The sequence below is a fragment of the Dyella ginsengisoli LA-4 genome, from assembly GCF_000334915.1.
Taxonomy (GTDB): Bacteria; Pseudomonadota; Gammaproteobacteria; order Xanthomonadales; family Rhodanobacteraceae; genus Dyella_A; species Dyella_A ginsengisoli_A.
In genome coordinates this window covers 1-57,671 of record NZ_AMSF01000055.1, presented here as the reverse complement: position 1 = coordinate 57,671, position 57,671 = coordinate 1, and the positions used below count along the sequence as shown (strand labels likewise).

General features: G+C 62.9%; 37 protein-coding genes and 1 tRNA gene (1 of these 38 running past the window's edge). 36 read left to right on the top strand and 2 right to left on the bottom strand.

Features of this window, described 5'->3' with window-relative positions; all coding sequences use genetic code 11:
* The 8 genes from C693_RS0112685 to C693_RS0112655 form a co-directional block, all read left to right on the top strand.
* Nucleotides 1-280: the end of a TonB-dependent receptor gene (locus tag C693_RS0112685; RefSeq protein WP_017462655.1), read on the top strand. Its footprint begins 2,975 nt before the window's first position; 280 of the gene's 3,255 nt are visible here — the last part of the coding sequence; the start codon falls outside the window, past its left edge; the stop codon is at nucleotides 278-280.
* Nucleotides 281-430: 150 nt separating this feature from the next.
* A complete protein-coding gene (gene ppnN, locus C693_RS0112680; RefSeq protein ID WP_017462654.1) occupies nucleotides 431-1,831 on the top strand; it encodes a nucleotide 5'-monophosphate nucleosidase PpnN in 1,401 nt (466 codons plus the stop codon).
* 63 nt (nucleotides 1,832-1,894) lie between these two features.
* Nucleotides 1,895-1,971 (top strand) — tRNA-Asn (locus C693_RS0112675).
* A 245-nt stretch (nucleotides 1,972-2,216) separates the two neighbouring features.
* Nucleotides 2,217-17,084: a putative Ig domain-containing protein gene (locus C693_RS0112670; RefSeq protein ID WP_017462653.1), complete on the top strand. Its 14,868-nt coding sequence runs from the start codon at nucleotides 2,217-2,219 to the stop codon at nucleotides 17,082-17,084.
* A complete protein-coding gene (locus C693_RS23770) occupies nucleotides 17,081-17,341 on the top strand; it encodes a hypothetical protein (protein ID WP_157798628.1) in 261 nt (86 codons plus the stop codon). The genes C693_RS0112670 and C693_RS23770 overlap by 4 nt, the downstream gene beginning before the upstream one ends.
* 338 nt (nucleotides 17,342-17,679) lie before the next feature.
* Entirely contained in the window at nucleotides 17,680-17,862 is a 183-nt protein-coding gene (locus C693_RS24240) for a tyrosine-type recombinase/integrase (RefSeq protein ID WP_017462652.1), read from the top strand.
* Between the two features lie 126 nt (nucleotides 17,863-17,988).
* On the top strand, nucleotides 17,989-18,396 hold the full coding sequence (locus C693_RS21760; protein ID WP_017462651.1) for a hypothetical protein: 408 nt from the start codon (nucleotides 17,989-17,991) through the stop codon (nucleotides 18,394-18,396).
* A gap of 119 nt (nucleotides 18,397-18,515) precedes the next feature.
* A complete protein-coding gene (locus tag C693_RS0112655) occupies nucleotides 18,516-19,367 on the top strand; it encodes an RES family NAD+ phosphorylase (protein WP_017462650.1) in 852 nt (283 codons plus the stop codon).
* A 149-nt stretch (nucleotides 19,368-19,516) separates the two neighbouring features.
* Here C693_RS0112655 and C693_RS0112650 read toward each other — a convergent pair whose 3' ends face one another.
* Nucleotides 19,517-20,224 carry a transposase gene (locus C693_RS0112650; protein ID WP_017462649.1) on the bottom strand — a complete coding sequence of 236 codons (708 nt, stop codon included), beginning with the start codon at nucleotides 20,222-20,224 and terminating at the stop codon, nucleotides 19,517-19,519.
* A gap of 1,110 nt (nucleotides 20,225-21,334) precedes the next feature.
* On the opposite strand from C693_RS0112650, the gene C693_RS0112645 reads away from it, so the two are divergent.
* The 26 genes from C693_RS0112645 (at nucleotide 21,335) to C693_RS23055 (ending at nucleotide 41,196) form a co-directional block, all read left to right on the top strand.
* Nucleotides 21,335-22,468, top strand: a complete 1,134-nt coding sequence (locus C693_RS0112645) for a tetratricopeptide repeat protein (protein WP_017462648.1) — start codon at nucleotides 21,335-21,337, stop codon at nucleotides 22,466-22,468.
* A gap of 16 nt (nucleotides 22,469-22,484) precedes the next feature.
* The gene (locus C693_RS0112640; RefSeq protein WP_017462647.1) at nucleotides 22,485-22,748 is read left to right on the top strand and encodes a flagellar biosynthetic protein FliQ; all 264 of its coding nucleotides are present in this window, start codon (nucleotides 22,485-22,487) and stop codon (nucleotides 22,746-22,748) included.
* 5 nt (nucleotides 22,749-22,753) lie between these two features.
* Nucleotides 22,754-23,515, top strand: coding sequence for a flagellar biosynthetic protein FliR (locus C693_RS0112635; RefSeq protein WP_017462646.1), 762 nt, complete (start codon nucleotides 22,754-22,756; stop codon nucleotides 23,513-23,515).
* A 3-nt stretch (nucleotides 23,516-23,518) separates the two neighbouring features.
* A complete protein-coding gene (locus C693_RS0112630) occupies nucleotides 23,519-24,592 on the top strand; it encodes an EscU/YscU/HrcU family type III secretion system export apparatus switch protein (RefSeq protein WP_017462645.1) in 1,074 nt (357 codons plus the stop codon).
* Nucleotides 24,589-26,655, top strand: coding sequence for a flagellar biosynthesis protein FlhA (gene flhA, locus C693_RS0112625; RefSeq protein ID WP_017462644.1), 2,067 nt, complete (start codon nucleotides 24,589-24,591; stop codon nucleotides 26,653-26,655). The genes C693_RS0112630 and flhA overlap by 4 nt, the downstream gene beginning before the upstream one ends.
* 9 nt (nucleotides 26,656-26,664) lie before the next feature.
* Nucleotides 26,665-27,345, top strand: coding sequence for a flagellar hook-basal body protein (locus C693_RS0112620; RefSeq protein ID WP_026107393.1), 681 nt, complete (start codon nucleotides 26,665-26,667; stop codon nucleotides 27,343-27,345).
* Between the two features lie 11 nt (nucleotides 27,346-27,356).
* On the top strand, nucleotides 27,357-28,124 hold the full coding sequence (gene flgG, locus C693_RS0112615; protein WP_017462642.1) for a flagellar basal-body rod protein FlgG: 768 nt from the start codon (nucleotides 27,357-27,359) through the stop codon (nucleotides 28,122-28,124).
* Between the two features lies 1 nt (nucleotide 28,125).
* A complete protein-coding gene (gene flgA, locus C693_RS0112610) occupies nucleotides 28,126-28,842 on the top strand; it encodes a flagellar basal body P-ring formation chaperone FlgA (protein ID WP_017462641.1) in 717 nt (238 codons plus the stop codon).
* 88 nt (nucleotides 28,843-28,930) lie between these two features.
* Nucleotides 28,931-29,437 carry a flagellar basal body L-ring protein FlgH gene (locus C693_RS0112605; protein WP_017462640.1) on the top strand — a complete coding sequence of 169 codons (507 nt, stop codon included), beginning with the start codon at nucleotides 28,931-28,933 and terminating at the stop codon, nucleotides 29,435-29,437.
* Entirely contained in the window at nucleotides 29,437-30,549 is a 1,113-nt protein-coding gene (locus tag C693_RS0112600) for a flagellar basal body P-ring protein FlgI (protein ID WP_017462639.1), read from the top strand. The genes C693_RS0112605 and C693_RS0112600 overlap by 1 nt, the downstream gene beginning before the upstream one ends.
* 11 nt (nucleotides 30,550-30,560) lie before the next feature.
* A complete protein-coding gene (locus tag C693_RS0112595) occupies nucleotides 30,561-30,920 on the top strand; it encodes a hypothetical protein (protein WP_017462638.1) in 360 nt (119 codons plus the stop codon).
* Between the two features lie 4 nt (nucleotides 30,921-30,924).
* Nucleotides 30,925-31,287 carry a flagellar basal body rod protein FlgC gene (locus tag C693_RS0112590; RefSeq protein ID WP_026107391.1) on the top strand — a complete coding sequence of 121 codons (363 nt, stop codon included), beginning with the start codon at nucleotides 30,925-30,927 and terminating at the stop codon, nucleotides 31,285-31,287.
* Nucleotides 31,284-31,577, top strand: a complete 294-nt coding sequence (gene fliE / locus C693_RS0112585; RefSeq protein WP_017462636.1) for a flagellar hook-basal body complex protein FliE — start codon at nucleotides 31,284-31,286, stop codon at nucleotides 31,575-31,577. The genes C693_RS0112590 and fliE overlap by 4 nt, the downstream gene beginning before the upstream one ends.
* A 13-nt stretch (nucleotides 31,578-31,590) precedes the next feature.
* Nucleotides 31,591-32,988, top strand: a complete 1,398-nt coding sequence (fliF, locus tag C693_RS0112580; protein WP_157798626.1) for a flagellar basal-body MS-ring/collar protein FliF — start codon at nucleotides 31,591-31,593, stop codon at nucleotides 32,986-32,988.
* Nucleotides 32,985-33,437: a hypothetical protein gene (locus C693_RS23760; protein WP_157798625.1), complete on the top strand. Its 453-nt coding sequence runs from the start codon at nucleotides 32,985-32,987 to the stop codon at nucleotides 33,435-33,437. The genes fliF and C693_RS23760 overlap by 4 nt, the downstream gene beginning before the upstream one ends.
* Before the next feature lie 5 nt (nucleotides 33,438-33,442).
* Nucleotides 33,443-34,075, top strand: coding sequence for a FliH/SctL family protein (locus tag C693_RS0112570; RefSeq protein WP_157798624.1), 633 nt, complete (start codon nucleotides 33,443-33,445; stop codon nucleotides 34,073-34,075).
* Complete coding sequence (locus tag C693_RS0112565) at nucleotides 34,075-35,391, top strand: FliI/YscN family ATPase (protein WP_017462632.1); 1,317 nt, start codon at nucleotides 34,075-34,077, stop codon at nucleotides 35,389-35,391. The genes C693_RS0112570 and C693_RS0112565 overlap by 1 nt, the downstream gene beginning before the upstream one ends.
* Nucleotides 35,388-35,837 (top strand): hypothetical protein, encoded by a 450-nt coding sequence (locus tag C693_RS0112560; RefSeq protein ID WP_017462631.1) that lies wholly within the window; start codon nucleotides 35,388-35,390, stop codon nucleotides 35,835-35,837. The genes C693_RS0112565 and C693_RS0112560 overlap by 4 nt, the downstream gene beginning before the upstream one ends.
* Nucleotides 35,837-36,676, top strand: coding sequence for a hypothetical protein (locus C693_RS0112555; protein ID WP_017462630.1), 840 nt, complete (start codon nucleotides 35,837-35,839; stop codon nucleotides 36,674-36,676). The genes C693_RS0112560 and C693_RS0112555 overlap by 1 nt, the downstream gene beginning before the upstream one ends.
* 1 nt (nucleotide 36,677) lies before the next feature.
* Nucleotides 36,678-37,100 carry a flagellar hook capping FlgD N-terminal domain-containing protein gene (locus tag C693_RS0112550; protein WP_017462629.1) on the top strand — a complete coding sequence of 141 codons (423 nt, stop codon included), beginning with the start codon at nucleotides 36,678-36,680 and terminating at the stop codon, nucleotides 37,098-37,100.
* Nucleotides 37,101-37,112: 12 nt separating this feature from the next.
* Complete coding sequence (gene flgF / locus C693_RS0112545) at nucleotides 37,113-38,273, top strand: flagellar basal-body rod protein FlgF (RefSeq protein ID WP_017462628.1); 1,161 nt, start codon at nucleotides 37,113-37,115, stop codon at nucleotides 38,271-38,273.
* Nucleotides 38,274-38,277: 4 nt separating this feature from the next.
* Nucleotides 38,278-39,057 carry a FliM/FliN family flagellar motor switch protein gene (locus tag C693_RS0112540; protein WP_017462627.1) on the top strand — a complete coding sequence of 260 codons (780 nt, stop codon included), beginning with the start codon at nucleotides 38,278-38,280 and terminating at the stop codon, nucleotides 39,055-39,057.
* A complete protein-coding gene (locus C693_RS0112535) occupies nucleotides 39,054-39,362 on the top strand; it encodes a FliM/FliN family flagellar motor switch protein (protein WP_017462626.1) in 309 nt (102 codons plus the stop codon). The genes C693_RS0112540 and C693_RS0112535 overlap by 4 nt, the downstream gene beginning before the upstream one ends.
* Nucleotides 39,362-39,748 (top strand): flagellar biosynthetic protein FliO, encoded by a 387-nt coding sequence (locus tag C693_RS23755; protein ID WP_157798623.1) that lies wholly within the window; start codon nucleotides 39,362-39,364, stop codon nucleotides 39,746-39,748. Before C693_RS0112535 ends, C693_RS23755 begins: the two co-directional genes overlap by 1 nt.
* Complete coding sequence (fliP, locus tag C693_RS0112530) at nucleotides 39,735-40,487, top strand: flagellar type III secretion system pore protein FliP (protein ID WP_017462625.1); 753 nt, start codon at nucleotides 39,735-39,737, stop codon at nucleotides 40,485-40,487. Before C693_RS23755 ends, fliP begins: the two co-directional genes overlap by 14 nt.
* Nucleotides 40,447-41,196, top strand: coding sequence for a sigma-70 family RNA polymerase sigma factor (locus C693_RS23055; RefSeq protein ID WP_157798622.1), 750 nt, complete (start codon nucleotides 40,447-40,449; stop codon nucleotides 41,194-41,196). Before fliP ends, C693_RS23055 begins: the two co-directional genes overlap by 41 nt.
* A 259-nt stretch (nucleotides 41,197-41,455) precedes the next feature.
* Here C693_RS23055 and C693_RS0112520 read toward each other — a convergent pair whose 3' ends face one another.
* Complete coding sequence (locus C693_RS0112520; RefSeq protein ID WP_017462623.1) at nucleotides 41,456-41,752, bottom strand: hypothetical protein; 297 nt, start codon at nucleotides 41,750-41,752, stop codon at nucleotides 41,456-41,458.
* Between the two features lie 111 nt (nucleotides 41,753-41,863).
* Here C693_RS0112520 and C693_RS21755 point away from each other — a divergent pair, with 111 nt between their 5' ends.
* A complete protein-coding gene (locus C693_RS21755; RefSeq protein ID WP_017462622.1) occupies nucleotides 41,864-56,278 on the top strand; it encodes a putative Ig domain-containing protein in 14,415 nt (4,804 codons plus the stop codon).
* A gap of 53 nt (nucleotides 56,279-56,331) precedes the next feature.
* Nucleotides 56,332-56,664 carry a hypothetical protein gene (locus C693_RS23750; protein ID WP_157798621.1) on the top strand — a complete coding sequence of 111 codons (333 nt, stop codon included), beginning with the start codon at nucleotides 56,332-56,334 and terminating at the stop codon, nucleotides 56,662-56,664.
* The last annotated feature ends 1,007 nt before the right edge of the window (nucleotides 56,665-57,671 follow it).

Here is a 57,671-nt window from a genome sequence, read left to right as displayed (position 1 = left end):
CCTGTTCAAGGGCAACAAGGGCATCGTCCGTCTGGACGTGTACAACTTCCTGAACATGCTGGACAAGAACTGGGGCCAGACCCAGACCATCCAGTACTTCACCCGCACGCTGGCCGGCTACGACGGCGTGAATGCCCAGGGCCAGTACGTCTACTACCTGCCGACCGACAAGAACGGCAACTACCAGCCGCAGCAGCGGAGCGTCTACGACGGCGGCTCCAACCCGACTCGCGTGGTGTCGCGCTGGTCGGCGATGCTGACCCTGAAGTACACGTTCTAACCGGCCCTTCGGGGTTGTTCCAAGAGCCGGCGCCCGCAAGGGCGCCGGTTTTTTATTGCCTTGACCGCGTCATGCGCCCGCGGGATGCTTGGCGGTCCGCCACGGTGCTGCATGAGGCAGCGGAACCGTCAGCGGCAGGAGATTTTCCGGATGAACGATATTCACGCCGGCACCACCGGCAGGCCTGCCACCGTCAGCGCGCGCATCTCGCCTGCCGGCGGGCTGGACATCCTTTCCCGCAACGAGGTCGCCCGTCTGAGGGACGCCAGTGGCTCGGGCATGCATGCGCTGCTGCGCCGCTGCGCGCTCGCCGTGCTGACCTCGGGCAGCATGAGCGACGATCCCCGTTCGATGTTCGAGCTGTACCCGGATTTCGACATCCAGGTGCTGCAGCAGGATCGCGGCATCAAGATCGAGCTCACCCACGCACCGGCCCAGGCCTTCGTGGACGGCCAGATCATCCGCGGCATCAACGAGCTGCTGGTGGCCGTGGTGCGCGACATCGTCTATGTGTCGACCCAGCTCGAGCAGGGCGGTTTCGATCTCGATGACACCGTGGGCATCACCCACGCGGTGTTCGAGATCCTGCGCAACGCGCGCACGCTCAAGCCGCAGATCGACCCGAACCTGGTGGTCTGCTGGGGCGGTCATTCGATCTCGCGCGACGAGTACGAATACACCAAGCAGGTGGGCTACCAGCTCGGCCTGCGCGGCATGGACATCTGCACCGGCTGCGGCCCGGGCGCGATGAAGGGGCCGATGAAGGGCGCCACCATCGCCCACGCCAAGCAGCGTCGGCGCAACAACCGCTACATCGGCATCACCGAGCCGGGCATCATCGCAGCCGAGTCGCCGAACCCGATCGTCAACCAGCTGGTGATCATGCCGGATATCGAGAAGCGCCTGGAGGCGTTCGTCCGCACCGGTCACGGCATCATCGTGTTCCCGGGCGGCGTCGGCACGGCGGAGGAGATCCTCTATCTGCTGGGGATTCTGTTGCACCCTGAAAACGCCGGCGTGCCGTTCCCGCTGATCTTCACCGGTCCGCGCAAGTCGGCGGCCTACTTCGAGCAGATCGACCGGTTCCTGCGCCTCACCCTCGGCGACGAAGTGGCCCAGCACTACCAGATCGTGGTGGACGACCCGGCCGCCGTGGCGCGGGCGATGGTCAAGGGTGTGGACAAGGTGCGCAATTACCGTCTGGACAACAAGGATGCGTTCTTCTTCAACTGGGCGCTGCATATCCCGTTCGCGTTCCAGGTGCCGTTCCGCCCCACTCACGATGCGATGCGTTCGCTGGCGATCCATCGCGACCGTCCGCGGCACGAGCTGGCGGCAGACCTTCGTCGGGCCTTCTCGGGCATCGTGGCCGGCAACGTGAAGGAGGAGGGCGTGCGCGCAATCGAGCAGCACGGTCCGTTCGACATCGACGGCGAGCCGGACATCATGCGTTCGCTTGACCAGTTGCTGCAGGCCTTCGTGTCCCAGCACCGGATGAAGCTGCCGGGGGGTACCGCTTACGAGCCCTGTTATCGGGTGCGATCGGCCTGAGGTTCGGGTGGTGCCGCGATCTCTTGACAGGGTCTCCATACCTCGACAAACTATCGAGCTCACGCCCGAATAGCTCAGCTGGTTAGAGCACTTGACTGTTAATCAGGGGGTCGTTGGTTCGAGTCCAACTTCGGGCGCCAAACTTTTCAAGGCCTTGCAGCGATGCAGGGCCTTTTCTTTTGGGCCACGTGTAAATTCTTGTGTAAAAAGACGCTCCACGTCGACGCTGGAGGCTGATGCTGCGGCTTCGGCGCAGTTCTTGCGCATGCTCCATGACTTGCGGGGCGGTAGCGCCCCCTAAACTTTCGTTTCCCCCGCTGGATAAGTGCTTGGAGGAGCCCGGTCGCCGACCGGGCCGCAAGCGATCCGGACAAGGGGAAGCGCCATGGTGGCAGTGATTTCGGGCAACGGTCTTGGCCTGCTGGGGACGTCGGCCGCGGCGTTGGGGCTGGGGAGCCAGGGCGGGCTGGGTCAGAGCGGGGCGAGCCAGTACGTCAATGTCGCCACCGGCAACCTGGTGCTGCAGCAGCGCGACGAGCAACTGGTCGCCCAAGGCCTGCTGGCTGGCCTGACCCGGACCTACAACAGCCTCGGCAGCACCGGCGACGTCGGGGCTGGCGCCTGGCTGCTGGGCCTGGACCGTCGGCTGGGCGCCCTGTCCGGCACCCTCAACACCGCCGGCAGCACGATCACCCGGGACGGGGGTGACGGTGAAGAGGAGGTCTTCACCTACGACACGACGCGCGGTCTGTACGTGGGCACGACCCAGAGCGGCGCCGAGGACACCCTGGCCTGTTCGGCCGGCGATGGCACGTGGACCTACACCGGTGGTGGCGACCGGATGCAGGAGACCTACAGCGGCGCCGGCGTGCTGACCGACCTGACCGACAGTAAGAGCGGCGCGCACTACCACTTGAGCTACGACGCCACCACGCAGGCCCTGGTGAGCGTGACGGCCGATGACGGCGAAGCCCTGTTGCTGGGCTACACGAACGGCCAGATCAGCAGTCTGTCCAGCCTGGAGGTGCCGCCGGGTGGCGGCACCGCAGTGACGGTCAGTCGCGTCAGCTACGTCTACGACAGCCTGGGCCGCCTGTCGACGGTGACCACAGACCTGACCCCGGACAACACCGCCGACGCCAGCACGTTCAGCACCACCTACACCTACGACGGCGACAGCCTGCGGGTGGCCTCGCTGACGCAGAGCGATGGCGTGACGGTGGGTTATACCTTTGCGCAGGACAGCCAAGGCAACTACCGGGTCGCCTCGGTGACCACCGGCAGCGGCGCTGACGCACAGACGCTGAGCTTCAGCTACGACCTGACCAACCTGGCCACCACGGTGACCGACGCCAGCGGCCGGGCCTGGACCTACGGCTACGATGCCGCCGGCAACCTCACCTCGGTGACCTCGCCGGCGGTGAACGGCCAGCGCCAGGTCACCAGCTACACCTACACCTCGGATGGTCACCTGGCCTCGACCACCGACGCGCTGGGCAACACCACGATCTACCGCTACGACGACCGCGGCAATCGGATCCTGGAGCGCGACGCGGCCGGCAATACGGTCACCTCCACCTACAGTGCCGACGACCAGCTGCTGACCCGCACGGTGTACCGCACGCCGGACCCCGACGGTACCGATGCCGCGGATGCCGGCGCGCCGGCCGATCCGTCGACGACGCGTTACGTGTACGACAGCCAGGACCGGCTGCGCTTCGTGATCGACGCCGACGGCAACGTCAGCGAGACCCAGTACAACGCGCAAGGGCAGGTCAGCCTGACCCGCGGCTTTGCCGCAGCGGCCTACGACGTCAGCGGCCTGGCAGTGGATGCGGCGCCGGACCTGGCGACGATGACGACCTGGGCGGCGGCGCAGGACCTCACCCAGACTACCCGCACCGATTACGCCTACGATGCGATCACCGGACGCCTGACCCAACACATCGCGTGGGACCAGGTCGACACCTCCGGCAACGGCGTGGCCGATGCCGGCGAGTCGATCACCCGCTACAGCTACGACGGCCAGGGCCTGCTGCGCCAGCAGATCACGGTGCGCGGCAGCGATCGCACGACGCTGGAGAGTGTGTCCTACGCCTATGACGGCCTGGGCCGGCTGCAGAGCCGGACGGACGACGTCAACCAGGCGGTGACCAGCTACAGCTACCAGGACGGGCAGGGCACGGTGGCGGTGAGCTACGCCAACGGCCGGGTGCATACCGAGGTGCGCAACAGCGCCGGCGAGCTGGTGACGGTGACCGAGTCGGCCACCGGCGAGACCACGCGGACGACCCAGTACGTCTATGACGCCGACGGTCAGCTGCGTGCCGTGCAGGACGTCGGCGGCGGCATCAGCTACACCTTCTACGATGCGGCCGGGCGGGTCGCCGGCACGGTGGACGACACCGGCGCCGTCACCCGCCTGATGCGCGATGCCGACGGCGCAGTGGTGGAGACGGTGCAGTACGCCACGCGGGTGGATACCACCGGCTGGCTGAGCAACGGCGCGGTGGGGCCGAGCGATCTGGCCAGCATCCTGCCGACGGCCAGTGCCGATGATCGGACCACGCTGAGCCTGCACGATGCGGCCGGGCAGCACGTAGCCGACGTCGATGCGCTGGGTAATGTCACGGTGTATGGCTACGACGGCGCGGGCAACCGGGTATCGAGCACCGCCTATGCGACGCCCTTGTCGGCAGCTCAGCTCAGCGCACTGCAGGGCACCCCCGCGCTGGCGACCTTGCTCGCCGACCTCAGCACCATCGCCAGCCCCCAGGATCGGACGAGCTACGTCCTGTACGACCTGGCCAACCGGCCGGTGGCGACGCTGGATGCCCAGGGATACGTCACCACGACCGCCTACGACGCGGCTGGTCGGGTCGTGAAGACAGTAGCCTATGCGACGGCGCTGACGTCGGCCCAGCTCAGTGCACTGGGTCATCCCCCCTCGCTGACGGCGCTGCTGGCGGATGTGGTCACCAGCACGGACGATCAGGTCACCCGGTCCTACTACGACAACCGGGGTGATCTCGTCGCCCAGGTGGATGCGGACGGTTACCTGACCACCACCACCTACGACGAGGCGAGCGATAGCACGACTACTGCGCGCTACAGCCAGGCGCTGTCGGTGAGCCAGCTGGGTGCGCTGACCGGGCAGGAGTCGGTCGCCACGCTGGTGGGGGAGGTGAACGGCAGTGCGGTCCAGACGGCGGTGACGCAGTACGACGCCGAAGGGCGGGTGCACCAGGTCACGGCGGCGGACGGCACGGTCACCGTCTACGGTTACGACAGCGTCGGCCACCTGCAGAGCACCACCACCACGCCACCCAACGGCGGCCAGGTGCGCACCAGTGGTGCGACCTACGACGCCTTCGGCGACGTGGCCACCGCGACCGACGGGGCAGGGGCCGCCACGACATACCAGTACAACGCCCGCGGCCAGGAGACGCTCCGGACCGACGCGCTGGGCAACACCGTGTGGTCGTACTACGACGCCGCCGGACGCCTGGCCTACCGCGTGGTGGGCCAGCCCAACGGCAGCACGCTCAATGCCTGGGGCGAAGTCACCGCGTACACCTACAACGCCTTCGGCCAGGTGGCCACGAGCCGGCAGCTGGCCGGCCGGGTCACGCTGACGACCGGCAGCAGCAGCGGCAGCACCGTCAACCCCGACACCGCTGCGCTGGCGGATCTAGCGGCCGCCTCCGCCGCCCTGGCCAACCCGGCCCAGGATGCGATCCAGACCTACCAGTACACCCTGGATGGCCAGGTGGCCAGCGTGCTGGACGGCAACGGCTATCAGGTCGCCTATAGCTACGATGCGTTTGGCGAGGTGGTGCAGCAACAGCGCCAGCTGAGTCAGCCAGGCCAGGCGCTGAGCGCCGGCAACAGCACGACCACCACGTATAGCTACGACCTGCGCGGCGAGCGTACGGGCGAGACCGACGATGTCGGCGGGCTCAACCGCACGACCGCGGTGACCTACGACGCCTTCGGGCGGGTCACCAGCCGCACCGACGCGCGCAACAGCACCACCAGCTATACCTACGATGCGCTCGGTCGCCAGGTGACCCAGAGCCAGACGGTGCAGGGGGCGGTCCGCACCACCCAGACCAGCTACGACGCCTATGGTCGTGTGGTCACGCAGACCGATGCGATGGGGCAGGTGACCTCGTACCAGTACCCGGATCTGCATACCACCAAGATCACCACCCCGGACAACGTGGTGGTCACCAGGGTCACCGATGCCTACGGCGATACGCTGTCGGTCACCGACGGCGCCGGCGACGTCACCCACTACACCTACGATGGCGATGGCCGCCTCTTGCACGTCACCGACGCGCTGGGCCAGACCCCGCCCGACAACGTCTACGACGCCGACGGTCATCTGCTCAAGACCACCGACACCACGGGGCACGTGGTGACGTACAGCTACGACGCCAGCGGCCGGGTGCTGACCCGCACGGTGGATCCCAGCGGGCTGAACCGGGTCACCACCTACACCTACGACGGCCGCGGTCAGACGCTGAGCGTGACCGACCCGCGTGGGGTGGTGACCACGTACGCCTACGACGCCGGCGGCAATGTGCTGACGATGGTGGAGGACGCCGGGGACACCACCCACCTGAACCTCACCACCACCTACACCTGGGATGGCGCCGGCCAGCAGCTCTCGGTGACCGAAGGTGCCGGCACGACTGCGGCGCGGACCACGCAGTACATCTACGACCACCTGGGCCGGCGCATCCGCACGGTGGTGGACCCGGGCAGTGGTCACCTGAACCTGACCACGGCCTATGCCTACGACGGCAACGGCAACCTGGTCACGGTGACCGATCCCAACGGGAACGTCACGCGCAACGTCTACGACGAAGCGAACGAGCGGGTCTACACGATCGATCCGTCCGGCGCCGTGGTGCAGGCCTTTTACGATGCCGACGGGCGGGTGACGGCGACGCGCACCTACGCCACGCCGATCAGCCTGAGCAACCTCAGCACGGCGCCGGCCCTGGCCGACGTCGCGAGCCGGGTGGTGGCCGATGCCACCATCGACCAGCGTCGCTACACGGTGTACGACGCGGCCGGTCGCGTGCACTACACGGTTGATCCGCTGGGCTACATCACCGAGCAGCGCTACGACGCCGCAGGACGGCCCTCGGAGACGCTCACCTACGCCCACGCGGTGAGCAACCAGGCGTTCAACAACGCGAACCTGTTCCCGGCGATGGTGGCCGGTACAGCCGACAGCAGCATGGCGGCACTGATCAGTGCGGCCGGCAACACCGACGCCAATGCCGAGGTGACGCTGAAGCTGTACGACGCGGACGGCGAGGTCCGCTTCGTGGTGCAGCAGAACACCGTCAACGGGCAGCTGGTGGCACAGGTCAGCGAGCGTCGTTACGACGCGGCCGGCCGGGTACTGAGCGACATCGCCTACGGCACCATGATCCCGCTGAGCAGTGGTAGCGCGCTCAGCGCCCAGCTGTCCACCGATAGCGTGGCGCAGACCCTGGCCAGCAGCACCAATTACCAGCAGACCCGCTACGTATACGATGCGGCCGGTCGCCTGCGCTACACCATCGACGCCGGCCGCTTCGTTACCGAGCAGCAGTACGATGCCGACGGCCAGCTCACCAAGACCCTGACGTACCTCAACGCGATTACCGTGCCGGGCACGCTGACCGAGGCCAGTGTGGCCAGCGCGGTCAGTGCGACCAACGCCGCCGCCAGCACCCGCTTCACCCAGAACGTCTACGACCTGGCCGGTCGCCTGACCCACGTGGTCGATGCCCTGGGCACGAAGGCGTCCTATACCTACGACGCCACCGGCCTGAAGCTCACCGAGACCAACCGCGACGGCGCGGTGTGGACCTACCAGTACGACGCGGCCGGTCGCCAGACCGTGCAGAAGAGCCCCGTGGTGACGGTGGCAACCTACACCAGCGGCAACACGCTGAGTACGGCCAGCGCACCGATAACTACCGTGCTGGAGTACGACGCCAACGGCAATGTCACGAAGCGCACCGACGGCTACAACACCGCCGCGGCGCGCACCATCACCTACACCTACGACAGCCGCAACCATCAGATCGCCACGACGTATCCGGATGCCGGTTATGTCGACAACAGCGGTGTGTTCCGTACCCCGGGTACCGGCACTACGACCGCCACGGTGACCTACGACGCGCTGGGCCACGCGGTGGTCAGCAAGGACGTGCGCGGCCACTACGCTTACAAGGCCTACAACCTCGACGGCGAGCCGGCCTATGACGTGGATGCCAACGGCTACGTCACCGCCTATAGCTACGATGCCTACGGCAACCAGACTGGGGTGACCCGCTATGCCACGGCGCTGAGCGGCACGCTCATGACCGCCGGCCAGCCGTTGAGCGTCGCGCAGATCGCCGGAGCGCTGACCGCGTCGGGCAGCGATCGCACGATCACTACTACCTACGACCAGGCCAACCGCAAGACCAGCGTGGTGCAGTCGGCCATCACCTACGTGCTGGCGATGGGCAACAACGCCGGGCAGGGCGCGACGGGCTCGCCGACCACGACGTATGCCTACGACGCGTACGGCAACGTGCTGAAGACGTCAGTGCTGATCCAGGGCGCCTATGGCACCGTCGGCCAATCCAATTACAGCGCCGAGGTCTGGGCGACCACCTACAGTTACTACAACGCCCTGAACGAGAAGGTGATGGACGTGGACCCGATGGGTTACGTCACCACCTGGGTCTACAACGGCGCCGGGCAGGTCACCTCGGCCACCGAATACGCCAATGCCATCGCCACCGGCAGCCTGACCACGACCACTCAACCGGGCCTGCCGGCGGCCGGCACGGTGGCCAGCGGCTACGACCGCACCACCACCATCAGCTACGACAGCATCGGCCGGAAGTCGCAGCAGGTACAGAGCGGCGAGTACAACAGCTACGTCAATAGCGCGGCCCAGATCGTTGCCGGTAGTACCACCACCAGCTTCGGCTACGACGGCGAAGACCGGGTCACCTCGCTGACCGTCAACGGCGCCAAGACCACCACCACCTACGATGCACTGGGCCGTGTACTCACCGTGACCGAGCCCAGCCGCTCGGTGCTGGTCAGCAACTGGCAAACCCTGTTGGCCGGCAACGCCAGCATCGATCTGTCCAGCGCCTCGCTCTATGTACAGGCCTCGCCGGTCACCACGATCACCTACGATGCTCTGGGCAATGCCGTGCGCACTGTGCGCTCCGGAACGGGGGCCACTGCTGAAACGACCTACGACCATTACGACGCGCTGGGTCGTCAGGTGACGGAATTTGATGCCAACGGGCATCCCACTTACAGCGCCTATGACCAGGCAGGCAATCTCACCAAGACCTGGTACACGCTCACCGGCAACAGCAGCTCCGTGGTTGTCACTACCACGGCCACCTACGACAACGTCAACCAGCGGCTGAGCACCGTGGCCACGCGGGCTGGCGTCAGCACGCCGGACAGCGCCCAGTACGTCAAGTACAACGCCTTCGGTGAGGTGGTGGCTCGCGGCGACGGGGTGGTCAATGCGTACAGCAGCGACGGTTATGAAGCGGTCTTCACGTACAACAACGCCGGTCAGCAAACCAGCGCCCCCGGCAGCAGTACCGGCGCCATCCACAGCTACGGCTACGATCTGGCCGGCCATCTCACTTTTGATGGAAGCATCGTCACCGGCAGCAGCAATACCACCTGGGTCCACAACTGGCTGGACCTCGATGGTCGCACCGTGCAGGTGCGCACCCCGGCCAACAACGCCGCCAGCGGTGTGGACGAAAGCACCCAGACAACCTTGAGCTACGACCGCTGGGGCCACGTACTGTCCCAGACTGACGCCCGCGGCTACACCACTACTTTCCTGTACGACTCCCAGAACCACATCATCAAGCAGACCGAGCCGCAGGTGCTCGTGGTGGGCGCCAACGGCACGCGTACGTGGCAGACGCCGGTCAAGCAGTGGTTCTACGACGTCAACGGTCGCCTGATGGGTGTGACCGACGAGAACAATCACTCAACATCAAACACCGATAACGCCGCCGGCCAGCTGATTCGGAGCGAGGATGCGCTCGGGGCAATGACCTACACGGCGTATGACGTCCTCGGCCGCGCCTTGGCGAAACAAACCCCTGCGGTAACCGTGGACCCGACCCATACGGTGAATGGGGCTCTCACGGCCGTGCATATCACCACAACGACCTACGACCTCGATGACCAGGTCACTGGGCAGGGGGATTACACGCTCGACACCAGCGGCAGCACACGCACAGCGCACACACTCCAGACTTTCACGCTGAACGAGAACGGCGACCGCCGCCAAGTCACCGATGCCCTCGGCAACTCGTCGTACTACGACTACGACAGCCAGGGGCGTGTACTCAAGAGCCAGACCGCCGTGCAACACGCCAATGGCGTGGCCGACACGAGGGCCTACGATGTCAATGGCAACAAGGTCAGCGAGACCGATGCCGATGGAAACACCCAGACCTGGGCCTATGACTATTTCGGTCGGGTGCGGGCGCATGCCGATCTCAGCGGCGCGAACTACACCTACACCTACGATGCGAACTCGGGTCTGCTGACCAAGCAGACCAGCACCTGGACGCCCAGTGGACAGACCAACCCCGGCTACGTCCCGGGGCTATGGGTCGGTAGCAGCAGCGAAGTCGACTACACCTACTACGCCGGCGGTCTGGTCCAGCAGAAAACCGAAAAGACGGGGAGTCAGACCTCGGCCTGGACGACCTACCAGTACGACGCTTCGGGCAACGCGACCGATGTCGTCACCGAGACGACTGATGGTGCCGGCCAGGCGGTCCACAACGAAACCGTCACCCGCTACGACAGCCATAACCGGCTGTCGGTGGTTACCAACCAGAATCCGGACACGGACGTAGGCTTGATGCGCACGGCCTACAACTACGACGCTGCCGGCAACCGTCGCGCCGTGTTCGTGCAGAGTGGATACGGCACCAATGCTTCGTCGATCAATACGGGGACCGGTACGCCCACCGTTTCGTCGATCCCCATACAAACCGTTCAGCCCGGGCAGGCCTGGAGCCTGGATGTCGCCAGCAGCTTCACGGATCCGCTCGCTTTTGGGCTGACTTTCACCGGCTCCAATTTGCCGTCGTGGTTGCATCTCAGCACCGATGGTGTGCTCAGCGGCAACGCCGCTGCGGCCGGAAGCTGGCCGATCACCATCACCGGCACCGACATCACGGGGGCCAGCGTCAGTGCGTCCTTCACCGTGACGGTACCGGTGGTGGCGCCCGTCTTCGGCGGAGGCGTGACCCCACCCCTCGGGCACGTCGGCACGGCCCTGAGCTTTACCGTCCCGGCAGCAACGGATGCCAACGGAGCCAGCATCACCTACAGCGCAAGCTACAACGGCGGTTCAGGCTGGGGAGCCTTGCCGAGCTGGCTTACGTTCAACGCTGGCACTCGGACCTTTACTGGTACGCCGCCCTTGGGCAGCCCTAACGACTATTCGCTGCAAGTGATTGCCACCGCGTCCAATGGCGCAACAGCCAGCGAACCATTCACACTGACCGTGGCTTCTATCCCACCTGTTTACAACGGCGGTGTCTCGGACCAGACCGGATTCAACGGCAGGCCCTTCAGCTACTCCATCCCAGCCAGTGCCTTCTCGGAGCCGGATGGCACCACACTCAGCTACACCGCGGGCAGCTACATCATGATCAACGGCAACGAGCAGCACTATGCGCTGCCGAGCTGGATGAGCTTCGATGCGGCGACGCACACCTTCAGCGGTACGGTGCCGAGCAGCGCCGTCGGTGAGCAAGACACGTTGTATGTCATGGTCACCAACTCGCGCGGTGCGATGGCCATGACGCATTTCAACGTCACGATCGCCCAGTACCAACAGCCCTTGCCGGTCTACAACGGGGGCTACACCAACCAGACCGGAATGATCGGTGGTAACGCGATCAATGTTGCTAAGCCCTCTGGAGCCTTTGTCGAGCCGGACGGGGGGGCTTTGACCTACTCGGGCATGGTGCTGATTCCTGAGCACACGGTGGAGCATTTCAATCCCAAGATCGACGATTACACCTACGTGACCATCGCGGCACAGTGGGTCGACATCGGCCAGGTTGGTCTTAGCGTCAATGCCACCACAGGTGCGATCACCGGGGTGCCGCAAGCACTGGTGTATACCGAATCGACGGCAGACGGGTCGGTTTATCGTGACAGCACCTACCAGTTGCAAGTCACGGCGACCAATGTGCAGGGCGGCGCCGCCTCTGCCGAATTCACTCTGACCAACTCCTATGCGCCGCTTGCGGTTCAGAACGCTATTGCCACCCCGGCAGCGATGAACCCCAATGCCGGTGCGATCCAGCTCGTTCAGGGCAATACCTTTAACGATCCCTACGGTACGGGGCTTACCTATACCGCCAGTGGGTTGCCCAGCGGCACGAGCTGGAGCGGTAGCTCGCTCACCATCGGCACGGTGGTCGCTGGAAGCTACACCATCACGATCACGGCCCGCGACGGATTGAGTCGCACGGTCAGCACCAATGTCACCATCGCGATCAACAATGTCGGACCAGTGTTCTCCGGCGGCGTGACCAACCAGAGTGGTGCGACCTCCATCGCCATGGCACCCTATCAAGCGCCGGCAGCAACGGACGCCAATGGCGATGCCGTCACCTACAGCGCAAGCGGCATGCCCTCGGGTGTGACCTTCAATGCGTCCACTCGTACCTTTAGCGGCACGCCAACTGCGGCCGGCACGTTCACCATCATTTACAAAGCAACGGATGCAAAGGGGGTGGTCACTAGCCTGAACTTCCAGATGGCGATTGTAGGTTCGCCCGCTGTTGCGAACCCGATTGCAACTCCTTCGGCGAAAAATCCTTATTCCGGCACCTTTACGGTTGTTCAGGGAAACACCTTTTCCGATCCATATGGTCACGGACTCAGCTACACGGCCTCGCTGTCGAACGGGGCCGCCCTGCCGAGCGGATTGACTTGGAGCGGAGGCTCAATGTCCGTCGGACAAGTATTGTCCGGAACCTACACGATTAGAGTGACGGCGAAGGATGCTCTCGGGAGGACCGTCTCGACCAACTTCAATCTCACGATCAGCAATATCGCTCCTGGTATTCCTCTCGGTGTCTCTGACCAAGGTGGCGTCGTCGGCACGGCATTCAGCTATCAGGCTCCTACCGGAGCAGACCAGAATGGAGAGGTGATCTCCTACAGCGCCTCCGGAATGCCTCCGGGCATTACTTTCAACGCATCAAATCGGGTATTCAGTGGTACGCCGACCACTGCCGGTACCTGGGCTGTCAGCTACAAACTTACCGATAGTGCCGGAGCCACCTCGACCTTCGTTTTCCACATCAAGATCAATCCGCCGGCTGCGCAGCCCCCTGTTTATAACGGCGGAATTCCCAACAGCGTCACGCTCACTCCCACTTATCCGGATTACGTTTTTCCATCTGGCGCGTTCACCAGCCCGACGGGCTCAGCCCTTACTTACTCGATATCCAACGCAGCTGGTGGATTTGTACCCGCCTGGCTCAGCTTCAATCCAGCCACACGCACTTTTACGTCGTCCAGCGGGCCGGCACTGGCGGTGACAATCATCCTCAAGGCAACCGACACCAATGGACTAAGTGTTACTAAGACCATCGGCTTCTCACGCCCGAGTGCTCCGCCAACTCCCCTGGGCTTTGCGAGCATAAGCCCGTCCACTTCACTGTACCCCGGAGGCACGGGATCGGGCCTAAGTACACTAGGGTCAGGAGCTACCGCTAATCTGCTGCCGATAGACGGTGGCGGCGGTACCGGCACCGGGGGAGGGGCGGGAGGCACCGGTGGCGGCGGTAGCTCAACACCCACGCCGAACATGCAGTCGTACTGGTTCACCTACGACGCCGACAATCGCGTCGATATCGACAACGGCGCACTGGTCAACGGCCAGATCGTGCTTAAGGAGGACTCCAGCTCCAGCGAGACGCTTTACGATAAAGCAGGCAACGCGGTCAACCACATCCTGGTCGACAGCACCGGGCAGTCCCAGTCACAGCTTGCTTATTACGACGAGCGCAACGAATTGGTGCGTTCCGACTATGCGTCCACTCAGGGCGGTGGCCGAGGTATCGAAGAAAGGCGCGTCTACGACGCGGCTGGCCACCTGGTGGCGAAGGAACAGTTCTATGCACCGGGTACGACTACGCGGGTCAACGGCGGCCTGATCAAGCTCGATCCGTATGCCGATGCCGTGGGCGACGGTAGCAACGACATCAGCGGCATGCTCGCCTCGGCCACCATCGACCACTACGACGCCGACGGACGTTTGCTGCAGGAGCAGGTGTTCGCCCATCCGGGCAACTGGCAGGGTGATGGCAAAACGGCTACGCCGCCGACGACGATGCCGGCCATCGACGCGACTAGCTGGGCCAGCATGGGCCTGCAGAACGAGGTCAGCTACAAGGTCTCCGGCGGTGCGGCAGGCAGTGGTTACGACGCAGTCGGCAACGTCACCGCCTACCAGTACTACGACGTCACTACCGGCCGTACGGACACCTATACGGTGCACTACCTGAAGAAGGACGGTTATCTCGAGCGGGCCACCTCCGGCAGTAGCAGCGACAGCAACTACGTACCGGCCACCGACACCAGCTACTACAACGACCTGGGCGAGCGCATCGCGATCGACCAGCACGTGCAGCTGAGCAGCGGCACCCTGGCCGACACGGTGCGTGCCTTCGCCTTCGATGGCAACGGGCAGATCCTGCAGCGCCGCGATGGCACAGTGTCCGGGAGCACGTTCACTCCTCAGGGCGGGGCTGGCACGCACCACTACGACTACGTCAACGGCCAGCAGGTGGCCAGCGTGGACGAAGGCGGTGGTATCGACGTGGTGAATGGCCTGACTGCCTTCACCAACACCGATGCCGGCACCTCCGGCTACGTGGTGCAGTTCAGCGACACGCTGATGAGCATCGCCCAGGCCGAGTACGGCGACGCGAGCCTGTGGTACGTGGTGGCACAGGCCAATGGCCTGAACAGCGATGCCGACCTGGTGGTGGGGCAGACGCTGACGATTCCGCAGGTGACCACAAGCGCGAACGCGGCGAACACGTTCAAGCCGTACAACCCGTCGCAGATTGCCGGTAGTACGACGCCGCCGAGTGTGTATGCGCCGCCGCCGCCGAAGCATCACTGCAATATGGTGGCGGCGATCATCGTGATTGCAGTGGCGGTGATCGTGTCGGCGGTGACCTATGGCGCGGCATCAGGCGCGATGGCAGCTTGGGCGTCCACAAGCTTGGGCGCTACAGTTGCGGCCGGAGCTGCCACCGGGGCTGCAGTGGCTGCGGCGGGTGATATCGCGACCCAGCTTACTGGTGACATTCTTGGTACTCACAGTGGTTTTTCTTTCAAGGAAGTATTCCAGCAGGCTTCCGCAGGTGCGATTACCGGGGCGGTCGGTGGGGCGCTGGGGGGGCTGGGTATGGGCGGGGCCACTGCCAACGCGATTGGCGGCGCCACCGGTTACCTTGCCCAGTACGAAACCCAGAAGCTCACCGGCGAAACGGCTCATTTCAGTTGGGCTGGCTTAGTGGCTACGACGGCTGGAGCGGTGGCTGGTGGAGAGGTCGGCTCGACCAATCAAGACATTCATGCCGGTCAGTTTGGTTCCAACTATTGGGGCAACTTGGGTGCCAGGGCGACGAGCGACATCGTCACCCGCGAGACAAGCGTTGCCTTGGGTGATCACCATGTGCAGGGTTGGCAGCAGATCAGCGAGGATGTATTCGGAAACGCGCTGGGAAGTACTGCGGTTGCAGGCATTAACGAGGTCGAGCTCAGGAGCGGCCAGAAGCAACTTGATCAGAACGTCCAGAATCTGATCAACAAGACCGGCGCTCGGGCGCAGGCGGACATCGATGCGCATTCCACAACGTCCTTGAACGCCCAGGTGCCCGCTTATTCGTTCGCCTATGGCAATTCGTCGGTCGGTGGACTTGACGGTGCTCAGGAAGCCGGTTGGGGTGCATACTCAGATCCGAACATGGACGTCCTTTCCACATATGCAGGCGACCCAAACGCCTATAGCAACGATCTCTCACTGATCGGTGCCGGCTATGGTGGTGCCAGTGCTTTCGGCCCCCCTGTCCTCGATGCCGGACCGCAGTCGCAACCTCCGATGCTTCCCATCAAGATACCCACCCTGACGGGCATGAGTGTTTCGGCGCCGGCTGCTGGTCTGCTATCCATGGACTACATGGATCCGTCAGCCTCGCGCGGTTTGGCTACCTACAATCTCACTCCGCCAACTGCTCCATATGCTGTGAACGATGCGCCGGTTCCGCTTGAGGAGGTGCGTCAATTCGAGAATAAGCAGGCCTATACGCTGCTGACGCTGCCCGCTAGAGCTGTTTGGGGGGCAATCAAGGGGACGGCCGATGGAATTTATCACTTGGCTGTTCGGGCCTCGCAAGCGCAGGCCGTATACCAACTTCAGATGGCGGAACAGTATCAGTCGTCCTCGGCCGACCTGCAGGAGCTTCATAACGCAGAAGCGCAGGCGTCGCATGAATTCGCCGCGCCACTTAAAGATCCGTTCGAGCTGTCGCCTATCGAGCGGGCCGGTAACTATGCGCTGATGGCTGCGAGCTTGGCCAAGGCTGGGCTTGAGCTTCCTGAGCTGCTGATGTCGGCCAAGGCTGGGTTGCAGGAGTTGGGGGTGTTCGCGAAGGCGGACTCTGGAGTATCTTTGGTTCCAGACAAAGTCATCATGCCCAGGATGAATCTGGCGGATGATTTCTCTACGAACACATATCCAAATGGGACGCGAGAGTACCTAATACACGATCCGTCGCCCGAAGGGTTTAGCCATGGGTTCCTGGGGCGCATAACTTCAGAAGATCGGATGACGTTCACGGTTCGCGCTGAGGGCGATCGAGCTCTGTTCGGCTCCGGTTCTGACATGTTCGATAGCTTCATGCTCCGCGCCAGGAACGACGGTGTACCGATCAGTTCGATTACTGGCGAATGGCACATCGGAACTGATAGCGTTAATGCCGCTCAATACCTCAATGGGGTTGAGGCGGGTCTAAGCCCGCGGCAGGCAGCTCTTTCCACTTGGACTGGTCGAATGGCAACAAGGCATGGCTATACCGATGTTTACGTTCCAGAAATTCAGGCAGGCGTCGTACGTCCAGTCTTTACGCCGACTTCGCAGGTGAAGCCATGAGCGACATTCGCCTGCTTCTGAAGTCTGGAGAGAAGCCGAGCTCGATTTTTCGGGGGTGGTTCGAGCAGGACATCGTTCGAACAAATCATGACATCGTCCGGCTTCTCTATATGGAATTGGATGATCTTTCAGAGTCAGCAATGCCGGCGATCATGGCTTGGAATCGCGGTGCAAGTCCGGAACGGGCGGGCGTTGGACTGACGGATGAGCGACTTGATGAGATTCTGAGACCACTGTTCGATGAGCTAAAGATTTAAGCAGTGAACGAAGCCGCCGAAAGGCGATTTCTCTTTATGTTCCAAACAAGGTACCACTCGGCTTCGGAAATTCATCGGAGTTCCAGGCTTTTGGTGACAACCTATACAGCGGTCTTGAGAACGCCGGATATCCGAACGCAGATGCTGCATTTCAGGGAAGCTCTGTAACTGGAACTCGCGCTAAAGGGGACGGAGGTAATTAAGTCCTCTCATGCGCGTCGTCGATCCGTTTCGGTCGTCCCCGCTGCTGCAGGGCGCCCAGGAGGTGGCGCGGATCTTCCGCCGGCGCGCCGGCGCGGCTGGAGCACGCGGCGACCATCTCGGGGCATTCGGCGCGGGTGGGCACCGCCAACGACCTGATCAACAACGGCGCGACCACCGCGCAGATCCAGCACGCCGGCGGCTGGCGCAGCGCCGAGATGGTCAACCGGTACACCCGCCGGTCCCGGGCCGGCGTGAACGCAGTGGCCGATCTACGTCGCCTCACCTCGCCGCTTGCGGACGATCCGGAATCGGATTGAATCCGGCCAGGACGGCCTGTTGCGGGACGGTCCGAAGGTGGGTAAAACGTGGGTCAAGCGTGGTTAAGCTGTTCATAAAAGCTGGGTTGCCGGTGTTACACTCTCCCGTCCACGGAGAAATTCACCATGTCCGCTACCGCTGCGACGCTCTTCGACACCATCCCCCAACACGACCTGCTCGGCTTCGGCCTGGGCCCGGACTTCCAGCCACGTCGAGTCGTGGATTGGCTGGATCTCCGCAAGGCCGAGGTCTCTCACCTGGCCGACGTCTCGGCCAACTCGGTGCGCTACGACGAAGCCATTCCCGCCGCCATGCGTGACCGGCTGGAGGAGGTCGCCATCACCTGCAACATGGTGGCCGAAGCGTTCGGCGGCGACTTGGTGAAGACCGCCATGTGGTTCAAGGCCCGTAATCCGATGCTCGGCGACGTCTCACCGCGGGACATGGTCCGTCTGGGACGGTTCGACCGGTTGCGCAAGTTCATCCTCAGTGCCATGAGCGCGCGTCAGGCTCCCCGGGTCGCGGCGGAGTGAAGCGGGGGCGAGGCAAGCAACCACCGCCGGCACACCCGCCTCGTCACGAGTCGGCGGCCGCACGCAGCATCCTCGAGCTCGACCGGTTCTCTTCCGCGGATGTCGAGCGCTGGAACCGCGTGTCCCATGACCTCGACGAATACAGCGATCTGCTCTACTTCGGGGTCGAGCCGCAGCGGCAGCGCTACAAGGCGGCCATCCGCGCCGCGCTGGAATCCGTCGATCCAGTCGCACTGGATCTGCAAGGCTGGGTGCGCCTGGTCACCTACCAGTTCTCGCTCAGTCCGCTGTCGGCCGCCGGCTCCCTCACCGACGTGGGCGGACGCTTCAACGTCGGGCGCGATGTGGACAAGTCCATGCAGAGCCCGTGGCCGGCCCTGTACATCGCCGAGGACTTCGAGACGGCGTTCCGGGAGAAATTCCAATTGCCCTCGGGAGACACCAGCGCCGGCCTGCTGCCCCAGGACCTCGCCCTGATGCCGGGCAGCAGCTTCAGCTGCCTGCAGCTCGACGGCCACCTGGCGCGCATCTTCGACCTGGAAGAGCCCGGATGCGTGGCCGCCCTGTGCCGGGTGCTGGGCAAGATGAAGCTGCCGGAAGAAATTCGGCGCATCCAGAAGCGGCTTCGCCTGCCACCCAACCACGCCTACATGGTGCGCACCTCCGAGCGCCTGCGGCATGACGTGCTGGGGACGAATTGGCGGGTGGCACCGATGCAGTACGGGCTTCCCTCTACCAGCCAGATCTTCGCCAGCATGGTCCGCGATGCGGGTTTCGAGGGGATCCGCTACCCGTCGACCAAAGGCGGCGGTCACTGCATCGCGCTGTTTCCGGATCGGCTGGTCAGTGAGCAGACGCGCCTCGAGCTTCATGACTCCGCGCCGGCCGAGATCAAGCACCGCTCACTGTCGATGGACAACGCCGATCAGTTGTGTGGGTGGGAATTGCTTCGGCCCAGCCAACGCCCCTAGTCCAGGGGAGTCGCCCTCGCTGGTGCGTGGTCTGGTCAACCGGCTGGCATCGATCGATCCGTGCCGCCCAAGCCGCGTGCGTAGCACGTCCAATCGCCGGCCAGCGGAAGCGTCTGTTGCATACTCCGGCCTAAAGGGGACGGAGGTAACTAGGCCCCCTCAGCTGCGTCGTTCTGTCGTTTCGGTCGTCCCTGTGGCCGTGCTGCCACCGAGCGTCCGAGAGCCCGCTCGACCAGTGCCTGGAACGTGCGGTCGCCCAAGGCGCGTTCTTTCTGAAGGTGCTCGCGGATGTGGAGCAGGTCGTCTTCGCTGACGCCTTGGCGTAGCCATTCACCATAGGCCTTGGCGCGAACGGTCGGGTCGCAGTCCAGCGCGAGGTAGGCCGGGTGCGGGGTCACCAGCGGATCCTCCTGCAGTGACAGGTTGGCGTGCACGCTGGACCAAGGGAACTGCTCGGGTCGTTCGACCATCGCGGCCCGTACCGGGTTGAGCTCGATATAGCGATAGACCGTAAGCAGATAGCACTCGCTGTCGACCAGGCATGACTTGAAGCGCCCCTGCCAGAGCGTGCCGCAGCGGCGGTGCCGCCGGTTGAATGCTTGCACGTAGCACTGGCCGAGGTTGCGCATGGCCCGTGATAGCCCGTCGCGTTGGGGTGAGGTGAGCAGCAAGTGCACGTGGTTGCCCATGAAGACGTAGGCATGAACGGCGATGCCGTGCTCCCGGGTCGCTTCGCCGAGCAGTCGGTAGTAATGCTCCCGGTCCTCGTCGTCGACGAAGATCGCGCAGCGATTGACGCCGCGCTGGGTGACGTGAAGCGGGATGCCGGGAAGTTCCAGTCGGGCTTGGCGAGGCATGCTTCAGTATCACTAATTGCCCGGCCGTTCGCTGTCGGTGTTCTCGTCGAGATCAGGTGGGATCTCCGGAAAATTAGGCGCGGTACTCGCCGACTGAAGTGGGCGCTGATATCGATTGGGTCGAGAAAGGAACGATCGTCGCTAAACCCTGGCGGCGGAATGTGGATTAGTCCAGGAACGCATTGCCATGGATAGGACCGGTGCCTCGAAGACCTCGATGTGAACACCCGCATATTCCGCAGCACGTCATCCAGCGATCCGCTCCGGGGCGGTCGCTGTTTGAAGGTCATTGCGACGTCGACCTCTATCTCTCCCTGATCGGCGAGGCTTGCATCAAGCAGGGATGCGATTTGCATGCATACGCGTTTGCGACTCATGAGGTTCGGCTGTTGATTACCGGAAGAGCGGAGGGGGCAGTGACTGCGATGTTGCACAGCTCCGCGCAGCAGTTCACGCGTTACGCCAATCGCCGTGATCGATCACTCGGCACGCTCTGGTATGGGCGTTACCAGTCCTGCCTGGTCGGTGGCGCGAAGTACGTTCTCGATGCCTGTCAGCTTGTCGAGCAAAGTGCGAAACCCGCTGTGGCGGACGGCAGTGCTCGGCACGCTCCGTGGTCGAGTTACGCTTGCCACGCACATGGCCAGGCGGTCCCTTGGCTCACACCTCATGCGGCATACGTGCAGCTTGGTATGTCGGAGAGCGAGCGGCAGATTCGGTATCGACAGAGAGCCCTCGGCTCATCCGAAACCGGTGCGTCGTTGCTCCGGCACACCCAGCAGGGCTGTCCTTGGGGAAGCGAGCGCTTCCTGCAAAAGCTGGGTCGAGCGATGGGGGAGTTACCCTCCCCTCGGCCACGAGGACGCCCGCGCAGGGTACTTGGCACCATGCTGAAATCCCTGTCCCTTTTTTTCTTGACAAGCTGGGCGACGGTTGTACAGACTCCCTGAGCGCCTTCGCGAAGCTGCTTGTTCAGGGAAGATCGGTCGGTGCGTACAGGGGGATGCCGAGCTGCTTGGTCCGGCGTCAAAGCAGTAATCCGATACCCATGGAATGTGAGGCGCGACCCACGATGGTCAGCGCTCGCGGTGGGGTGCGGGAAGGGAATCGATGTCGCAGTTGGACCGCTTGCGTCGCTATTTTCAGGATGATCCCGGCAACGTGGATCTGGCTTGTGATCTGGCCGACAACCTGCTCGTTTCAGGTGAGGCAGCCGAAAGCCTGGAGGTTCTCCGTCGTCTCCCAGCGCAGGCACAGGCGCTCCCTGTGGTCCGCTTCCGGCAGGCACGTTGCGCGCTGGTTTCCGGCAACCTCGGGCGTGCTTCTTCGATCCTCACAGCGCTCCTCGCCGACGGCGTGGATAACCCCGCCGTACGACACGACCTGGCTTACGTCGAACTGATGCAGGGGCACGCCGAGGCGGCTGCTACGGTCCTGGCGCCCTGCCTGCAGGGCGACGTCACGCCAGATGCAGCGTTGTGCCGGCTGCAGGCGCGTGTGATGCATTGGCAACATGCGCTGGATGGTGCGCTGCAATGGGCGGACCGCGCTCTCGAGCAGCAGCCGGGCGACGCTGAGACTCAGGCGCTGCATGCGCTGATCCTGCTCGACATGGATCGAAACGAGGAGGCGGCTCGCGCCGCCACGGTGGCCAGAGCGGATGCGCGAGTGTGGCCTGATGCTGAGTTGGTCATCGGCACGCTCGCGCTATGGAGCCAGCGACTCGACGAGGCCAGGGAAGCTTTTTCCCGTGCGGCGAATTCCTCGCCCGGCCAGGGCCGCGCGCTCTCCGGTATGGGGCAGGTGCTGATGCTCGCTGGCGACATCGCGGATGCGACCGGTGTGCTGGAGCGGGCCGTGCAGGCCATGCCTGGGCATATCGGCACGTGGCATGCGCTGGCCTGGTGCCGACTACTCGCTGGGAACATCGATGCAGCGCACGCCGCTTACGATCAGGCGTTTGCGCTGGACCGCAGCTTTGGTGAAACCCACGGTGGATTTGCCGTCATCCACGCCTTGCGCGGTGAGCGTGAAGCGGCCGAGGCGGCGCTGACCCGCGCCCGCCGCCTGGACCCGAATGGGCGTAATGCCGTGTACGCCCAGGCCCTGCTATGGCTGGATGAGGGGCGAGACACCGAGGCAGGTCACCTGGTTTCGAACGTGCTTCAGCGCACCCCGGGTGCGCCAGCGGTGGACGGTCTAGCGTTTCTCCAGACCCTGCGTTCGCGCACGGCGCCTCGCTGATCGGGAGCTACCGGGCATGGATGCCGATACCGCGATGCACCTGCTGGCACAAACGCTGCTCACCGCAGCCAAGGTGTCTGCGCCGCTGCTGATCGCGACCCTGGTGGTCGGCGTGCTGATCTCTATCGTGCAGGTGGTCACGCAGATCCAGGAAATGACTCTGACCTTCATCCCCAAGCTGGTGGTGGTCGTGGTGATGGTGCTGGTGCTCGGCGCCTGGATGATGTCGGTGATCGTGGCTTTTGCCCGCCAGATGATCGGCCTGGCGGCAGGGATGTGAGCGTCATGACGGGCCTGGAAACGACCGTGGGGCGTCTAGTGCTGGCAGGGGCCCGCTTCGCGCCGGTGGTCGCCTTGCCGGCCCTGACACCGTTCGCCTTCGTGCCTGGTGTGATCCGCATGAGCTTGCTGCTGGCGTTGAGCCTGCTGGCGGTGGGGATTGCACCGGCAGGTGCGCCGGTGATCGGCATCGACCAGCCTCTGGGCTTCGCCGTGGCTTTGCTTGGTGAGTTGGCGATGGGCATGGCGTTGGCGCTCGCGGTGCTACTGCCAGGCACTGCCGTCGCTTTCTCTGCTCGCGTCGTGGATATCCAGTCCGGCGCCGCCGCCATCAATATCTTCAACCCGACCGTCAGGGCGACCGAGTCGATGGTCGGCACGGCGATGCGCTGGACGGTGACGATGAGTTTCTTCGCTGCCGGATTGCACCTGTTCGTGTTGCGTTGGGTGCTCGCTTCGATGCGCTTTGCTCCATTGGGAAGCGCCGTCTGGGTGCTGTCCCCGGCCGCTTTCGTGGACCTGCTCGGTGGCCAGTTTCTGCTTGGTTTGGCGGTCGTCGCTCCGGTCATCCTCGGCTTGCTCGGGGTCGACACGGCCGTGGCCTTCGCCAGCCGATCGATGCCGCAGGCGAACATCTACTTCGTGGCCTTGCCGCTGAAGATGGGTGCGACTCTGCTGCTGCTGGCGGCGGCGCTCCAGTATGCCCCGGAATTGATTGAACGGGTCTTCGTGCATGCCTTTACGGTGATTTCCCGGGGGGCGCAGTAGGCCATGTCCCAGGGCGAAGAGAACAAGACCGAGCAGCCGACGCCGTTTCGTCTGGAGGAGGCGCGCAAGAAGGGGCAGGTGCCGCGCAGCGCCGAACTGGGCGGGGTACTGGTGTTGCTTGCCTTCTGCATCGCGATGGCGGTAACCGCACCGCGTCTGGTTCGTAGCGCGGCCGATGCGGTCACGCGATGTCTGCTCCTGTCAGGAGATGCCCCCCTGGCAGGTACCTCTCTGGCCCGTTGGTTGGGGACGACCTTCGCGCCGGTGGGCCAGGCGCTGATACCGGTGGTGCTGGCGACGGTCGTTGTGGCGGTCGTGGCCAATCTCATCCAGACCGGATTCGTCTTCAGCAGCCATCCGCTCAAACCCGACTTCACCCGCATGAACCCGGCGCAGGCGTTCAAGCGTCTGTTCGGGCTACGCACGCTCTGGGACATGGCCAAGCTGGCGTTGAAGATGGGCGCGATCGGCGTGCTGGCCTGGTGCGCACTTCGCGGGATCACGCCGATGGTAGGGGCGGTCGCCTCGGGCTCGCCGCATCGTCTGCCGGAATGGCTGGGATCGGTATTGGGCCGCGTCGCGACCTGGATGCTGGTGATCCTCGGTTTGCTGGCGCTGCTCGACTTGGTCTTCACGCGCCGCGAATACCTGCGCAAGCTGCGCATGAGCCGTCGCGACATCAAGGACGAACACAAGCAGCGCGAAGGTGATCCGGATATCCGCGCCAAGCGTCGCCGCATGCTCTCCGAGCTGCTGAAGCGCTCCCGTTCGATCGGACGCGTACCGGAGGCGGACGTGGTGATGACTAACCCGACCCATGTCGCAGTGGCACTGCGTTATCGGCCACGGACCATGCGCGCCCCCATTGTGCTGGCCAAAGGCACCGATCGCGTGGCCGAGCGCATTCGAAAGCTCGCCGTCCGCCACGGTGTGCCGATGCTCCGTTCGCCTGAACTCGCGCGGGCATTGCTCCGTGAGTGCCCGATCGACCACCCGGTACCCGACACGCTGTTTACCCAACTGGCGCCAGTGTACCGCTGGCTGATGTCCCGTCCCGGCAACCGGATACGCTCATGAGCTCGTTGTTCCGTCAGATGCTGACTGGCAAGCGCGACATGGCGCTGGTCCTCGGGATGATCGGGATTCTGGTGATCCTTTTCACGCCCATTCCTGCCGCGTTGCTCGATTTCCTGCTGGTGCTGAATTTCAGCACGGCCTTGCTGGTGTTGCTCATCACCTTCTTCACCGATACGCCGCTGAGCTTCTCGACTTTTCCGTCGCTGCTGCTCATCACCACGCTGTTCCGGCTGGCGCTGAACATTTCGGCGACTCGCCTGATCCTTGGCCACGGCGCAGCAGGACAGGTTATCCACGCGGTGGGGGCCTACGTGGTCGGCGGCAACTACGTCATCGGCCTGGTGGTGTTCCTGATCTTGGTAGTCGTGCAATACGTGGTGGTGACCAACGGCGCGCAGCGCGTCGCGGAGGTGGCCGCCCGTTTCACCCTGGACAGCATGCCCGGCAAGCAGATGAGCATCGACGCCGACATGAACATGGGGTTGATCGATGAGCATGAGGCGCGACGTCGACGTGCCCAGATCGAGAAGGAAGCAAACTTCTACGGCGCGATGGACGGCGCGACCAAGTTCGTCAAGGGCGACGCCATCGCCGGCATCATCATCATCCTGATCGATATCGTCGGCGGACTGACCGTCGGCATGGTGCAGCAGGGTATGGGGTGGGGTGACGCGGCCCAGCGCTACACCTTGCTCACCGTGGGTGACGGCATCGTCACCCAGATCCCTTCGCTGGTCGTCGCCGTCGCCACCGGCATCATCATCACGCGCGCCGCTACCGACGCCCAGCTTGGCACCGAGATCGGGAGGCAGGTGCTCTCCAACGCCAAGACGTTGGGCATCGTCGCGCTGGCACTTGGCGGCCTGCTTGTGTTGCCGGGGCTGCCGGCCTGGCCGGTGGCTGTGGTGCTGGCCTTGGTCGTCGGCGTCGCCTGGATGGCGTCCCGCGCCACCCCGGAAGAAGAACAAGCGACCACTCCTGTTGCCGAAGAGAATGCGCCCAAGAAGGCCGAGGAGGATCTCTACCGGCTGTTGCAAGTGGACGCAATCGAGCTGCGGCTGGGCCACGGGTTGGCATCGGGCCTGCGCGAAAAGGGTATCGATCTGGGTGAGCGGATCGCGCTGCTGCGCAAGCAGTTCGCCCTGGATTTTGGGTTCGTGCTTCCACCGGTCCAGCTGCGCAACGACCGGCCCGTCGGGGAGTTCGGCTACGAAATCCATCTGCATGGCGCACGCGTGGGGCAGGGGGAGCTGGAACTCGATTCCGTGCTGGCCATCAACTCCGGTGGCAAGCGCGCACGCCTGGAAGGCGTCGAGACGCGAGATCCCGCATATGGCCTGCCCGCGCTCTGGATCCATCCTGATCGACGGCAAATGGCGCGCGGCGCGGGCTACACCCTGGTGGAGCCGGACACGGTACTGGTCACCCACTTGAGCGAGCTGTTCAAGCGTCATGCGGCGGATCTGCTCAGTCGTGCGGAGACCGAACGTTTGGTGCAGCGCTTGCGCGAGCAGCAGGCCTCGCTGGTCGATGAGCTGGTGCCGGGCGTGATGTCCTACACCGACGTTCAGAAGGTGCTGCAGTTGCTGCTGCGCGAACAGGTCAGTATTCGGCACCTGGACAGCATCCTTGAAGTGCTGGTCGATGCCGGCAAAACCCTCAAGCAAGCCGAGGAGCTGACCGAGCGCGTGCGCGAGCGGCTGGGACCAAGCATCTGCCAGAAGCTCGGCAATGCGCAGGGCGAGCTTCATGTGATGACACTCGCTCCGGAGTTGGAGCGCTCCATTGTCAGCGCCGTTCGGCAGCGCGAGGGTGCCTCGTTGCTGCTTAGCGACGCGGGGCAGCTCGAGGCGCTGCTCGGCAATCTCGCGCGACAGGCCGAGGCCATGATGGGACGCAATCTGCTGCCGGTGCTGCTGTGCCCGGGGAGTGTGCGCCGCCCGGTCCGCCAACTGCTTCAGCGCAGTCTTCCCCACATCGCCGTGCTCGGAGTCAACGAAGTGCCCACCCATGCGGTGGTGCGCGCCTTCGGCACCGTCGCACTTTCCCAAGCCGCAGCCTGAGACGTACGCATGGATGCCACCATCGCAAGCATTACCCGAGCACTCGGTCACGATGTCGACGCACTGAATGTAACCAGCCAGAACGTCGCGAACCTTCGCACGCCAGGTTACCGCGCACGTCAGCTGCTACCCGACTTTTCCGCTCGTTTGGCGGATGCCGCACCGGTCAGCATGTCTATGGCCGACGGCCCCCTGGAAGCTACCGGACGCTCCCTGGATGTGGCGCTGCAGGGCCAGGCATTCCTGACGGTGCAAGTTGGCGGCAACACCTTGCTCATGCGAGCGGGGCAGCTGGGTGTCGACGCATCCGGGCAACTGGTGGACCCGCAGGGTCACCCGGTGCTTGGCCAGGGCGGTCCTATTCACGTGCACGGTGCAGATGCCAGCGTCGGTGCTGACGGCAGCGTGCGTGACGGAGGCAAGGTGATCGACCATCTCCGCATCGTGGATATCACCCAGCCAGAGCTGCTGCAGGCCGCCGGCGACGGCCTGTATGCCTATGCCGGCGACACCGCGGACTGGAACGGGACCCTGCACGTGGGTGAGCTCGAACAGTCGAACGTCGACCCCGCTAGCGAGATGGTCCACCTGATGACGCTCACCCGGCATGCGCAATCGCTGCAGCACGCCATGCAGGCCTACGACGAGGTCATGCAGGCCGGGATCAACCACCTTGGCGAGAACAGCTGAAAGGACTCGATATGATCGATGCACTCTACATTGCAGCCTCCGGCTTGCAGGGCTCGCAGACCCAGATCGACACGCTGTCGAACAACCTGGCGAACATGCAGACGCCCGGCTACAAGCGATCGAACGTCAACTTCGCAAACGTGGCCATGCTGACGCCCGCCCAGGTCGCACAGGGTGCCGGCGCTCAAGGCCCTGGAGAAGGGGTGGAGGTACTCGGCTCCCACGCCGTATTCAGCGAGGGTGCGCTGGTGCAGAGTGGCAATCCGCTGGACCTGGCTATTCAAGGCCAGGGTTTCCTGGAGGTGCTCGATGCGGCCGGCAATCACCTGTATACCCGTGCCGGGCAGCTCCATGTGGATAGCGAGGGTTACCTCACCACGGCCCAAGGCAACCGCCTGGCCGACGGCATCCAGGTTCCGCCGGATGCGAAGGACTTGACCATCGCCTCCGACGGCAAGGTCAGCGCCGTGTTGGGCAGTGACACGCAGCCCACTGAAATCGGGCAGATCCAGCTGGCAACGTTCGCATCCCCGGATGGACTGCAGTCGGTCGGAAGCAATGCCTACATGGCGACGGAGGCGTCGGGCGACGCCACGCTGGGGCGTCCGCAGGACTCCGGCTTCGGCAGCCTGCAGCAGGGCATGATCGAGCAGTCCAACGTGGACATGGTGCAGTCGATGACATCGCTGGTGCTGGCGCAGCGCGCCTATCAGTTGAACGCACGCGTGCTCCAGGCAGCGGACGAAATCCTCGACACCATCAACAACCTGCGCCGTTGAAATGGTTCGGAAGAACTTCTTCCTGTTGGCGGTGATCCCGGTCGCGGCATTCGCTGGACCTCAGCGGACAGCTGCGACCCAAGACATCTCCGGCACGCGTCTGGCAGGTGTTGCAGAAGCAGCTCTGCGCGCGCTGCCGCTTCCGGCAAAGACCCAGCTCACGCTCAGCGTTGTCGGCAAGCCGCGGGATGCAACGGTCCCGGCAGGCGCTGTGCGTATGCGCGCCGGGCAGCCGACGGGACGCTGGCCGCGGGCGCGCGTCGCCGTACCCGTGCAGTTGCAGATCAATGGGCGGACCGTACGTACTGCCGTGGTCTGGTTTGCTGTCCACGCCGAGCACAGCGCTTGGGTCTACGCGAACGATGCCGCGGCGGGCACGCCCTTCACGCGGATCAACACCCGTCCTGGATCGATCGATCTCGCCTCGTCGGAGGATGCTCCGGTGCAGTCCCTCGATCGGCTCGCCGGGGAGCGGCTCAGTCACCGTGTCCAGGCCGGGACCCCGCTGGTACAGGGGGATTTCGAGGTGATCCCGGATGTCGACCGCCAGCAGAGCGTGACCGTCGTGGTCGATTCCGGCGCGGTGCGCCTGCAAACCCGCGGCACCGCTTTGACTGCAGGTAACGCGGGGCAGGCAGTGCAGGTCCTTGCGCGCGGGGCCGACGCCCCGGTGACGGCCGAGGTAATGGCAAAGGGAGTGGTGCATGTCGGGCGCTAACAGGATTTTGGGGTGGGCTCTGCTCATCACGTTCGCCGTGATGGGGGGGCTGCCCATAGCACAGGCGCAGTCGTCCGCGTCAGGATCCATGATCCAGCCGGACAGCTATCGCGCGCTGACCGCCGATCGCCGTGCTCATCGCCTGGGGGACATGCTCACCGTCCTGGTGCTGGAGACCGCTCAGGCCAGCGTGAGCGCGAACACGGATGGCTCGCACGATTTCCAGGCCAATGCCCAGGCGCGTACCCCTCGGGGCAACTATCCCTACGGGCTGGGGTTGTCTGGTTCGGACCAGGGACAGGGAGAAACGTCGCGCAGCGGCGCGCTGAAGGCCCAGCTGGCGGTGCGGGTGATCGGCCTCGAGCCGGGCGGTCTGCTTCGGGTACAGGGTGAGCAGACGGTCACCATCAACGGCGAGCAGCAGCACATCGCACTCAGCGGCCTGGTGCGCGAAGAGGACATTCTTCCGGCCAATGTCATTCCGTCGAATCGCATCAGCGACGCGAACATCGAGTTCAACGGGCAAGGCGATGTCTCCAGTGCCCAGCGGCACAGCATCACCTATCGCGTTCTCCACTGGTTGAGGTTGCTGTGATGCGTGCATTGCTGTTCCTGGTTCTTGCCCTGGCGCTACCTGGCATGGTCCGCGCCGATGCGTCCGTCCGGCTCAAAGACATAGCCCGTATCCAAGGCGTGCGCGACAACGCACTGACCGGCTATGGGCTGGTCATCGGTCTGTCGGGATCCGGTGACTCGTCAAAGAACAAGGTGACCGTGCAGTCCGTGGCCAACACCCTGAGTCACTACGGCGTCAATGTGAGCGCGGACGATCTTTCCACACGCAATGTGGCGGCGGTCATGGTGACATCGACCCTCCCGCCCTTCGCCGAATCCGGACAGAAACTGGATGTTGAAGTGTCGTCGTTGGGCGATGCCCGCAGCCTCAGTGGCGGTATGTTGCTGTTGACCCCGCTGGAAGGGCCGGACGGCAAGCTCTATGCACTGGCGCAGGGACCGGTAGCCGTCGGCGGCTATCGGGTCGAGTCGTTCGGAAGTCGCAGCGAGAAAAACCAGACCACCGTGGGGCGGGTACCCAGCGGTGCCACCGTGGAACAGGCCGCGCCACTGGGTCTGGCCGGCGACCAGCGTTCGCTGGATGTCGTGCTTTACCAACCGGACTTCACCACGGCCGAACGCGTCGCGGAGGCCATCAGCGCGCGCGTCCCCGGAGCCAGCGCCGTCGCACAGGATGCCGGCAAGGTATCCATCCGCTTCGGCCAGCCTGTGGCTAACGTCGTACGCGCCATCGCTCAGATCGAGAGTGTGGACGTTACGCCCGATCAGGTTGCTCGAGTCGTCGTCAACGAGCGGACAGGGAGTGTGGTTGCCGGTGGCGATGTGAGGATCGGCGCGGTTTCCATCACCCAGGGCGATCTGCGTGTCGACGTGCAGACCCACTACCTGGTGTCGCAGCCCGATGGCATCTACAGCCGCCCCGGTGCATCGATCGGGACGGCCGTAGTCCCGGAAAGCCGCATCGCGGTCAATGAAGCCCCTGCGCGATCGGTATCGATGCCCGACGGCACGACGGTCACCGACCTCGTCGGGGCGCTCCGTGCCATCCACCTCTCGACCCAGGACGTGATCGGCATCCTGCAATCGATCAAGGCCGCCGGCGCACTGCGCGGCGAGCTCGTCATCCAGTAAGGAGCACAGGTATGGACATCACTACGGAAGCCGTTCGCATGGGGCTGGACATCGCCCAGCTGAAGTTGCAGATGGCGAGCTTCAACATCTCCCATGCAGATACCGACGGCATGGTGCAGCGGGCGGATTTCTCCCAGGCGCTGGGTGCACTCGATTCGGCGGTCGATGGAGCGACACAGCTGTCTGCCTTCGCGGGACTCTCCAGCCATCAGCTCGCCGCGGAAGTCAGCACTTCGGCATCCAGCGGCGCGGCCCTCTCCTTGGACGACCTGGTGGCGCAGGCCAGCATCCAGGGTGGGGTGTACCGCGCCCTGAGTGAAGGCATGAGTCGCCGCTTCGGCCTCATGCAGCTAGCGATCAGCGGGAAGTGATTCTATGAGCATCGAATCTCTGTTCTCCGTTACGCGTAGTGGTCTGGACTTCGAGCGTGCACGCGTCGAGCAGGCCGCGCGCAATATCGCTACATCGAACACGCCGCTGGACCCCAATGCGCCGGGCGGTTCCGGCTCCGGCTTTTCCAGTGCGGTTGGCGGTGTCTCCGCACAACGACTTGTGCGGGACCCGGGAAATCCCATGGCGGACGCCCAAGGCATGGTGCACTACCCCAAGATCGATCTGGTCGAGGAAATGAGCACGCTGGTGACCGCGAGCCGCGGCTATGAGGCCAATCTTCGCGCCTTCAATGCGCTGCACAGCATGCTGTTTTCAGCACTCGAGATCGGAAGGAGTCAGGGATGATCGAGTCGATTGCTGCAATCTCCTGGGCGCCCGGTGTCCAGGAAATGTCCCGTCCGGAAGCGGCCGGGGCGAGCGATTTCTCCCGCCTCGTCGATGGCGGGCTCGGCAAGCTGAACGCCGAGCTCAATGCGGGCGACGGCGATCTGCGCGCCATGGCTGCGGGCAAGGATATGCCGGTGCACGACGTGATGATCGCGATGGAACAGGCGCGAATTGATCTCCAGTTTGCCGTCGAGGTACGCAATCGCGTCGTCGAGGCTTATCAGCAACTGACCCAGATGCAGCTTTGAGGCGATCGACCCCGTGACTTCCTTCTTTGAAAACATGACACAGCGGTCGCGATGGATGTTCGCCCTTGGCGTGCTGGTAATCATTGCACTGGCTGGGTTTGGTGCCTGGTGGGCCATGCATCCGGCCTACGCACCATTGGCCACTGACCTCCAACCGGAAGCCTCTGCGGAAATCGGTGCCTCGCTATCCCAGTGGGGTGTTCCCTATCGATTCGAGGACGGCGACAAGACCATCCTCGTGCCGCGCGAGCAGGTCTACCAGACACGGATGAAGCTCGCCTCCGACGGCGTGCCGCGCACCGGCAGCGTGGGATTCGAAGCATTCAAGGACTCCGACTATGGCGTTACCGAATTCGCCCAGCACATCAATTACCAGCGTGCCTTGCAGGGTGAGCTCGAGCGGACCATCGAGTCGATGATCGAGATACGGTCAGCGCGGGTCCATCTGACTATTCAGCATGCCAGTCTTTTCGACCAGGATACGCAGCCTTCCAAGGCCTCGGTGACTGTCGCGCTCCGTGAAGGCAAGACGCTCGATGCCAGGCAGGTAGCAGGGATACAGCGTCTGCTGGCTTCGGCGGTGGAAGGGTTGGATGCTTCGCGTGTCGCCGTGCTCGACGCACGTGGCGATACCTTGTCATCAACCGGTGACAGTGGTGACGCGCCGCAGATGGACGGGCGCATGGCGCAGGCCGGGAAGCTCGAAGCGGCCATGCAAAAACAGGCGTCAGAGCTGCTGGCCAGAGCCCTGCATCGGACAGATTTCACCGTGTCGGTGGCCGTCCAGCTCAACTACGACAAGGTGAAGCGCCTGGGCAATCGGATCCTCGCCCAGGGCAAGAATGGACAGGGCTTGCTGGTGCAGGAGAAAACCAGCTCCAGTCACGGCTCCGGAGCAAGCGCGCCAGGGACCTCCGGCGGAGGCGGAAGCTCCAGTCGCGAAGTCGAATATGCACACGGTAGCGAACGCGAGGAAGTCGAGCAGGCGCCTGGGCGAATCGAACGCGTTTCTGTCGGCATTGTGGTGCCGTCGGCAGTGGACAAGACGACTCTTCCGATGCTTGCCGACGTGGTATCTGCGGGCATTGGTTTGCAGGCATCACGTGGCGACAAGGTTGAGATCGCCATGGCACAAAGTGTACCCGCCGTTCTCGTCACGCAGCCGAAGGCTGCTCTCGAACCGGTAGCGAAAGCTTCGGCGCCAGTGCCTCAGAGCCACACGCATGGGGCGCTTTCGCCATCGTTCCTCAGCTGGCTTGTCGGCGCGGCGATTGCCGGTGCGCTTTCGATGCTGTTGCTACAGGTCGTGTTGGGACGCCGCCGTGAAGCCAAGCGACTGTCCGCACCCGAACGGGAGGAAGTGTTGGCCCGCATCCGTGCCTGGGTCGAAGCGCCGGAGCAGCTGTCGTGAACAAGGCCGGACTTCGTCGCGCAGCAGTGATGATAGCGGGCATGCACCGATCGGATCGTCGATGGATCCGCAAGCAATTGGGGGATGGGGCATGGCGTGCCATCGAACGTACGCTGTCGGAACTCCGCCGTGTCGCTCATGCCGATCACCTGCTGATGGCGCAGGTGCTTTTGCCGATCGATGCACCGCCTTCTGCTGAGCCGCCATCACCGGATGTCCTGATGGCCGGCCTGGAAGGGTTGCCTGCGGACTGGGCTTCGCTGGTCATCGAAGCATGTGCTCCCGATCATCGGGCTATGTACGACTCGCACCTTGGCCACGAAGGTGTGATGTCGGCCGACATATCGCAGGCGACCGCGCAGAGGAAGATTCCCCCGGCTTTGGCCAGAAGCCTCGCCGCGGCGGTGCGGCGGCGAGGGCAAAACGCTATCGCCGGGGCACATCCGTGAGCGGCATGAAAAAGCTCTCTGCCGCGTCGGTACGGTTGGGTGCACAACCCCGGGCGATCCTTGATGCGTCACGCCCGGCTGACACGGAAGTGTCCAGCACGGCGGTCGATGGCTATCGCCAGGGATATCAGGAGGGCTACGAGGCCGGGGAATGCGATGCCCGGAGCGAGGTCGAGCGGCGAACCAAGGCAGAGCTTGCGGAACTCGAGGCATCCCGGGCTGAGGTCGAGGCAGAAGTCGGCGCATGGCGCGACCGAGTTCAACAGCTGGCGCCAATGTTCGAGGAGGGGTATCGGAATGCGCTTACGCAGGTTGAACGCCTTGCCTCGGAAATCGCCCTGACGGTGCTGGAGCGCATTCTTGGTGCCAGGCATGCGGATCGCATTGCGGTGTCTGCCGCCTGTCGAAAGACACTCGCAGACCTCAATCTGGCGTCAGTTCGGGTCCGGGTTCATCCGGAAGACGCCGAAGGCCTTTCCGAGATCCCCGGCGTCATTGAAGTCATTGTAGACGAGTCCCTGTCGCGCGGTGAGCTACGCCTGCACAGCGCGCTTGGTGATATCGACGCAGGGCCGATGCACCAGCTGGTCCGACTGCGCGGAGCCCTTTTGCCCGAATCTGCCGGGGGAGTGAGTTAATGCCCACCGCGCTGCAGATTGCCCGAAGCGTGCCCTTGATCAGCCGGTCCGGCCAGGTCCTGTCGTGCAATGGACTGGCAATCGAAGCACGAGGCCCGCACTGCAGCTTAGGCGAGCTGTGCAGCGTTGAAACGGCGGACGGTGTCCTGCATGCATCTGTTGTCGGTTTGCGTGAAGACCGCATCATCCTGATGCCCTACGGCACCCCTCACGGCGTGATGTGCGGCATGCCGGTGCGTGCCCTGGACCGGAGCAGCGATCTTGCGATGGGGCCGGGCCTTTTGGGGCGGGTCATCGATGCGTTGGGGAACCCCATCGATGACCAAGGGGCGATCCCCTGGGAAGAGCGCCGATCGCTTTACTCCGATGGCACGGCACCGCTCGAGCGCGAGCCCGTGCGCGACGTGCTTGAGACCGGTGTGCGTTCGATAGATGCCCTCCTGACCATCGGTAAGGGGCAGCGCGTCGGCATCTTTGCCGGATCCGGCGTCGGGAAAAGCACCCTGTTGGGCATGCTGACGTCGGACGCCAAGGTAGACGTTGTCGTGGTGGCGCTGGTCGGCGAGCGTGGGCGCGAGGTCGGCGACTTCATCCGCCATGCCTTGGGAGAGGAGGGTAGGAAGCGGGCGGTAGTCGTCGCGGCAACAGCGGACCAACCAGCGCTGCTGCGTGCGCAGTCGGTTCATGCGGCCCATGCCATTGCCGAATATTTCCGAGAACAGGGCAAGGATGTCCTGCTGGTGGTGGATTCGATTACCCGATTTGCCATGGCGCAGCGCGAAATCGGCACGGCGGCAGGCGAGCCTCCCGCTGCGCGCGGATATCCACCCTCGGTGTTCGGCTGGCTTCCGCGCATCGTCGAGCGTTGCGGCAAGTGGCGTGATGGTGGGTCCATCACGGCGGTCTACACCGTGCTTGTCGAAGGCGACGATATGAACGAGCCGATCGCGGACCATATGCGCGCCATCCTGGATGGCCACATCGTTCTCAACCGCGAATTGGCGGACCGCGGCCAGCTGCCCGCGGTGGATGTACTGCGCAGTATCAGCCGACTGATGCCTCAGCTTGCCTCCCGGGATGAGCTGGCTCTCGCCCGCGGCGTCCGTGCGAGTCTCGCCATCTACGAGCGCTCACGCGATCTGATCAGCATGGGCGCCTATCAGCGTGGGCACGATACGGCGCTGGACGCTGCGGTCGATTGTCAGCCTCGGCTGGAAGCGGGTCTGGCTCAGTCGCCCGAAGAGACGTCTACGCGGCAGGGTGCCATGGACGTGTTTGCTACTGCGCTCAACTCCGAGCGGGAAGCTGAGACATGAAACGGACGTCCAAAATTGGCAGCCTGGCTGTGATGTCGCGCGTGGCCCAAGTGCGAGATGTCGTCCAACGCCAGAAACTCGCCGTCGCTACCAAGGATGCTCAGCGACAGACAGAGCAGACCGAACGGGCCGAATCGCAGCTTCGCGAAACATGGGTTGCCATGGAACAGAGCACCAGCATGCCGAGTATCGATCTTGGCCGGCTTGGGTGGATTCAGGACCTGGCTGCTCACGCGGACAAGGCGCTTGACGGCGAGAAGCAAAGAAAATCTGAGTTGGATGTTGCGCTCCTTGGGGAGAAGCACGAGGCGCAATTGAAGTCCTACCTACGCGACCGATTCGCGGAGACCGAAGCGGCAGCGAGGATGCTGGAAAGCAAAGAGCATGACGCGCGCCAGCTTGAGCAGGCCATCGAAGCCTGGCAGAGCTTCAAGGGGAGGAATTGATGCACCCGATCAACGAACACGCGGAGCAGCCCAGGCTCGCTTTAGTTGGCGCTGGCAACGTTCGCACCAGGAATCGCGACGACATCCAGTCCGTCGACTTCATGGCTGTCCTGACCAACGAAAAAGGTCAGCAGGAAAAGCCTTCTTCCTTGGGAGTGACACCCAGCCTTGGGCAGCCCGCAGTGACGATGCCGAATCTGCAGCCGAATCCTGAGGTGATCGCGGGAGCAATCGCGACAACCGTGCAGCATGAAGATTTCGTCGGCGGCGACCTCGGCCATTCATTGAGCGCGGAATTGACTGCCAACGGGAAAGAGGCGCCCGCTTTGCTGGTGCGCTTGTATGAGCAACACGCGGTCGCCAATCCGTTTCTCTCCATCATCTCGTCGGTCCAGGAATCGACAGCTGTACTGGCGTCCGGGCAATCCGAGGTCAGTGGAAGGATTCTTCAGCCGAGGCAGTCGTCTGAGTCGGCGCTGCCCTCCCGGACTGGCGCTTCCCCGATGGATCCGGCATTCGGGCTCGAACCGGCCGAAACCATGGCTGCGGCGCGCGCATCGGCAGGCGACGATCCGCTGGAACACGACTGGGGTGCGCCCTTGATGGGTTCGGTCGCCGCCGAGTCGCAGTTGTGGCTGCAGCGACTCGCAAAGGTGACTACGTCGAGTGGTGGAGAGACCACTCTATGGATTCGCGACTACCGGGCACCGATCGCCACCTCGTCCGAGGCCATCGAGTCATTCAGGAGCTACGCGCGGGAACAAGGGCGCGATATCCAGCGCATCGTTATGAACGGTGTGGAGATCTGGCGGCACAACGCAACGCAAGGAGAGGTTTGATATGTCCGTAGATGCCATCGGCAGTGTGCTCCAGACCCAGGACGCCTCGTTACCGCAAAACTCCAATATCAACGAGCAGGACTTCATCAAGCTGTTCGTGAGCGAGCTCCAGTTCCAGGACCCCATGCAGCCCATGGACAATGGCCAGTTCCTCACCGAGCTGGCGCAATTCGTCGGCATCCAGCAACAACAGCAGACAGTCACCGGAATCGACAATCTGCTCTCGCTGAACTCGGGTGCGCAATCGCTTGGATTGCTCAATCACACGGTTCAATTTGTTGGTGCCGACGGCGCCACCGTGTCTACGGGAAAGGTGTCTGCCATTCAGTTCGATGCCAACGGTGCATCGTTGTCGGTGGCCACGTCGTCGTCGCAAACGGTCACCGGCATCCGTATGTCGCAAATTCAGCAGATCACACCCTAAGGGAGATCACTCATGCCTCAGTCGCTTTTCAACGCTCTGTCCGGGTTGCTCTCCTTTTCCAAGAGCCTCAACACCATCAGTAACAATCTGGCGAACATGAATACGCCTGGCTTCCGGGGCAGTGATTCGTTCATGGAAAACGTCATGGGGGACTATGGTTCCCGTCAACAGGGCACCGGAATACGCACTGCCGAAGGGCAGATCGAGCAGACAGGGAACAACACCGATCTGGCGATCGACGGAGAGGGCCTTTTCATTCTGCGCGACCCGAGCAGCGGGAAAACCTATTACAGCCGTGCAGGGCAGTTCGTGTTCGATGGGGATGGGTATCTGGTCGACACCATCAATCACTACCACGTGCAGGCGGTGGATAGTTCGGGAAACCTGGCCGACGTGAGCATCACCAATCTTCGGACCCTGCCGGCAGCAGCGACGACTACCGTCAATGTGACGGGTAATCTGTCTAATCAGGATTCGACTTTTTCGTTGCCGTCCTTCACCGTCTACGACGCTCAGGGCAACAGCCATACTTATACGGCGACGCTGACCAACAATCAGTCGACGACATCTGGAAGTTGGTTGGTATCCGTCCAAGATAATAACGGCCAAGCGGTCGGCTCGGGCGAGATTCGATTTGGAACGGACGGCTCGATTCAATCCGGGTACAACACGATTGCATTGAGTCTGCCTATCGGCAGCGCAACCCAGAACGTAACTCTGAATTTCGGCGCGCCAGGTACCTTGAGCGGCTCAACCAGTTACTCCGGCGTGGCTTCCAATCTCGTGGCATCCCCGAAGGATGGCCACGCGGTGGTGGGCATCGCGTCGATGTCCTTCGACCAGAATGGTGTTCTGCAGCTCAAGTACAGCGACCAGGAGACCAAGCAGGGGCAACGTATCGCGCTGGCTGCTTTCCCTGACGAGACGGCACTTCAAGCGGTTGATGGTCGCCTTTACGAAGGGGCGCCGAACCAGGCGCGACAGGTGGGTGGAGCAGGAGAGGGTGTGTTCGGAAAGCTCACCGGAGGCAGCCTGGAAATGTCGAATGTCGACCTGACCCAGGAGCTGGCAGACATGATCGTGATCCAGCGGGGCTATCAGGCCAACTCCCGGGTCATGACCGTCACCAATGACATGCTTCAGCAGCTGTATGACTCCACCCGCGGTGGTTGATCAAATGAGTCCCCAGTTCGGTTGGATCGGCACGACCCGCTCCCAAGCCGTCGAATCGCTGCTTCGGCGCGTTCTCAAGGAATGGCATGCCGACTGGTCTGTGCACCCATCGGAATCGATCGACATCGAGACGGCAGAAGAGCGCGCGCCATTCCAGGGGGGCGGATTGGCCCTGCACTCTAAGCAGGGTGAGGAGACGGTCCTGATCGCCCTGGCGCAGGTGGACTTGAACTGCTTTGGGGCTTGGCTTGCCGGGTTACCCGAGGCCCCCCATGCCCTTGCTGAGGAAGTCGGCGACTCCGCTTTGAGGGACTTCGCTGGGCGTGTCGGCGCGTGCATGTCGGGTCAAGTTGTTCTTGCTGAAACCGGGAAAGTGGGCTGGCCAGCCACTGCGACCCACACCCAACTGGGCGCATTGCTTTTCAGGGTCCGGGTGGGGAAGTTCCGGCTGCCTTTGGCGGTGACCCGGATTGGCGTCGATCGCCTCGCTCCGCCAGAGCATCGTGCGGGGCCGATGCCCGACAACTGGGCCAGTCGTCAGCATGCACTGGAAGACACCCCGCTGACCGTAGAGGCCGTGCTCTCGATGGGACGAATCTCCCTGCGTGAAATCAACAGCCTCTCTCCCGGTGAGGTGTTGATCGGGGAATGCTCCGTCAGCAGCAAGGCCAAGTTGCGCATCAAGGGAGGCACTCGGGTGCTTGCGTCGGGCGTGCCTGTACGCAGGGGGCAACTTCGCGCGATCACTCTTACTTCTGAACCTTCAAAACAGGAATTGCCATGAACGCAACACTTGTAGAAGCAATCGATCTGATGGAGGCGCCGACGGCGCGCAGCGAAAAGGCCGGCCACGTGGTTAGCCGGGATGTTGCCATTCTCGACCACGTGTCCGTGGAGCTCGAGGTCGTATTGGGGGAAGCCACGACCACGGTCAAGAAGCTTTTTGACCTCAAAGAAGGCGACACGCTGGCGCTGGACGCGTCGCTGGAGGAGCCGGTGCTCTTGCGGGTGGGCGGAAAGATTGTGGGGCGCGGGCATCTCGTTGCCGTCGGGGACAACTTCGGGCTCAGGATCAGCGAGATCGCCTGATGTATTCCGGCAATCCTGTTGGACCGGCGGTCCCTTCCAGCACTCCGCCGGCGATTCCCTATCTGCAGCAGCCGCCCGTAAGTGGCGGGCATGTGCTGTCCGTTTTTCTCATCACGGCGGCCCTGTTGGGCTTACTGCTCGCCGTCCTGGCCATCTGTCGGAAGGCGGGCTGGCTAAGCCGTTTTGGTGTCCAGGGCGCGTCATCGGGTGAGCGCAGAGAAAAGGAAGATGCACTGCGGGTATTGGGAAGCGCTGCGCTGGGAGCCGGCAGCCGTGCTTTCCTGCTTCAAGCCGGCGGATCGCAGTACCTCATTGTCGAATCCAGCAGGCGGGTGAGTGTGAAGGAGATCGTTTCAAGGCACGGAGCGCCTCATGAATCTGCGTAACCGTGTGGTGCTAAGAGCGATGCTCGGTGCCGGACTGGCCATGATGGTGCCGGCGATCGTGCACGCTGATCCCTTGCAGGACCTCGTTCATAGCGCCGGAACACAGGATCTGTCACCTATCCTGCGCTCGTTCCTTGTGCTGACCGTGCTTTCCGTGTTGCCGTTGCTGGTGATCAGCCTTACCTCGTTCACGCGAATCGTCATCGTTTTTTCCCTGCTTCGCAGCGCGCTCGGACTACAGCAAACGCCCCCGAACAGCGTGCTGGTCACGTTGGCGTTGTTCCTGACGCTGTTCACGATGTCCCCCGTGCTCCAGCAGGCTAAGTCCCAGGCGATAGATCCGTACATTGGCAAGCAAATCAGCTTTGAAGTCGCCGTGGAGAAGGGCTTCGATCCGCTAAAGCTGTTTATGGTCCGCCAGACTCGGCAGGACGACCTGGTCGCCGTGGCTCACATGGCCAATGACGCGCCGCCAAAGACGATGCAGGACGTCAAGGCGTTGGAACTGATTCCTGCGTTCATGCTCAGTGAGCTGCGAACGGCGTTTCAAATCGGCTTCGTGATCTTCTTGCCCTTCCTCCTCATCGATCTTGTTGTGGCGGCGGTGCTGATGGCGCTCGGCATGATCATGGTGCCGCCCTCCACGATCAGCCTGCCTCTAAAGATTCTTCTATTCCTGTTGATCAACGGCTGGTCGCTTGTCGCGCAAGCACTTTTGGCAAGCTTTCACCCTCGCTGAAGTCATGGTCGACCAGGAAGAGGCTGGACTCTGGAGGAGTTGGACGGCGCAGCGTGATGCGTCAGCTAGGAGCGCGCTAGTCCACCGGCATCAAGCGTGGGCGCGTCTGGTCGCGCGCGATGTGTATGCGAAAACCTACTGGCGGCAAGCGGATTGGAATGACTACGTTCAGAACGCGATGCTCGGTCTTTTGGAGGCCATGGATCGCTTCGACCCAGAGCAGGGGGTGGATTTTCGAACGTATGCCCGCCATCGCGTGCGTGGAGCCGTATTCAACGGTCTGAGGGATGCGGCCCTGATTCCAACAGGGCGGACCAATGAGCTGCTGATAGAGCGTAGCAGTTCGCTTCTTGTTGAAGAGTCGGACAGCGACACTGCCCTGCAACATTTTAGCAATTGGGTGGTTGGCCTGGGGCTCGGATTCCTGCTGGAGCAATCGGCAGCGGACGGAGAATCAGTGGCAAATACGCCATATGCCTCTGCTATCAAAGCAGAGTCGAGTAGGCGGGTGCGCGCCGCGCTGGGTGTGCTTCCAGCCAAAGAACGCATGGTAGTCGAGTCCCACTATCTGAAACATCTAGCCTTTATCGACATAGCCGAAGGTATGGGTTTGACCAAGGGGCGAATTTCCCAGCTTCACCATCAAGCCATCAGACGTATGCGCGATTTCCTCAACCAACCGGTCCAGGCAAAGGAAGCTTGCCTTTGAGGTAGCAGATGGTGAGCAGAGATGGGGCAGGGGTAGACTATTACCGTCAGGGCAGGGGCAATCTTGGCACTAACCGCTTCAGCCTCTGCGCCGCCCGGGCTGCATCCTTTCTTGGTAGGGCAATGCGGCCTTTCATCGAGTCAGCCGCGCTTGCTGTTCGACGGACAATGTTCGATTCCAAGGAGTGCCCAGCATGAGTCCGGATCGTATCGGTCGCCCATCGTCCATGGCCTCATGGATCGGTGGAATTGCCGGAAGGTCAGACCAAGTCGCCCGTACTGGAAATCGGAAGCCTGCCAATGGCGGTATCCAAGCGATCGATACCAAGCAGGGGAGCACTCTGCGCGCGGATCTGGTTGCACTCATTGAAGGAGTCGATCTCAGATCCGAGGATGCTGTTCGCGCGCTTCGCCGCCCGGTAGTTCGTCGAATTCTGCTGAATGAATTCGGTAGCGACTTCGCCGGACATCCCGATCTTGGGGCCTTGCTGGAACGAATTGAGTCGACGTTGGAGGCTGATGCTGCGGCATCGGCGCAGTTCCTGCTCATGCTCCATGACTTGCGGGGCGGTAGCGCCCCCTAAACTTTCGTTTCCCCCGCTGGATAAGTGCTTGGAGGAGCCCGGTCGCCGACCGGGCCACAAGCGATCCGGACGAGGGGAAGCGCCATGGTGGCAGTGATTTCGGGCAACGGTCTTGGCCTGCTGGGGACGTCGGCCTCGGCGTTGAGGCTGGGGAGCCAGGGCGGACTGGGTCAGAGCGGGGCGAGCCAGTACGTCAATGTCGCCACCGGCAACCTGGTGCTGCAGCAGCGCGACGAGCAACTGGTCGCCCAAGGCCTGCTGGCTGGCCTGACCCGGACCTACAACAGCCTCGGCAGCACCGGTGATGTGGGTGCCGGCGCCTGGCTGCTGGGCCTGGACCGTCGGCTGGGCGCGTTGTCCGGCTCCCTCAACACGGCCGGCAGCACGATCACCCGTGACGGGGGCGACGGTGAAGAAGAGATCTTCACCTACGACGCCACGCGCGGGCTGTACGTGGGCACGACCCAGAGTGGTGCCGAAGACACCCTGGCCTGGTCGGCCGGCGATGGCACGTGGACGTACACCGGTGGTGGCGACCGGATGCAGGAGACGTACAGCGGCGCCGGCGTGCTGACCGACCTGACCGACGGCAAGAGCGGCGCGCACTACAAGTTGTCTTACAACCCCACCACGCAGCAGCTGACCAGCGTGATGGCAGACGACGGCGAAGGGCTTAGCCTGGAGTATCAAGACGGCCGGGTCAGCAGCCTGTCGACGATGGAGATTCCGACGACGGGTGGTGCGGTGACCACCGTCAGTCGCGTGAGCTACCACTACGACAGCCTGGGCCGTCTGCAGACGGTGACCACGGACCTCACGCCGGACAACACCACCGACGCCAGTACCTTCAGCACCACCTACACCTACGACGGCGACAGCTTGCGGGTGGCCTCGCTGACGCAGAGCGACGGCGTGACGGTGGGCTACACCTACGCGCAGGACAGCCAAGGCAACTACCGGGTCGCCTCGGTGACCACCGGCAGCGGCACCGATGCGCAGACGCTGAGCTTCAGCTACGACCTGACCAACCAGTCCACCACGGTGACCGACGCCAGCAGCCGGGTCTGGACCTACGGCTACGATGCAGCCGGCAACCTCACCTCGGTGACCTCGCCGGCGGTGAACGGCCAGCGCCAGGTCACCAGCTACACCTACACCGCCGACGGCCATCTCGCCTCGATGACCGATGCGCTGGGCAACACCACGATCTACCGCTACGACGACCGCGGCAATCGGATCCTGGAGCGCGACGCGGCCGGCAATACGGTCACCTCCACCTACAGCGCCGACGACCAGTTGCTGACCCGTACGGTGTACCGCACGCCGGACCCGGATGGTACCGATGCCGCGGATGCCGGCGCGCCGGCCGATCCGTCGACGACGCGCTACGTGTACGACAGCCAGGACCGGCTGCGCTTCGTGATCGACGCCGACGGCGTCGTGCAGGAGACGCAGTACGATAATCCACAAGGCCTGATTAGCGCGACCCGCAGCTTCGCGGCAGGTCAGGCGGGTCAGGTGGGCCAATCCTACGATGTCAGCGACCTGGCGATCGATGCGGCGCCGGACCTGGCGACGATGATCACCTGGGCAGCGGCGCAGGATCTCAGCCGCAGCACGCTCGTCGAGTACAGCTACGACGCGATTACCGGACGCCTGACCCAACACATCGCCTGGGACCAGGTCGACACCTCCGGCAACGGCGTGGCCGATGCCGGCGAGTCGATCACCCGCTACAGCTACGACGGCCAGGGCCTGCTGCGCCAGCAGATCACGGTGCGCGGCAGCGATCGCACGACGCTGGAGAGTGTGTCCTACGCCTACGACGGCCTGGGCCGGCTGCAGAGCCGGACGGACGACGTCAACCAGGCGGTGACCAGCTACAACTACCAGGACGGGCAGGGCACGGTGGCGGTGAGCTACGCCAACGGCCGGGTGCATACCGAGGTGCGCAACAGCGCCGGTGAGCTGGTGACGGTGACCGAGTCGGCCACCGGCGAGACCACGCGGACGACCCAGTACGTCTACGACGCTGACGGTCAGCTGCGGGCCGTGCAGGACGTCGGCGGCGGGATCAGCTACACCTTCTACGATGCGGCCGGGCAGGTCGCCGGCACGGTGGACGACACCGGCGCCGTCACCCGCCTGGTGCGCGACGCCGACGGCGCGGTGGTGGAGACGGTGCAGTACGCCACGCGGGTGGATACCACCGGCTGGCTGAGCAACGGCGCGGTGGGGCCGAGCGATCTGGCCAGTATCCTGCCGACGGCCAGTGCGGATGATCGGACCACGCTGAGCCTGCACGATGCGGCCGGGCAGCACGTGGCCGACGTCGATGCGCTGGGCAATGTCACGGAGTATGGCTACGACGGCGCAGGCAGCCGGGTGTCGACGACGGCCTATGCGACGCCCCTGTCAGCGGCCCAGCTCAGCGCACTGCAGGGCACCCCCGCGCTGGCGACCTTGCTTGCCGACCTCAGCACCATCGCCAGCCCCCAGGATCGGACGAGCTACGTCCTGTACGACCTGGCCCACCGGCCGGTAGCGACGCTGGATGCCCAGGGGTACGTCACCACGACCGCTTACGACGGGGCCGGACGGGTGATGAAGACGGTGGCGTACACCAAGGCGTTAGCGTCAGACCTGGGTCACCCACCCTCACTGGAAACATTGCTGGCCAATCTGAATCAGGTCACAGGCACGGACGATCAGGTCACCCGGTTCTACTACGACAATCGGGGTGATCTCGTCGCCCAGGTAGATGCGGACGGTTACCTGACCACCACGACCTACGACGAAACCAACCACAGTGTGATCACCTCGCGTTATAGCAAAGCGCTGGCGGTCGGCCAGCTGACTGGGCAGGAGTCGGTCACCACACTGGTGGATGATGCTTCCGGCAGTAAGGTTCAGACGGCGGTGACGCAGTACGACGCCGAGGGGCGGGTGCACCAGGTCACGGCGGCAGACGGCACGGTCACGGCTTACGAATACGAATATAAAAGCGCTGGTTACCAGCAGAGCATCACCATCACGCCGCCCAACGGCGGCCAGGTGCGTACCGCCAGCACCACTTACGATGCCTTCGGTGATCTTCAGGCATCGACCGACGGTGCGCATGCCACCACGACTCATCAGTACAACGCCCGGGGTCAGGAGACGCTCAAGACCGACGCGCTGGGCAACACCGTGTGGTCGTACTACGACGCCGCCGGACGCCTGGCCTACCGCGTGGTGGGCCAGCCCAACGGCAGCACCCTCAATGCCTGGGGCGAAGTCACCGCGTACACCTACAACGCCTTCGGCCAGGTGACTACCAGCCGGCAGCTGGCCGGCCGGGTCACGCTGACGACCGGCAGCAGCAGCGGCAGCACCGTCAATCCCGACACCGCTGCGCTGGCGGATCTAGCGGCAGCCTCCACCGCCCTGGCCAACCCGGCTCAGGATGCGATCCAGGCCTACCAGTACACGCTCGATGGCCAGGTGGCCAGCGTGCTGGATGGCAACGGTTATGAGGTCGCCTACACCTACGATGCGTTTGGCGAGGTGGTGCAGCAGCAGCGTCAGCTGAGTCAGCCGGGCCAGGCGCTGAGCGCCGGCAACAGCACGATCACCACGTATAGCTACGACTTGCGCGGCGAGCGCACCGGCGAGACCGACGATGTCGGCGGGCTCAACCGCACGACCGGAGTGACCTACGATGCCTTCGGGCGGGTCACCAGCCGTACCGATGCGCGTGGTAGCACCACCAGCACCACCTACGATGCGCTCGGTCGCCAGGTGACCCAGAGCCAGACGGTGCAGGGGACGGTCCGCACCACCCAGACCAGCTACGACGCCTACGGTCGAGTGGTCACGCAGACCGATGCGATGGGGCAGGTGACCTCGTACCAGTACCCGGATCTGCATACCACCACGATCACCACCCCGGACGGAGTGGTGGTTACCAAGGTCACCGACGCCTACGGCGACACGCTGTCGGTGACCGACGGTGCCGGCAATGTCACCCACTACACCTACGATGGCGACGGCCGCCTCTTGCACGTCACCGACGCGCTGCTCCAGACCCAGCCAGACAACGTCTACGACGCCGACAGCCACCTGCTGCAGACCACCGATACCACGGGGCACGTGGTGAAGTACAGCTACGACGCCAGTGGCCGGGTGCTGACCCGCACGGTGGATCCCAGCGGGCTGAACCAGGTCACCTCGTACACCTACGACGGTCGTGGCCAGACGCTGAGCGTGACCGACCCGCATGGGGCAGTGACCACGTACGCGTACGACGCCTCCGGCAACGTGCTGACCATGGTGCAACAGGCCGAGGCCGACAAGTTCCTCACCACGACCTATACCTGGGATGGGGCCGGCCACCAACTCTCGGTGACTGAGGGGGTGGGTACGAATGCAGCTCGCACCACGCAGTACATCTACGACAACCTGGGAAGACGCATCCGCACAGTGGTCGACCCAGGCAATGGCACCAATCCGAATACCAACGCTGCATACCTGAACCTGACCACAGACTACGCCTACGACGGTAACGGCAACCTGGTCACGGTAACTGACCCTAACAGGAACGTTGCGCGCACCGTCTACGACGAAGCGAACGAGAAGGTCTACACGATCGATCCGTCAGGCGCCGTGGTGCAGGCCTTTTACGATGCCGACGGACGAGTCACCGCAACGCGCACTTATGCCACGCCAATCGACCTGGTTGGGCTGAGTACCGCACCGACCCTGGCCGATGTGGCGAGCCGTGTCGCACAGGTGACCGATTACACCATCGACCAGCGCCGTTATACGGTGTACGACAATAATGGCCGGGTGCACTACACGGTGGACCCGCTGGGCTACATCACCGAGCAGCGCTATGACGCGGCCGGTCGTCCCTCGGAGACGCTCACCTATGCCTACCCGATAAGCAATCAGGCCTTCAACAGCGCCAATCTGTTCCCTGCCATGGTAGCCGGCACGGCCTACAGCAGCATGGGCTCGTTGATCAGTGCTGCCGGCAACACCGACGCGAATGCCGAGGTGACACTAAAGCTGTACGACGCGGACGGTGAGGTCCGCTTCGTGGTGCAGCAGAACACCGTCAACGGGCAGCTGGTGGGCCAGGTCAGCGAACGTCGCTACGACGCCGCCGGCCGGGTAATCAGTGACATCGCCTACGGCACCACGATCCCGCTGAGTACGAGCAGTGCGCTGAGCGCTCAGCTGAGCTCTGCCGATAGCGTGACACAAGCTCTGGCCGGCAGCACCAATTATCACCAGACCCGCTACGTATACGACCAGGCTGGTCGTTTGCGTTACACGATCGATGCCGGCGGTTATGTCACCGAAAGACAATACAGCTCGACCGGGCCTCGCACCGAGACAAATTGGAACTACGTCATTCCAATTTACCTTGATCTCACCACGATACCCGACGCACTGACCGAGGCCGATGTGGCCGCCGCGGTCAGTGCAGCCGTTGCAGCGAACACGACCTCCGACACCCCTCGTTTCACCCGTGACGTCTACGACCTGGCCGGCCGGCTAACCAGTGTGGTCGATGGTCTGAAGGGAGGCTCATCTCCCACCAAGATGTCCTACACCTATGACGACACCGGTCTGAAACTCACCGAGACCAATCGCGATGGCGCGGTGTGGACCTACCAGTACGACGCGGCCGGCCGGCAGATCCGGCAGATCAGTCCCGCAGTCACGATCGCGACGTACATCACGGGCAACACGCTGAGCACGACCAGTGCGCCGGTGATCACGGCGCTGACCTACGACGCCAACGGCAACGTCACGACCCGCACCGACGGCTACGGCACGGCAGCAGCGCGCACCATCACCTACACCTACGACAGCCGTAACCACCAGACCACCACGACCTATCCCGACGCCGGCTACGTCGACACCAGCGGCGTGTTCCACGCCACGAGTTCGACTGGCGTTACGACCGCCACGGTGACCTACGACGCGCTGGACCACGCGGTGGTCAGCAAGGACGTGCGCGGCCACTACGCCTACAAGGCCTACAACCTCGACGGTGAGCTGGCCTATGACGTGGACGCCAACGGCTACGTCACCGCCTACACCTACGATGCCTATGGCAACCAGACCGGGGTGACCCGTTACGCCACGGCACTGAACACCAACGCGATCGGCGGCTGGAGTGCCGGCCAGCCGTTGAGTGCAGCGCAGATTACTGGAGCGCTGACCGCGTCGGGCAGTGATCGCACCATCAACACCACCTACGACCAGGCCAACCGCAAGACCAGTGTGGTGCAGTCGGCCATCACCTACGTACTGGCGATGGGTAATAACGCCGGGCAGGGTGCGACGGACTCGCCGACCACGACGTATGCCTACGACGCTTATGGCAACGTAGTGAAGACGTCGGTGCTGATCCAAGGCGCGTATGGCACCGTCGGCCAATCCAATTACAGCGCCGAGACCTGGGCGACCACCTACAGCTACTACAACGCGCTTAACGAGAAGGTGATGGACGTGGACCCGATGGGTTACGTCACCACCTGGGCGTACAACGGCGCCGGGCAGGTCACCTCGACCACCGAGTATGCCAATGCCATCGCCACCAGCAGCCTGACTACAGCCACCGTGCCGGGCCTTCCGGCGGCCGGCACGGTGGCCAGTGGCTCCGATCGAACCACCACCATCAGCTACGACAGCATCGGCCGGAAGTCCCAGCAGGTCCAGAGCGGCGAGTACAGCTACGTCAACGGGACGGCGGCTATCGCCAGCGGCAGCAGCACGACTAGCTTCGGTTACGACGGCGAAGACCGGGTCACTTCGCTGACCGTCAACGGCGCCAAGACCACCACCACCTACGATGCACTGGGCCGTGTACTCACCGTGACCGAGCCTAGCCGAGCGGTGCTGGTCAGCAACTGGCAAACCCTGCTGGCCGGCAGCGCCAGCATCAATCTGTCCAGCGCCTCGCTCTATGTCCAGGCCTCACCGGTCACCACGATCACCTACGACGCATTGGGCAATGCTGTGTGCACGGTACGCTCGGGGACCGGCGCCACCGCCGAGACGACCTACGATCATTACGATGTTCTGGGCCGGCAGATAACAGAGTCGGTACTGATCAAAGCCCAGCAAGGTACCCCGGGTCAATCCGGATATGTCGCGGCGGTCTGGGATACTACCTACAGCGCTTATGACCAGGCGGGCAATCTCACCAAGACCTGGTTCACGCTCACCGGCAGCAGCGGCTCGGTGGTCGTTACCACCACGGCCACCTACGACAACGTCAACCAGCGGATGAGCACCGTGGTCACGCGGGCCGGTGTCAGCACGCCGGACAGCGCCCAGTACGTCACGTACAACGCCTTCGGGGAGGTGACTGCCCGCGGCGACACGGTCGATGGTAACGAAGCGGTCTTCACGTACAACAACGCCGGTCAGCAAACCAGCGCCCCCGCCAGCAGCACCGGCGCCATCCATAGCTACGGCTACGATCTGGCAGGACACCTGGATTTTGATGGCTACGTGGTCACTGGCGGTGGAAGTAGGACATGGACCTTCCAGCCACTCGACCTTGATGGCCGCGCCGAACATATTCGGGCGCCCGCCAACAATGCTGCTTCGGGGGTGGATGCCGGCGCCCTCACAACCCTCAGCTACGATCGTTGGGGCAATGTGCTGTCGCGGACCGACTCCCGGGGCTACACCACCACCTTCCTCTACGATTCCCAGAATCACGTCATCAAGCAGATCGAGGCTGAGGTGATGGTGGTCGGTACCGATGGCAGCCGCACATGGCAGACACCGGTCAAACAGTGGTTCTACGACGTCAATGGCCGCCTGATCGGAGTCACCGACGAAAACAATCACTCGTCCTGGAACACCTACAACGCCGCCGGCCAATTGACCCAGTCGCAAGACGCCACGTTGGCAAAAAGCTACACGGCGTACGACGTATTCGGTCACGCACTTGCACAACAGACCCCGCCTGTTGACATCGGCTTGGCGCAGGCGGTGCTGTCACCCCACATCACCACAACCACCTATGATCTCGGTGGAAGGGTTACAGGATTGGGGGATTACACCGTCGAAACAACCGACGGTACGTATGCAACGCGCATTGTTCATACGTTGCAGACCTATGTACTGAACGAAAATGGCGATCGCATCGCGGTGACTGATGCCATTGGAAATTCGGGAGATCCCGGGACCAATCCTGCTGCCTACACGTCATACTACGAGTACGACAGCCAGCACCGGGTGCTCAAGAGCCAAAGCGCCGTGCAGAAAGCCAAAGGCGTCGCCGATACGGTTGTCTACGACGTCAACGGCAACAAGGTCAGCGAGACCGATGCCGATGGCAACATCCAGACTTGGTCCTACGACTACTTCGGACGTGTCCAGGCGCACACCGACCTGAGTGGCGCCAAGTACACCTACGCGTACGATCCCGACTCGGGTCTGCTGACCACGCAGACCAGCACCTGGGATCCGAAGAATTCGCAGCAGCAGCCGCTACCGCAGACCGATCCGGGCTATGTGCCCTCGGTTCTTGTTGGAACGACGAGCGAGGTCGATTTCACCTACTACGCCAGCGGTCTGGTCCAGCAGAAAACCGAGAAGACCGGCAGCCAGACCTCGGCCTCGACGCTCTATCAATACGATGCCTCTGGCAACGTGACTGATGTTGTCACCAACACGGTCGATGGTGCTGGTCAGAACGTCCACAATGAAACTGTCACCCGTTACGACAGCCACAATCGCCTGTGGGTGGTTACCAACCAGGACGCCGTCACCAAAGTGGGCCTGATGCGCACGGCCTACAACTATGATGCCGCTGGCAACCGTCGTGCCGCCTTCGTACAGAGTGCCTTTGGCTCGAATGCGTCGCCGATCGGCACAGGAGAAGGAGGGCCAACTGTCTCCTCGATCGGCGCGAAAACCGTACAGCCGGGGCAGGCATGGAGCTTCGATGCATCCAGTGCCTTCACTGACCCGCTTGGCTTTGGACTTACTTTTACTGAATCCAATTTTCCGCCGTGGTTGCACTTGAGCACCGATGGCGTGCTTAGCTCCAATAATCCGAGCACGGCGGGTAGCTGGTCGATCACCTTGGTTGCCACCGATGCCTCAGGTGCATCGGTCAGCACTACATTCACAGTCACGATACCGGTTGTCTCCCCAGTCTTCACCAGCGGCATCACGCCACCCACCGGCAAGATCGGGACGGCGATCAGTTTCTCCGCTCCGTCCGCGACCGATGCCAATGGCGCTACCGTGACCTACACGGCCGAGTACGCCAACGGAAGCCAACTTCCCGGGTGGCTCAACTTCAATGCCACGACCCGTACGTTCAGCGGCACGCCGCCGGCAGGATCGATCAACAGCTACTCGCTGCGAGTGCTCGCCAACGCTTCCAATGGGGGCTCGGCAGCGCTTGACTTCACCTTCGTGGTGGCTTCCACCCCCCCGGTGTACCAAGGGGGGCTGACTGCCCAGACGGCGCTTTCCACGCGCGCGTTCAGTTACGCCATACCGCCCTCGGCGTTCTACGAGAACGACCAGACCACGCTGACCTACGTGGCCAGCGGCATGCCCGGCTGGATGTCCTTCAATGCCACCACCCACGTGTTCTCCGGCACGCCGCCAACCAGCGACATTGGCAACAATTACTTCATCAGCGTTACCGCCACTAACCCGCAAGGGCAGTCCGCAGCCGGCGGCTTCTCAATCAACACCCAGGCCTATGTCCAACCGCCGCCGGTCTACAACGGCGGCTACACCAACCAGACCGGTGTCATCGGCGGTAGCTCCATAACCATCAACAAGCCTGCCAATGCCTTCACTGAGCCGGACGGCGGTGCGCTGACGTATTCGGCGATGGTGTTGATCCCGCAACATGACCTCGACTATCCGGTCAATGGAGGCACCGATGTCGCCACTCGGACAATCCCTGCGCAGTGGGTCAGCATCAGTCAGGTGGGGCTGAGCATCAATGCCACCTCCGGTGCAATTTCCGGCGTTCCCGCCACCCTCAACTACCTGATCTCCGAGGTCACCAACACCTATCAGAAAGACAGCAGCTATCAGCTGGAAGTGATCGCAACCAACGGGCAGGGGGGCACTGCGGCCGGCCAGTTCACGCTGGCCAATTCCTTCGCACTGCCCACTCAGATCAATGCCCTGTCCAATGTGACGGCCAATCCCGGGCAAGGCGGGATCATTGAGGTCAATAGCAACACCTTCAGTGATCCTTACGGTGGTGGCTTGACTTACACCGCCAAGCTTACGAATGGATCAAACCTTCCCAGCGGCATCACCTGGGGCGGTAGCGCCATCTATGTGGGCACGGTGATCTCCGGAAGTTACGGGATCCAGGTCATCGCAACCGACAAGCTGGGTCGTACGGCGGCTGCTACTTTTACGTTAACCGTAAATAACGCGGCCCCGGCATTTATGGGAAGCGCGGCAAACCAGACAGCCGTATCCGGGGCCGCCATGGCGGCGTATACCGCTCCGTCAGCTACTGACAAGAACGGTGACACCATCACCTACAGCGCGACAGGAATGCCTCCCGGAGTCTCCTTCAACGCAAGTACGCGCACGTTCAGCGGGAAGCCGACATCAACGGGCAGCTATACCGTCACCTACAAGGCCTCGGACAGCAGGGGGGGCGTGACCAGCACAACCTTCACGATCACGGTCAGCCCGCCGGCAAACCAGCCTCCAGTCTATAACGGCGGCATCAGTGTCATTCAGTTTTATGCTGGCAGGACGAGCACGTGGAAAGTGCCTTCGACAGCATTTAGCAACCCCACCGGTCGCGCGTTGACCTATTCCATCAAGCGCCAGGATGGCACTGCCCTGGGTTCAGCTTATTCATGGAACTCCACTACGGGAACTCTTACTGCAACGCTTCCGAGTAGCAGTATCGATAGGGACTTCTATGTCGTCATCACGGCAACGGATTCCGTCGATGGTATGTCGGCGAGTACGACCTGTGACCTCATTATATTTTCGAACCTGCCCAGCAAAAACATGCTCGTTCTGAGTGCACCTTTGAGTGCGCAGACCACGACGACAGCCACGTCCACCGCAAGTCCGAACGTCCAGGCCTATTGGTTCATGTACGACGCAGACAACCGGGTCACGGTATCGAACGGCCAGTTGGTGAACGGACAGATCCTGGTGTCCAGCACGGACGCGCACTCCTATTCGCAGTCGTACGACGCCGCCGGCAATGTGGTCGCAGTCACCCAGTACGACACGGCGAATGCTCTAACCACCCAGCAGAAAGATTACGACGAACGCAACGAACTATTGCGCACCTGGTGGCCCGTTACTAGTGGTGGAGGGAAAGACCTTCAAGAGACCCGGCGCTATGACGCCGATGGGCATCTCACCGTTTCGGACATCTACTTTCAGCCTGGCAGCAACATCAGCGTCCAGACCACGGACGGTACGCTTCCTCTCAACTACACCGGCTGGCTGACCAAGGCCACCGTCAACACCTACGACGCTGACGGCCACATCACCTCCTCGTCCGACTACGCGCGCCCCTCTGGTGATAGCTGGCTCCAGACGGCTGCGTTACAGATTGATCAGGGCCGGCTCAGCCCGGACCAGGAGAAAGACCCCGGCACCAGCGGCTACGGCCTGCTGCAGCTCAACTCGCAGGTGCTCTACAGCAATGCCAGCGGGGCATCCGGCTATGACGGGGTTGGCAATCTCACGGTCTACCGCTACACCTCGCTCAATTCCAGCACGCAGACCTGGACCACCAACACCTACACCACCACCTACTACCGGAAAGATAGCTATCTGGAGAAGGCGACCGCCGGTACCAGCACTGACAGCAATGCCGTGTCCAGTACGGTTACCGGCATCTACGACAACTTCGGTCAGCGCATCGACCTGGTCACCCACTACAACAATGCGGCCTACAGCGATCAGGTCCGCGCGTTTGCCTACGATGGTAACGGGCAGATTCTCGAGCGGCGCGATGGCACGGTCAGCAGCGGCAGCTTCACCGCCACCGGTGGGACCGGAACGCATCACTACGCCTATGTAAATGGCCAGCAGGTGGCCGAGGTCGATGAGGGCGGCCACATCAATGCGCTGGGCGGTCTGACGGCCTTCAGCAACGGCGACTCGGGCACGCAGAGTTACACCGCGCAGGTCGGCGATACCCTGGCCAGCATCGCGCAGCAGGTCTACGGCACCAGCACACTGTGGTACGTGGTGGCAAACGCCAACGGGTTGAGTAAGGACAGCGATCTGGTGTTCGGCACCACCTTGAAGCTGCCCGAGGTGACGACGTCGACCAACGATGCGACGACGTTCAAGCCGTACAGCCCGGCGGAGATTTCGGGGAGTACGACGCCGGCGTTGCCGCAGGCGCCGCCGCCGCCGAGTAGTCACCATTGCAGTGCGTTGGCGCAGATCATTGTGATTGCGGTGGTGGTGGTGGCGACCATCGCAACGGCCGGAGCGGCGGCTGTCGCCATGGGGGCAACCGAGGGCATTTTTGCCGCGGGTGCCGCTGCCCTGAGTGGCTCGGCGATCGCGGGAGTCACTGTTGCAGAGGGATTGGCTGCAGCGGCTATCGGTGGTTTTGTCGGAAGTGTGGCCGGGCAGCTCACGGGTGACATGCTGGGCGTGAGCAACGGGTTCTCTTTCGGGGAAGCCTTGGGCGCGGGGCTCGGCGCCGGGTTCACCGCGGGCCTAGGGGGCTTGGCCTCGGGTGGCGAGAGCCTGGCAGCTCTGGAAAAAGCCAACACCTTGGCGGCGGATGCTCGTATTGCCGGCGTCGGTGCGGCGGGAGCCATTGGGGGCTACGCCGGAGAGAAGCTGGCCGGGCAGCAGGCCCACTTCAGCTGGGCGAATGTGGCTGCGGCGGCGGTCAGTGCTGAGGCGACATCACTTTCGGGGTTGCCCGGGAAGCTCGACCAGCAGTTCGGTCTGTCGAATAGCACGTTTGGCCAAAACGTGGTCGGCGGCTTGGTGAGCGGGGCTGTCAGCAGCGAGACTGCACGACTGCTTGGGGGGCATGGCGCAAACAGCGGCCAGATCGTTCGGGATGCGTTCGGGAATGCGTTGGGTAGCGCTGCGATGACGGCGCTTAATGCCTACCAAGTACGTCGCACCCAAGAAGCCCAGGATCGCGCGGAGGCCGCTCAGGTTCAGAGTAACTCGGATGCTCGAGGGGGCTTCTTCAACGCATACCCAGCTTCTGGGGCTGACCAGAGTGGGTGGCCTAGCGATCCACTTGATTCTTACAATCCTTCGGACTACCCGATGCTTGCTAGCGTGGGTGACGATGCGCTGCACGCCGCCATCTTTGGTGCCGGCAGAGGTGGCAGTAATATCATTCCTGCCACCCTCCCAGGTTACGAATCTTTCCTTGAGGTCGATGCCGAAGGACGTCCGCTCCTTCTGCACGGGCTGACGGTAACGGATCTGGCGCCTGTGTCGGTTTCGGCAACGGTCGATGCTCCATCAACTCCGCCGTCAGCCGGGACTGGCGGCTCCAGTCAGGCGGGTGGAGTTGATTCGATGACGGCCGAAGAGCTTCTGTTCAGCTCGTTCCAGTCGGGTCGGTCCTCACAAATCCGGGCTGACACCATGGAGCTGAGGGATACAGTTCCCGGGAGCGCTCGGTACCACGCCTTGCAGGCTGATATCGCACTTCGTGGAGGGACTAGCGGCTCGCTTTCCGACCAAATGGAAGCGCATGCGGTTGGGCCAGAGGTGGATCTGCAATATCGCGCGACGCAGGTTGGGCCTGACGGAAAAATGGTCCCAAGCGTCGGTCCGGAGAATCTGGACATCGAGGAGGCCAATCGTGACTTTAGGAGGAGGCTAGGCGGGGTCTTGCTCGCGGGTGGTGCCCCGGCTCTGTTCGCTGGCCCCGGAGAGGTCGCCCCTGTTCCTGAGCCCATGTGGCGGGTAGAGTTGCAACCGACAAGTTGGCAGTTAGATAGTGCGCCACCACTTCAGCGGATGGTTCCAGACACAGCACCTGAAACGATCAGTCCGCCGTCTTTCACGCCGTATCGCAGCGAGTTGGGTCTGGATTTTGAGACCCAAACCGCTCAAACGTCCAACGGTACGACGATTACCGTTCAGTCCAACCAAACTGTGGCTGCAGATGGCAGCATTGTTGATCAAGGTTCGACGGAATTCCCGGCCAACCAGCTCAGGGCAACGTTCAACTCTCAGACAGGGAATCTAAATATCGATTGGTTGGGAGCGAGCCCTCAGCAAAGTGGTCTAGGAACCGAAATGGTTTCGAGAGCGATTGAGCAGCTGGGTCCTGAAAATGTGACGTCGATTTCCGGTGATCTGGATGCGTCCAATGAGGGCATCTATGACTACTACTACAACGATCTCGGATACTCGAGCCAGGACGCGCTTCAAATGACTCCGGCAGCAAAGATTAGAGCAACCCTTGGCTATTCGAATGTTGGGTTCAATAGTGGCGGCCAAGTCGTTGGGTATCGGGTACCCTAATAACATGCGATGCATATTTGAAGTGATCTCATGTATCGAAATAGGCGCGAGATATGTCTAAAAAAATTGAAATGATTAAGTCTTTGCTGGAAAACGGTCATGAGCGAGATGTTTATGATCTCTTGATGGGTGTGTCGACCTTTAGTCGTAGAGATCGCCAAGAGGCAAAAGCTGAGCAGCCAACTATTGAGTTGACAAAATTAGTTGGAGCGGTGCGCGAGCATCTGCTTTTCATTTCAAAGTACGGTACAGGCAAGTCTCATGTCATCGAGGATGGCAGCCATCACTTTTCCTATCCAGATAAACTTTCTGAATGGCTAAGCCTCGATGCCCCCGGTATTTATGAAGACGATTTGGAGTCGCTATATAACAGTGGCACGCGCTGATTTGGTGTTCCAGACACGGGATTAGGATCTGGAAACACTTTAAGCGCTATGCGAAGGATGGAGTTCGAGGGCGCTGATTATCATGGGGCCGTCGGTAACTCGGTTAAGAGTCGTGGACCAGTAAATGGGCAGGACGCGCTCGACACTTCTATACAGGTTAAGTCGACCTCAACGCGACGAGTCGGAATAGATTACGAGACCGGGGATTTTGTGATATTTGATAATACGATTAATAATGTTTATCACGGCCACGTTCGTACTTGGTCGGAGCTTCGTCCGGAAATGCAAAATGCTTTGCAGAGGGCTGGAATGGTGGATCGACGTGGCAACATTTTAGGTGGCCAATAATGAACAAATTTTCAGATGTCCCGGAGCTTTCAAGGGAAGATGTGCGTCGATCTTTCTCTTCAGGTGACGCTGAGAAGATATGTAATGCTTTGGTGTCGGTGACATTTCATGACCAAGATTGGCGATGGGCGCAAGAACTATGCCTTAGCTTTCTATCGAACCAAGATAGCCGAATTAGCGGGCTTGCTGCCACTTGTTTGGGGCATCTTGCAAGAATCCATAGAAGTATCGATCGGGAAAAAGTATTGGAGAGCCTACGGGGTCATCTCTCTGATACGGAGATAGCAGGTCGGGTCGAAGACGCAATAGACGACATTGAGATGTTTACCTGACCGCTAAAGGGCTAAAGGGGACGGAGGTAATTAAGTCCCCTGATTTGCATCGTCGGCCCGCCTCGGCCGTCCCTGTGGCCGTGCCGCCACCGGGCGGCCGAGCGCCCGCTCGACCAGTGCCTGGAACGTGCGGTCGCCCAAGGCGCGTTCTTTCTGAAGGTGCTCGCGGATGCGGAGCAGGTCGTCCTCGCTGACGCCTTGCCGCAGCCATTCGCCATAGGCCCGATCCGCCGCCGACGCGGTGCCGGCGCGACGTCCCCCCGCTTTGAGTAGCGGGACGGTTTGGAGTCCGGGGTCACTTTAACTGCTTGGCATAGGCGGCGGGTG

Coding starts and splice junctions, on each gene's coding strand:
- ppnN (WP_017462654.1), top strand. CDS start 431: ATGAACGATATTCACGCCGGCACCACCGGCAGGCCTGCCACCGTCAGC.
- C693_RS0112670 (WP_017462653.1), top strand. CDS start 2,217: ATGGTGGCAGTGATTTCGGGCAACGGTCTTGGCCTGCTGGGGACGTCG.
- C693_RS23770 (WP_157798628.1), top strand. CDS start 17,081: ATGAGCGACATTCGCCTGCTTCTGAAGTCTGGAGAGAAGCCGAGCTCG.
- C693_RS21760 (WP_017462651.1), top strand. CDS start 17,989: ATGTCCGCTACCGCTGCGACGCTCTTCGACACCATCCCCCAACACGAC.
- C693_RS0112650 (WP_017462649.1), bottom strand. CDS start 20,224: ATGCCTCGCCAAGCCCGACTGGAACTTCCCGGCATCCCGCTTCACGTC.
- C693_RS0112645 (WP_017462648.1), top strand. CDS start 21,335: ATGTCGCAGTTGGACCGCTTGCGTCGCTATTTTCAGGATGATCCCGGC.
- C693_RS0112640 (WP_017462647.1), top strand. CDS start 22,485: ATGGATGCCGATACCGCGATGCACCTGCTGGCACAAACGCTGCTCACC.
- C693_RS0112635 (WP_017462646.1), top strand. CDS start 22,754: ATGACGGGCCTGGAAACGACCGTGGGGCGTCTAGTGCTGGCAGGGGCC.
- C693_RS0112630 (WP_017462645.1), top strand. CDS start 23,519: ATGTCCCAGGGCGAAGAGAACAAGACCGAGCAGCCGACGCCGTTTCGT.
- flhA (WP_017462644.1), top strand. CDS start 24,589: ATGAGCTCGTTGTTCCGTCAGATGCTGACTGGCAAGCGCGACATGGCG.
- C693_RS0112620 (WP_026107393.1), top strand. CDS start 26,665: ATGGATGCCACCATCGCAAGCATTACCCGAGCACTCGGTCACGATGTC.
- flgG (WP_017462642.1), top strand. CDS start 27,357: ATGATCGATGCACTCTACATTGCAGCCTCCGGCTTGCAGGGCTCGCAG.
- flgA (WP_017462641.1), top strand. CDS start 28,126: ATGGTTCGGAAGAACTTCTTCCTGTTGGCGGTGATCCCGGTCGCGGCA.
- C693_RS0112605 (WP_017462640.1), top strand. CDS start 28,931: ATGATCCAGCCGGACAGCTATCGCGCGCTGACCGCCGATCGCCGTGCT.
- C693_RS0112600 (WP_017462639.1), top strand. CDS start 29,437: ATGCGTGCATTGCTGTTCCTGGTTCTTGCCCTGGCGCTACCTGGCATG.
- C693_RS0112595 (WP_017462638.1), top strand. CDS start 30,561: ATGGACATCACTACGGAAGCCGTTCGCATGGGGCTGGACATCGCCCAG.
- C693_RS0112590 (WP_026107391.1), top strand. CDS start 30,925: ATGAGCATCGAATCTCTGTTCTCCGTTACGCGTAGTGGTCTGGACTTC.
- fliE (WP_017462636.1), top strand. CDS start 31,284: ATGATCGAGTCGATTGCTGCAATCTCCTGGGCGCCCGGTGTCCAGGAA.
- C693_RS0112570 (WP_157798624.1), top strand. CDS start 33,443: ATGAAAAAGCTCTCTGCCGCGTCGGTACGGTTGGGTGCACAACCCCGG.
- C693_RS0112565 (WP_017462632.1), top strand. CDS start 34,075: ATGCCCACCGCGCTGCAGATTGCCCGAAGCGTGCCCTTGATCAGCCGG.
- C693_RS0112560 (WP_017462631.1), top strand. CDS start 35,388: ATGAAACGGACGTCCAAAATTGGCAGCCTGGCTGTGATGTCGCGCGTG.
- C693_RS0112555 (WP_017462630.1), top strand. CDS start 35,837: ATGCACCCGATCAACGAACACGCGGAGCAGCCCAGGCTCGCTTTAGTT.
- C693_RS0112550 (WP_017462629.1), top strand. CDS start 36,678: ATGTCCGTAGATGCCATCGGCAGTGTGCTCCAGACCCAGGACGCCTCG.
- flgF (WP_017462628.1), top strand. CDS start 37,113: ATGCCTCAGTCGCTTTTCAACGCTCTGTCCGGGTTGCTCTCCTTTTCC.
- C693_RS0112540 (WP_017462627.1), top strand. CDS start 38,278: ATGAGTCCCCAGTTCGGTTGGATCGGCACGACCCGCTCCCAAGCCGTC.
- C693_RS0112535 (WP_017462626.1), top strand. CDS start 39,054: ATGAACGCAACACTTGTAGAAGCAATCGATCTGATGGAGGCGCCGACG.
- C693_RS23755 (WP_157798623.1), top strand. CDS start 39,362: ATGTATTCCGGCAATCCTGTTGGACCGGCGGTCCCTTCCAGCACTCCG.
- fliP (WP_017462625.1), top strand. CDS start 39,735: ATGAATCTGCGTAACCGTGTGGTGCTAAGAGCGATGCTCGGTGCCGGA.
- C693_RS0112520 (WP_017462623.1), bottom strand. CDS start 41,752: ATGGAGCATGAGCAGGAACTGCGCCGATGCCGCAGCATCAGCCTCCAA.
- C693_RS21755 (WP_017462622.1), top strand. CDS start 41,864: ATGGTGGCAGTGATTTCGGGCAACGGTCTTGGCCTGCTGGGGACGTCG.
- C693_RS23750 (WP_157798621.1), top strand. CDS start 56,332: ATGTCTAAAAAAATTGAAATGATTAAGTCTTTGCTGGAAAACGGTCAT.